The organism is Bradyrhizobium sediminis, assembly GCF_018736105.1.
In the GTDB taxonomy this organism is placed as follows: Bacteria; Pseudomonadota; Alphaproteobacteria; order Rhizobiales; family Xanthobacteraceae; genus Bradyrhizobium.
Genome location: NZ_CP076135.1, coordinates 446,041 through 503,711, shown reverse-complemented (window position 1 = coordinate 503,711; position 57,671 = coordinate 446,041). Strand labels below are relative to the sequence as shown.

47 protein-coding genes (2 of these 47 only partly in view) are annotated in these 57,671 nt (G+C 64.6%); 26 read left to right on the top strand and 21 right to left on the bottom strand.

The genetic code is table 11. The features are described 5' to 3' along the window. Positions 1–113, top strand: partial view of an LLM class flavin-dependent oxidoreductase gene (locus tag KMZ68_RS02460; protein ID WP_215614331.1) — the 3' portion only. 1,204 nt of this gene lie to the left of the window's left edge; 113 of the gene's 1,317 nt are visible here — the last part of the coding sequence; its start codon lies off the left edge, out of view; its stop codon occupies positions 111–113. A gap of 30 nt (positions 114–143) precedes the next feature. After that, a complete protein-coding gene (locus tag KMZ68_RS02455; protein ID WP_215614330.1) occupies positions 144–1,256 on the top strand; it encodes a CaiB/BaiF CoA transferase family protein in 1,113 nt (370 codons plus the stop codon). Positions 1,257–1,358: 102 nt separating this feature from the next. Here KMZ68_RS02455 and hppD read toward each other — a convergent pair whose 3' ends face one another. Then, a complete protein-coding gene (gene hppD, locus KMZ68_RS02450; RefSeq protein ID WP_215614329.1) occupies positions 1,359–2,477 on the bottom strand; it encodes a 4-hydroxyphenylpyruvate dioxygenase in 1,119 nt (372 codons plus the stop codon). A 124-nt stretch (positions 2,478–2,601) separates the two neighbouring features. On the opposite strand from hppD, the gene KMZ68_RS02445 reads away from it, so the two are divergent. Next, the gene (locus KMZ68_RS02445) at positions 2,602–3,078 is read left to right on the top strand and encodes an Lrp/AsnC family transcriptional regulator (RefSeq protein ID WP_215614328.1); all 477 of its coding nucleotides are present in this window, start codon (positions 2,602–2,604) and stop codon (positions 3,076–3,078) included. A gap of 96 nt (positions 3,079–3,174) precedes the next feature. Further along, the gene (locus KMZ68_RS02440; protein ID WP_215614327.1) at positions 3,175–3,486 is read left to right on the top strand and encodes a DUF1272 domain-containing protein; all 312 of its coding nucleotides are present in this window, start codon (positions 3,175–3,177) and stop codon (positions 3,484–3,486) included. A 63-nt stretch (positions 3,487–3,549) separates the two neighbouring features. Here the strand turns inward: KMZ68_RS02440 and fahA are convergent, their stop codons facing one another. The 5 genes from fahA to KMZ68_RS02415 form a co-directional block, all read right to left on the bottom strand. After that, positions 3,550–4,827, bottom strand: a complete 1,278-nt coding sequence (gene fahA, locus KMZ68_RS02435; RefSeq protein WP_215614326.1) for a fumarylacetoacetase — start codon at positions 4,825–4,827, stop codon at positions 3,550–3,552. 165 nt (positions 4,828–4,992) lie between these two features. Next, positions 4,993–6,339 carry a homogentisate 1,2-dioxygenase gene (hmgA, locus tag KMZ68_RS02430; protein ID WP_215614325.1) on the bottom strand — a complete coding sequence of 449 codons (1,347 nt, stop codon included), beginning with the start codon at positions 6,337–6,339 and terminating at the stop codon, positions 4,993–4,995. Positions 6,340–6,341: 2 nt separating this feature from the next. Then, the gene (locus tag KMZ68_RS02425; RefSeq protein WP_215614324.1) at positions 6,342–7,295 is read right to left on the bottom strand and encodes an MBL fold metallo-hydrolase; all 954 of its coding nucleotides are present in this window, start codon (positions 7,293–7,295) and stop codon (positions 6,342–6,344) included. 19 nt (positions 7,296–7,314) lie between these two features. After that, positions 7,315–7,542, bottom strand: a complete 228-nt coding sequence (locus KMZ68_RS02420) for a DUF2783 domain-containing protein (RefSeq protein ID WP_215614323.1) — start codon at positions 7,540–7,542, stop codon at positions 7,315–7,317. A gap of 10 nt (positions 7,543–7,552) precedes the next feature. Further along, a complete protein-coding gene (locus KMZ68_RS02415) occupies positions 7,553–9,169 on the bottom strand; it encodes an FAD-dependent oxidoreductase (protein WP_215614322.1) in 1,617 nt (538 codons plus the stop codon). A 137-nt stretch (positions 9,170–9,306) separates the two neighbouring features. Here KMZ68_RS02415 and KMZ68_RS02410 point away from each other — a divergent pair, with 137 nt between their 5' ends. Further along, positions 9,307–9,822, top strand: a complete 516-nt coding sequence (locus tag KMZ68_RS02410) for a MarR family winged helix-turn-helix transcriptional regulator (RefSeq protein WP_249779678.1) — start codon at positions 9,307–9,309, stop codon at positions 9,820–9,822. 37 nt (positions 9,823–9,859) lie between these two features. Here KMZ68_RS02410 and KMZ68_RS02405 read toward each other — a convergent pair whose 3' ends face one another. The 3 genes from KMZ68_RS02405 to KMZ68_RS02395 all read right to left on the bottom strand — a co-directional run bounded on the left by KMZ68_RS02405 (position 9,860) and on the right by KMZ68_RS02395 (position 11,977). Beyond that, on the bottom strand, positions 9,860–10,204 hold the full coding sequence (locus tag KMZ68_RS02405; RefSeq protein WP_215614321.1) for a RidA family protein: 345 nt from the start codon (positions 10,202–10,204) through the stop codon (positions 9,860–9,862). A 12-nt stretch (positions 10,205–10,216) separates the two neighbouring features. Next, positions 10,217–11,098 carry an NAD(P)-dependent oxidoreductase gene (locus KMZ68_RS02400; protein WP_215614320.1) on the bottom strand — a complete coding sequence of 294 codons (882 nt, stop codon included), beginning with the start codon at positions 11,096–11,098 and terminating at the stop codon, positions 10,217–10,219. A gap of 72 nt (positions 11,099–11,170) precedes the next feature. After that, positions 11,171–11,977 (bottom strand): N-acyl homoserine lactonase family protein, encoded by an 807-nt coding sequence (locus KMZ68_RS02395; RefSeq protein ID WP_215614319.1) that lies wholly within the window; start codon positions 11,975–11,977, stop codon positions 11,171–11,173. A gap of 352 nt (positions 11,978–12,329) precedes the next feature. Here KMZ68_RS02395 and KMZ68_RS02390 point away from each other — a divergent pair, with 352 nt between their 5' ends. The 4 genes from KMZ68_RS02390 (at position 12,330) to KMZ68_RS02375 (ending at position 18,858) form a co-directional block, all read left to right on the top strand. Then, complete coding sequence (locus tag KMZ68_RS02390) at positions 12,330–13,808, top strand: caspase family protein (protein ID WP_215614318.1); 1,479 nt, start codon at positions 12,330–12,332, stop codon at positions 13,806–13,808. Positions 13,809–13,983: 175 nt separating this feature from the next. Further along, on the top strand, positions 13,984–14,634 hold the full coding sequence (locus tag KMZ68_RS02385; RefSeq protein ID WP_215616155.1) for an OmpA family protein: 651 nt from the start codon (positions 13,984–13,986) through the stop codon (positions 14,632–14,634). A gap of 178 nt (positions 14,635–14,812) precedes the next feature. Continuing rightward, positions 14,813–15,727, top strand: a complete 915-nt coding sequence (locus KMZ68_RS02380; protein WP_215614317.1) for an efflux RND transporter periplasmic adaptor subunit — start codon at positions 14,813–14,815, stop codon at positions 15,725–15,727. After that, positions 15,727–18,858: an efflux RND transporter permease subunit gene (locus tag KMZ68_RS02375; protein ID WP_215614316.1), complete on the top strand. Its 3,132-nt coding sequence runs from the start codon at positions 15,727–15,729 to the stop codon at positions 18,856–18,858. Before KMZ68_RS02380 ends, KMZ68_RS02375 begins: the two co-directional genes overlap by 1 nt. Before the next feature lie 14 nt (positions 18,859–18,872). Here KMZ68_RS02375 and KMZ68_RS02370 read toward each other — a convergent pair whose 3' ends face one another. Beyond that, positions 18,873–19,547, bottom strand: coding sequence for a Crp/Fnr family transcriptional regulator (locus KMZ68_RS02370; protein ID WP_215604555.1), 675 nt, complete (start codon positions 19,545–19,547; stop codon positions 18,873–18,875). Between the two features lie 216 nt (positions 19,548–19,763). On the opposite strand from KMZ68_RS02370, the gene KMZ68_RS02365 reads away from it, so the two are divergent. The 3 genes from KMZ68_RS02365 (at position 19,764) to KMZ68_RS02355 (ending at position 25,749) form a co-directional block, all read left to right on the top strand. Continuing rightward, positions 19,764–21,839, top strand: coding sequence for an AsmA family protein (locus KMZ68_RS02365; protein WP_215614315.1), 2,076 nt, complete (start codon positions 19,764–19,766; stop codon positions 21,837–21,839). Positions 21,840–22,029: 190 nt separating this feature from the next. Further along, a complete protein-coding gene (locus KMZ68_RS02360) occupies positions 22,030–24,510 on the top strand; it encodes an adenylate/guanylate cyclase domain-containing protein (RefSeq protein ID WP_215614314.1) in 2,481 nt (826 codons plus the stop codon). A 336-nt stretch (positions 24,511–24,846) separates the two neighbouring features. After that, positions 24,847–25,749: an efflux RND transporter periplasmic adaptor subunit gene (locus tag KMZ68_RS02355; protein WP_215614313.1), complete on the top strand. Its 903-nt coding sequence runs from the start codon at positions 24,847–24,849 to the stop codon at positions 25,747–25,749. A 270-nt stretch (positions 25,750–26,019) separates the two neighbouring features. Here the strand turns inward: KMZ68_RS02355 and KMZ68_RS02350 are convergent, their stop codons facing one another. Beyond that, on the bottom strand, positions 26,020–26,880 hold the full coding sequence (locus KMZ68_RS02350; RefSeq protein ID WP_215614312.1) for a caspase family protein: 861 nt from the start codon (positions 26,878–26,880) through the stop codon (positions 26,020–26,022). 456 nt (positions 26,881–27,336) lie between these two features. Here KMZ68_RS02350 and KMZ68_RS02345 point away from each other — a divergent pair, with 456 nt between their 5' ends. The 8 genes from KMZ68_RS02345 to KMZ68_RS02310 all read left to right on the top strand — a co-directional run bounded on the left by KMZ68_RS02345 (position 27,337) and on the right by KMZ68_RS02310 (position 37,334). Beyond that, positions 27,337–29,070 carry a hypothetical protein gene (locus KMZ68_RS02345; protein WP_215614311.1) on the top strand — a complete coding sequence of 578 codons (1,734 nt, stop codon included), beginning with the start codon at positions 27,337–27,339 and terminating at the stop codon, positions 29,068–29,070. 119 nt (positions 29,071–29,189) lie between these two features. Next, complete coding sequence (locus tag KMZ68_RS02340; protein ID WP_215614310.1) at positions 29,190–29,915, top strand: thermonuclease family protein; 726 nt, start codon at positions 29,190–29,192, stop codon at positions 29,913–29,915. Between the two features lie 72 nt (positions 29,916–29,987). Beyond that, entirely contained in the window at positions 29,988–30,824 is an 837-nt protein-coding gene (locus tag KMZ68_RS02335; RefSeq protein ID WP_215614309.1) for an LssY C-terminal domain-containing protein, read from the top strand. 134 nt (positions 30,825–30,958) lie between these two features. After that, the gene (locus tag KMZ68_RS02330; RefSeq protein ID WP_215614308.1) at positions 30,959–32,146 is read left to right on the top strand and encodes a pyridoxal-phosphate-dependent aminotransferase family protein; all 1,188 of its coding nucleotides are present in this window, start codon (positions 30,959–30,961) and stop codon (positions 32,144–32,146) included. Between the two features lie 107 nt (positions 32,147–32,253). Further along, the gene (locus KMZ68_RS02325; protein WP_249779677.1) at positions 32,254–33,306 is read left to right on the top strand and encodes an ABC transporter ATP-binding protein; all 1,053 of its coding nucleotides are present in this window, start codon (positions 32,254–32,256) and stop codon (positions 33,304–33,306) included. Between the two features lie 22 nt (positions 33,307–33,328). After that, positions 33,329–34,396 carry an ABC transporter substrate-binding protein gene (locus KMZ68_RS02320; protein ID WP_215614306.1) on the top strand — a complete coding sequence of 356 codons (1,068 nt, stop codon included), beginning with the start codon at positions 33,329–33,331 and terminating at the stop codon, positions 34,394–34,396. Between the two features lie 18 nt (positions 34,397–34,414). Further along, positions 34,415–35,476 carry an ABC transporter substrate-binding protein gene (locus KMZ68_RS02315; protein ID WP_215614305.1) on the top strand — a complete coding sequence of 354 codons (1,062 nt, stop codon included), beginning with the start codon at positions 34,415–34,417 and terminating at the stop codon, positions 35,474–35,476. A 139-nt stretch (positions 35,477–35,615) separates the two neighbouring features. After that, positions 35,616–37,334 (top strand): ABC transporter permease, encoded by a 1,719-nt coding sequence (locus KMZ68_RS02310; protein ID WP_215614304.1) that lies wholly within the window; start codon positions 35,616–35,618, stop codon positions 37,332–37,334. 63 nt (positions 37,335–37,397) lie between these two features. On the opposite strand, the gene KMZ68_RS02305 is transcribed toward KMZ68_RS02310, so the two are convergent. Further along, complete coding sequence (locus tag KMZ68_RS02305) at positions 37,398–38,510, bottom strand: hypothetical protein (RefSeq protein ID WP_215614303.1); 1,113 nt, start codon at positions 38,508–38,510, stop codon at positions 37,398–37,400. After that, the gene (locus tag KMZ68_RS02300; protein WP_215614302.1) at positions 38,510–39,946 is read right to left on the bottom strand and encodes an MBOAT family O-acyltransferase; all 1,437 of its coding nucleotides are present in this window, start codon (positions 39,944–39,946) and stop codon (positions 38,510–38,512) included. Before KMZ68_RS02300 ends, KMZ68_RS02305 begins: the two co-directional genes overlap by 1 nt. A 269-nt stretch (positions 39,947–40,215) precedes the next feature. On the opposite strand from KMZ68_RS02300, the gene KMZ68_RS02295 reads away from it, so the two are divergent. Further along, on the top strand, positions 40,216–42,333 hold the full coding sequence (locus tag KMZ68_RS02295) for a S9 family peptidase (RefSeq protein WP_215614301.1): 2,118 nt from the start codon (positions 40,216–40,218) through the stop codon (positions 42,331–42,333). Positions 42,334–42,492: 159 nt separating this feature from the next. Next, positions 42,493–43,053, top strand: a complete 561-nt coding sequence (locus KMZ68_RS02290) for a flavin reductase family protein (protein ID WP_215614300.1) — start codon at positions 42,493–42,495, stop codon at positions 43,051–43,053. Positions 43,054–43,060: 7 nt separating this feature from the next. Here KMZ68_RS02290 and KMZ68_RS02285 read toward each other — a convergent pair whose 3' ends face one another. Together KMZ68_RS02285 and araD are read right to left on the bottom strand one after the other, a co-directional pair. Then, positions 43,061–43,780 (bottom strand): ribonuclease activity regulator RraA, encoded by a 720-nt coding sequence (locus KMZ68_RS02285; RefSeq protein WP_215614299.1) that lies wholly within the window; start codon positions 43,778–43,780, stop codon positions 43,061–43,063. Positions 43,781–43,908: 128 nt separating this feature from the next. Continuing rightward, the gene (araD, locus tag KMZ68_RS02280) at positions 43,909–45,645 is read right to left on the bottom strand and encodes an L-arabinonate dehydratase (RefSeq protein ID WP_215614298.1); all 1,737 of its coding nucleotides are present in this window, start codon (positions 45,643–45,645) and stop codon (positions 43,909–43,911) included. Positions 45,646–45,912: 267 nt separating this feature from the next. On the opposite strand from araD, the gene KMZ68_RS02275 reads away from it, so the two are divergent. Both KMZ68_RS02275 and KMZ68_RS02270 read left to right on the top strand, forming a co-directional pair. Beyond that, positions 45,913–46,347 (top strand): response regulator, encoded by a 435-nt coding sequence (locus tag KMZ68_RS02275; protein WP_215616154.1) that lies wholly within the window; start codon positions 45,913–45,915, stop codon positions 46,345–46,347. 69 nt (positions 46,348–46,416) lie between these two features. Then, positions 46,417–49,926: a PAS domain S-box protein gene (locus KMZ68_RS02270; RefSeq protein ID WP_215614297.1), complete on the top strand. Its 3,510-nt coding sequence runs from the start codon at positions 46,417–46,419 to the stop codon at positions 49,924–49,926. A gap of 42 nt (positions 49,927–49,968) precedes the next feature. Here KMZ68_RS02270 and KMZ68_RS02265 read toward each other — a convergent pair whose 3' ends face one another. Next, positions 49,969–50,604 (bottom strand): response regulator transcription factor, encoded by a 636-nt coding sequence (locus tag KMZ68_RS02265; RefSeq protein WP_215614296.1) that lies wholly within the window; start codon positions 50,602–50,604, stop codon positions 49,969–49,971. A gap of 160 nt (positions 50,605–50,764) precedes the next feature. Here KMZ68_RS02265 and KMZ68_RS02260 point away from each other — a divergent pair, with 160 nt between their 5' ends. Further along, entirely contained in the window at positions 50,765–51,193 is a 429-nt protein-coding gene (locus KMZ68_RS02260; protein WP_215614295.1) for a hypothetical protein, read from the top strand. Here KMZ68_RS02260 and KMZ68_RS02255 read toward each other — a convergent pair. The 5 genes from KMZ68_RS02255 to KMZ68_RS02235 form a co-directional block, all read right to left on the bottom strand. Beyond that, positions 51,161–51,487, bottom strand: a complete 327-nt coding sequence (locus tag KMZ68_RS02255; RefSeq protein ID WP_215614294.1) for a PilZ domain-containing protein — start codon at positions 51,485–51,487, stop codon at positions 51,161–51,163. The two genes, KMZ68_RS02260 and KMZ68_RS02255, sit on opposite strands and share 33 nt — an antisense overlap. Before the next feature lie 3 nt (positions 51,488–51,490). Then, positions 51,491–52,372, bottom strand: a complete 882-nt coding sequence (locus KMZ68_RS02250; protein ID WP_215614293.1) for a CheR family methyltransferase — start codon at positions 52,370–52,372, stop codon at positions 51,491–51,493. Between the two features lie 237 nt (positions 52,373–52,609). After that, the gene (locus KMZ68_RS02245; RefSeq protein WP_215614292.1) at positions 52,610–52,987 is read right to left on the bottom strand and encodes a response regulator; all 378 of its coding nucleotides are present in this window, start codon (positions 52,985–52,987) and stop codon (positions 52,610–52,612) included. Positions 52,988–53,031: 44 nt separating this feature from the next. Next, the gene (locus tag KMZ68_RS02240) at positions 53,032–53,505 is read right to left on the bottom strand and encodes a chemotaxis protein CheW (RefSeq protein WP_215614291.1); all 474 of its coding nucleotides are present in this window, start codon (positions 53,503–53,505) and stop codon (positions 53,032–53,034) included. 12 nt (positions 53,506–53,517) lie between these two features. Then, positions 53,518–56,289: a hybrid sensor histidine kinase/response regulator gene (locus tag KMZ68_RS02235; RefSeq protein WP_215614290.1), complete on the bottom strand. Its 2,772-nt coding sequence runs from the start codon at positions 56,287–56,289 to the stop codon at positions 53,518–53,520. A 1,026-nt stretch (positions 56,290–57,315) separates the two neighbouring features. On the opposite strand from KMZ68_RS02235, the gene KMZ68_RS02230 reads away from it, so the two are divergent. After that, positions 57,316–57,671, top strand: the 5' portion of a protein-coding gene (locus tag KMZ68_RS02230; RefSeq protein ID WP_215604528.1) for a response regulator. The gene runs 37 nt beyond the window's last position; only the first 356 of its 393 coding nucleotides appear in the window; its start codon is at positions 57,316–57,318; the stop codon falls past the right edge of the window.

Below are 57,671 nucleotides of genomic sequence, written 5' to 3'. Positions count from 1 at the left end.
AAGGCGTCGCCACCGAACGCCAGAAGCAGAACGCCAAGCTGTGGGCCGATGCCGCCAAGGTGACCCTCAGCGATCCTGCCCGCCACGGCGGCAAGACCTCCGCAACGTCATAGTCCTCTTACTTCATCAACGGAAAAAACAACGTGCTCGATCAATCAGCCCCCAAATCCTCCACCCGCACCTCCGGCCCGCTGGCGGGATTCCGCATCGTCGAATTCGCCGGCATCGGCCCCGGGCCCTTTGCCTGCATGATGCTGGCGGACATGGGCGCGGAGGTGGTCACGCTCGATCGCGTCGGCGCCAAGAAGAACATGAAGTCGGTCGCGGGCCGCGGACGAAAGGTGGTCGAACTCGACCTCAAGGACAAGGCCGCGGTGGCGCAGGTGCTCGACCTCCTGGCCAATGCCGATGCGCTGATCGAAGGCTTTCGTCCCGGCGTGATGGAGCGGCTGGGACTGGGGCCCGACGTGGTGCAGCCGCGCAATCCGCGCCTGGTCTATGGCCGCATGACCGGCTGGGGCCAGGAAGGCCCGCTGGCGCAGGCCGCCGGCCATGACATCAACTACATCTCGGTCACCGGCGCGCTGGCAGCGATCGGCCCGAAGGAAAAGCCGGTGCCGCCGCTCAATCTGGTCGGCGACTTCGGCGGCGGTGCGCTGTACCTTGTGGTCGGCGTGCTCGCCGCGCTGCTGGAAGCCTCGAAGTCCGGCAAGGGCCAGGTGGTGGACGCCGCGATGTGCGACGGCGCCGCGTCGCTGATGTCGATGTTCTTCGACATGACCGCGATCGGCCGCTGGAGCGAGGGCCGCGAAAGCAATTTCCTCGACGGCGGCGCGCATTTCTACGGCGTCTACGAATGCGCCTGCGGCAATTTCATCTCGATCGGCTCGATCGAGCCGCAATTCTACGCGCTGCTGCGCCAGCATGCCGGCCTCGCCGACGCCGACTTCGACGCCCAGATGGACCGCAAGGCCTGGCCCGCGCTGAAGCAAAAGCTCACAAGAGTGTTCAAGAGCAAGACGCGCGAGGAGTGGTGCAGAATCATGGAAGGCACCGACATCTGCTTCGCGCCGATCCTGACCATGGCGGAAGCCCCGAAACATCCGCACATGGCCGCGCGCAAGATCTTCGTCGAGCGCCACGGCGTCACCCAGCCCGCGCCCGCGCCGCGCTTTTCGCGCACGCCATCGGCGATCCGCGAGCCGGAAACGGCTGACATCGCCAGCCTCGCGAGCGAGTGGAAGGCGGCGAGATAGGTGTCTCCGGCGCCATTGCGCAACCACCGCTGTCATCGCCCGGCTCGACCGGGCGATGAGTTTTTATTGTGGCGACCTCCCAGCAGTCATTCAGCGCCGTAGCTACGCCGCGTCGTCCACCTTCAGAACGCCGCGGCGGATCTGGTCTTCCTCGATCGATTCGAACAGCGCCTTGAAATTGCCTTCGCCGAAACCGTCGTCGCCTTTGCGCTGGATGAACTCGAAGAAGATCGGCCCGATCGCGTTGGCGGAAAAGATCTGCAGCAGCACCTTGGTGTGGCCGCCCTCCATTACGCCTTCGCCGTCGATCAGGATGCCGTCGCGCTTCAGCCGGGCGACGTCCTCGCCATGCTCGGGCAGCCGCGCATCGACCTTCTCGAAATAGGTGTCGGGCGGCGACGGCATGAACGGCAGGCCGTCGGCCCGCAGCCTCTCGACGGTCCGGTAGATATCCCTCGAACCGCAGGCGACGTGCTGGATGCCCTCGCCGCGATAGACGCTGAGATATTCCTCGATCTGTCCGGAGTCGCCGGCGTCCTCGTTGATCGGAATCCGGATCTTGCCGTCGGGGCTGGTCAGCGCCCGCGAGAACAGGCCGGAGGCGCGGCCCTCGATGTCGAAGAAGCGGATCTGCCGGAAGTTGAACAGTTTTTCGTAGAAGCCGGTCCAGACATCCATCCGGCCGCGATGGACGTTGTGGGTGAGGTGATCGATGTAATACAGCCCCGCCCCCTCCGGCCGCGGATCCTTGGCGCCCGTCCATTCGAACTCGGCGTCATAGGCCGAGCCCCTGGCGCCGTAGCGGTCGACGAAATACAGCAGGCTGCCGCCGATACCCTTGATGGCGGGAACATCGAGCGCCTTCTGCGCGGCGGGAATGTCCGCAGGCGCCGCGCCGAGCGACAGCGCACGCTCGTAGGCCCGTTTCGCGTCGACGACGCGAAACGCCATCGACGGCGCGCAGGGTCCGTGCGCGGCAACGAAGTTGGCGCCGTGGGTGCCCGGCTGCTCGTTGACCAGATAGTTGATGTCGCCCTGGCGATAGACCGTGATCTGCCTGGTCTTGTGGCGGGCGACCGGCGCATAGCCCATCAGCCGGAACAGCGCGTGCAGTTCTTCGGGCCGGGGGTGGGCATATTCGACGAATTCGAAGCCGTCGGTGCCCATGGGATTGTCGGCCGATATCACGGCGGTTGGCGCGTCGTGCGGAAATGGACCCATGGCTTGCGAATCTCCCCTGATTTGAGGCTTGAATAATCGGTCGCCGGAGGCGCAAGGTGCGTGCAAATGATTGGCAATGTCGCCTCGCCACGCACGGTTCGTGCACAATTGAGGACTTTTGCGCATGATTCAGGTTGACGGCTTTGACCTCAAGATATTGGGCGCGCTGCAGGATGACGGCCGCCTGACCAACCAGCAGCTCGCCGATCTGGCCGGCCTGTCGGCCTCGCAATGCTCGCGGCGGCGCATGCGGCTGGAGCAGGAGAAGGTGATCGCGGGCTATCACGCCGACCTTGCCGCCGAGGCGCTCGGCTTCAACGTCATTGCCTTCATCCAGATTACGCTCGCGACCCATTCGCCCGACAACGCGAAGAAGTTTCGCGCGCTGGTCAACCGCGTCGACGATATCCAGGAGGCCTATTCACTGACCGGCGACGCCGACTATCTGCTGAAGGCGGTGCTGCGCGACCTCAAGAGCCTGTCGGACATCGTCAACAACGTGCTGATGCCGCACCAGAGCGTGGCGCATGTGCGCTCCTCGATCGTGCTGGACCGGTTGAAGGAGAGCGCAAGGCTGCCGCTCAAGGAGTTGGCGCGGTAATTTCGCGGGAGATGGCCGAAATCGAGGGAGATTCGGCATTCGAATCAAATCTCCGATTTGCGATGCTCCGCCTCGCCTCAAGCTGACGAGACCGCCATGGCGCTGCAACTCCGGCCGAACTGCGAATATTGCGACAAGGACCTGCCGCCCAATTCCACGGAAGCACGGATCTGCTCTTACGAATGCACGTTCTGCGCGGACTGCGTGGAGACCAGGCTCCACAATGTTTGCCCGAACTGCGGCGGCGGTTTCGTGCCGCGGCCGATCCGTCCCGCGAGGGAATGGCGGCCCGGCGTATCCGTGCAGAAGCATCCGCCGTCGGACAAGCGCGTGCATCTCAAATACAGCCCCGACGAGGTCGCCGCGCATTCGACGAAGCTGCGGAATATTGCGCCGGAGATGCGCTGAACTCCCAACCCTCGTCGTCCCGGCGAACGCCGGGACGACGCGGAATATGTGTGTCCATTGCTATCACACGGCTGGCGTAATCGTCCCCTCGACCTCGCCAAAGCCGACGCGGTAGCCGTCGCCCTGGCACCAGCCGTGGAAGCTGAGCGAATCGCCGTCTTCGAGAAACGTCCGCTTGACGCCGCCAGCCAGCTCGACCGGCTCGGTGCCGTTCCAGCTGATTTCCAACAGGCTGCCGCGCTGGTGCTTGTCCGGGCCAGAGATGGTGCCGGAGCCCAAGAGATCGCCGACGTTCATGGCGCAGCCGGATGAGGCGTGGTGCACCAGTTGCTGCACCGAGGACCAGTACATGTATTTGAAGTTGGTGCGGCAGATATTGGCGGCCTCGTTCATCTGCGCCGCGCGCAGGGCGACGTCGAGTTGCAGGTCGTAGTTGTTGGGCTCGGTCTGCCGCAGATACGGCAGCGGCGCCGGATCCTGCACCGGGCCTTGAACGAGGAACGGCTCCAGCGCTTCGCGGGTGACGATCCACGGGCTGATCGAGGTCGCAAAGGCCTTGGCCTGGAACGGCCCGAGCGGCACGTACTCCCACTGCTGGATATCGCGCGCGCTCCAGTCGTTCAGCATCACGAAGCCGAAGATCATCGCCTCCGCCTGCTTCTCGGTGAGCATCTCGCCCATGACAGAGGATTGGCCGATCACAGCCCCCATCTCGAGTTCGAAGTCGAGCCGCTTGCAGGGACCGAATGAGGGCACCTCGGCGCTCGGCGGTTTCAATTGGCCGCGCGGCCGGCGTACCTTGGTGCCGGAGACCACGACGGTGGAGGCGCGGCCGTTATAGGCGATCGGCATGTGCAGCCAGTTCGGCTGCAGCGCATTGTCCTTGCCGCGGAACATGACGCCAACATTGGTGGCGTGTTCCTTCGACGAATAGAAATCGGTGTAGCCGGCAACCGCGATCGGCAGATGCAGCCGGACGTCCGCAATCGGCACCAGCGCGCGGGCGCGCAGGATCTTGTTGTCGCGCAGCTGCGGATTGTCGTGACGCAACAGCTCGCTGATCCGCGCCCGGGTGCGCGACCATACCTTCGGCCCCAGCGCCATGAAAGCGTTGAGCGAGCCTTGCGCGAACACGTCGAAGGCCGGCGCGAGATCGACCAGCCCCTCGCTCTCCAGCACCGCGAGATCGAGAACATGATCGCCGATCGCAACCCCGACGCGCGGCGCGGGCGCGGCGGCGGTCGAGAACACGCCGTAAGGCAGGTTCTGGATCGGGAAGTCGGAGGCGGGATCGACCGCAATGAAGGAGCGGAGCGAGGGATCGTTGGGGTGGGTGGTCACTTGCGGCTTCGTCCTTTCTTGCCCTCTCCCCTTGTGGGAGAAGGTGGCGAAATCGACCGGAGGGAGATTGCGCCGGATGAGGGGTTTGCCTCCGCGGAGAGAGACCCCTCACCCGCCCGCGCTTCGCTTGGGCACCCTCTCCCACAAGGGGAGAGGGTAAGATCGTCAAGGCCTGTTCGGGTCGAACCGCTTTTCCAGTCCCTTCCAGCAATCCGCGTAATCGTGCTGCAATGTCGACGACTTCGCCGCGTGCGCGGTGATGCGCTGGGGAAAACGGGTTTCGAACATGAAGGCCATGGTGCCGGTCAGCTTGACCGGCTTCAATTCGCCGTTGCTGGCATGGTCGAAGGCCTCGCGGTCCGGGCCGTGCGGCAGCATCATGTTGTGCAGGCTGATGCCGCCGGGCGTGAAGCCTTGCGGCTTGGCATCGTAGACGCCGTAGATCAGCCCCATGAATTCCGACATGATGTTCATGTGATACCACGGCGGACGGAAGGTGTTTTCCGCCACCATCCAGCGTTCCGGGAAGATGACGAAGTCGATGTTGGCGGTGCCCGGGGTTTCCGAAGGCGCCGTCAGCACCGTGAAGATCGACGGATCGGGATGGTCGAAACCGACCGCGCCGACCGGCGAGAAGGTGCGCAAATCGTATTTGTACGGCGCGTAATTACCGTGCCAGGCGACGACGTCGATCGGCGAATGCGGCAGCGTGGTCCTGAACAGCGAACCGCCCCATTTCACGAACAGTTCGGTCGGCGTGTCCTTGTCCTCGTAAGCTGCGACCGGCGTCAGGAAGTCGCGCGGATTGGCGAGGCAATTGGCGCCGATCGGGCCGCGCTCCGGCAGCGTGAAGGCGCCGCCGTAATTCTCGCAGAGATAGCCGCGCGCCGGACCGCCTGACAGTTCGACGCGGAACTTGACGCCGCGCGGGATTATCACGATCTCGGCAGGCCCGGCATCGATCCGGCCGAACTCGGTGACGAAGCGCAAGCTTCCCTGCTGCGGCACGAACATCATCTCGCCGTCGGCATTGTAGAAATGCTGATCGACCATCGATTTGGTGATGAGGTAGACATGCGCCGCCATGCCTGCTTGCGTGTTGGCGTCGCCCGCCGTCGTCATGGTCTGCACGCCCTGCAGGAAGGTCTGGTCTTCCTTCGGAATCGGCGCCGGGTCCCAGCGCAACTGCTCGACCGATATTTCCTGCTCGAAGCACGGCGCGGTGCGCCACAGCCCGGCATCGACCCTGGCGAAGCGGCCGGAATGTTTCACCGACGGCCTGATGCGATAGAGCCAGGAGCGCTCATTGCTGCCGCGCGGCGCGGTGAACGGCGAGCCCGAGAGTTGCTCGGCATAGAGCCCATAGGCACAGCGCTGCGGCGAGTTGCGCCCGATCGGCAGCGCGCCGGGCAGCGCCTCGGTCTCGAAGCTGTTGCCGAAGCCGGACATGTAGCCCGGCGTGATATTGACGGAGCTTCGGCCGATCACGTCGGGAGAGGTGTTGATATTCATGGTCATCCTCCTTGCAAGGCGGCCCACATTTCCTGGTCGCGTTTGTCGGTCCAGATCACGGGATCGTCGATCCCCGACGCTTCATCGAACGCGCGCGAGACGTTGAACGGCAGGCAGTGCTCGTAGATCGCAAAGCTGGAAAACTTCGGATCCATCACCTCGCGGGCCGCCGCCATGGTTTCCTTGAGGCTGCGGCCCCTGGCGACCGCCGATTCGGCCGCGCCATAGAGCGTAGTGACGAAATCGCGCGTCATCGCGATCGCCTCGCGCCCCGTGGCAATGCCCTTTAGCGCGTCGCCGCGTCCCGGCGCGATCGCCTTGGGATTGAAGGCGCGAATTTCGTTGAGCGTCATCGGCCATTCGCGCAGATGTGCGTCGCCGCAGTAGCAGGCGGAATGGTATTCGATCAGGTCGCCGGAAAACATCACTTCGGCGTCCGGCACCCACGCCACGATATCGCCGGAGGTGTGGCCGGCGCCGAGCTGCATCAGCCGCACCTCGCGTTTGCCGAGATAGATCGACATCTCGCCTTCGAAAGTCAGTGTCGGCCAGGTCAGGCCGGGGATACTCTCGGCATCCTGGAACAGCCGCGGAAAGCGGCCGTATTCGGAATCCCAGTCCTGCTGGCCGCGCTCTTCGATCAGCCGGTAGGTTTCCTGCGAGGCGACGATGCCTTGCGCCTTGTAGGCGGAGGCGCCGAGCACCCGCACCGCGTGATAATGCGACAGCACCACATATTTGATCGGCTTGTCGGTGACCTTGCGCACCCGCTCGATCACCTTGTTGGCCATCGCCGGGGTTGCCTGCGCGTCGAACACGAGGCAGCCGTCGTCGCCGACGATCACGGCCGAATTGGGATCGCCCTCGGCGGTGAAGGCATAGAGGTCGGTGCCGATCTCGGAGAAGGTGATTTTCTTCTCCGCCATGTCGGTCGTCGATGCGAAACCCTTGGCCATCAATTCCATTCCCTTTGCGTTACTGCTGTTGTTGCTGTTGTTGCTGGCTCGCATCCGCCATCCGCCGCTGCGCCAGCGAAATCGCTTCGCGCAGCACGGCGAGATCGCCGATGTGATTGGCCAGAATGAGGACCAGCGCCGCGTCGAGATCGGCGCTCTGATCGTCGGTCAGCCCGCGATGTGCTTCGACCACGGCGCGAAACGCATCGTCGGGCTTGGCGAAATTCGAAGAGGTAGATAATGCCATGGCCGGAACCTCAATTTGTGCCGGTTGCGCGCGCCAGCGCGGCGTCGAGCGCTGAGCGGGTCGGCTGCCGGAAGCGCGCGGCGACATAGCCGTCCGGCCGCAGCAAATAGGCGGTACCGGGCTCGGCATCGTAGCGCGCGCCAACCAGGCCGGCGGGATCGGCAAGGCCATCCTTGCCGCCGATCCGGATCACGCCGACGCCATCAGGCACCTCGGGCGCCGCGCCATTGGCGAATTCCAGCAGCGTGAACCGCTTTCCCGCTTCGATGAAGGCGTCAGTCAAATATGTGGGATCGCCGGATCGTGCGGCAACCGGCGCGTCCGGCATCGAAGCGCCAGGCCGCGGACCGCCGCGCCACGTCTCTGAGTCGGCGGTCGACAACGGCGAATCGTAGATCGAGGGAACCGAAAGCCGGCCGCCGTTGATCATGCGCTTGCCGAATTCGGTTTCCTTGGCGAGCGACAGCACCGCCTTGCGCAGCCGCGCCTCCTGGCGCGAAACCGGCGCCATGAAGTCGGTCGAGCGGGTCGATTCGCGAATGTTCTCGTCGGCCGCAGCGCTGCGTTCGAGATGATAGCTCTCCAGCAGGGCCTCCGGCGACAGCTTGCGCAGCACGCGGTCGAGTTTCCAGGCGAGGTTCTCGGCGTCTTCGAGGCCCGAATTGGCGCCCCTCGCGCCGAACGGCGAGACCTGGTGCGCGGCATCGCCGGCAAAGATCACGCGGCCGTGGATGAACTTGTCCATCCGCCGGCACTGGAACTTGTAGAGCGAGATCCATTCGAATTCGAACTTGTCATGCCCCAGCATGCGCGCGATCCGCGGCCGCACATTCTCCGGCCGTTTCTCGACCGCGGGATCCGCATCCGGACTGAGCTGCAGATCGATCCGCCAGATGTCGTCCGGTTGCCGGTGCAGCAGCGCCGACCGGCCGGCATGGAACGGCGGGTCGAACCAGAACCAGCGTTCGGTCGGAAATGCCGCGCTCATCTTGACGTCGGCGATCAGAAACTGATCCTCGAAGACTTTGCCGGCGAATTCCGCGCCCACCATCTGCCGCAGCGACGACCGGGCGCCGTCGCAGGCGACGAGGTAGTCGGCGCGCAGCCGGTAGGATCCCTCAGGGGTGTCGACCGTCAGCACCGAATGATCGTTGCGCTGCTCCAGCCCGGTCACCTTGTTGCGCCAGCGCAGGTCGATCGCGGCAAGTTCCCGCACCCGGTCCACCAGATAGGCCTCGGCATAGAATTGCTGGAGGTTGATGAAGGCGGGCCGCTTGTGCCCTTCCTCCGGCAGCAGGTTGAACTGGTAGAGCTGCGAGGCGCCGTGAAAGATCTTGCCGACGCTCCAGACCACGCCCTTGTCGACCATGCGCTGGCCGATGCCGAGCCGGTCCCAATATTCCAGCGAGCGCTTGGAGAAGCAGATCGCGCGCGAGCCCTCGCCGATCCGGTCGGCATCGTCGAGCAGCACGACGCGATGGCCACGCTGCGCCAGATCGATCGCGAACGACAGCCCGACCGGTCCGGCGCCGACCACGACCACCTGATGACGCGCCGCGTCGCCGTCAGCGCGATCCTGATCGGGATGACGCCGGTAACCGAACTGGATGTGGGACTGCTGCGCCATGCGGCTACAAACCTTGCGACTAGCCAAGGGCCTGCGACTCTGCTAATTAGTCGCATCTGCAACTATCTTAAACCCTTTGGGTGTTCGGCCGTCAACTCAAATTGGAGCGATTTTTGCCAAAAGCGTCTTCGAACCAAGTGGGCTCCGGTTCACGCGCCGAAGACGCGCCCGGAGAAAGCTCCAAACTCGACCTCTTCAGCTTTGTGCCGTTCCGCCTGAACCGGCTGGCGGCCGAGGTCTCCTCCGCGCTCTCCAGCGAATATCAGGAGCGCTACGGGCTCGACATTCCGGAATGGCGCGTGCTGGCGACGCTCGGCTTCCGCAACGAGGCCTGCAGCGCGCAATACATTTCGCACTGCACCCGAACCCACAAATCCACCATCAGCCGCGCCGTCACCACGCTGATGCAGCGGCAGCTCGTGGAACGGGTCGCGAATGCGGACGACCGTCGCGAGTTTGCGCTGCGCATGACGCAAAAGGGCAAGGCGCTGTACCGGGAACTGATCCCGCGCTTGTTGCGCCGGGAGCAGGAAATCCTGTCCTGCCTCTCGGCTCAGGAGCGGAAAACTTTCGCCGCCATGCTCGGCAAGATCGAGAAAAGCCTCGACCTGGTGCAGACGGCGAAGGAAGCGGGCGTCAAGGACGCGTATTGACAGTATGCGTCACGGCCGGGCGCCATAGAGGCCGGTCTCACTTCACTGCCGTCACCACGATCTCCACGATATGCGGCGGTTCGAGATCGACGCCGATGCAGGCCCGCATCGGAGGATTCCTGGCGTCGACCCATTCGTCCCAGGCGCGGTTCATCTCGCTCTTGCGCTTCATGTCGGTGATGTAGACGATCGCCGAAAGGATCTTGCTCTTGTCCGAGCCGCACAGTGCGAGGCTCTCGTCGATGCGGGCCAGCGCCTTTGCGCTCTGCTCATACATCGAGGACGTCACCGGATCGGGCGCGACCGCCACCGTGAGCACGAGGTCGCCATGAACGACGGCGCGGCTGCGTGTCGGCGTAAGGCCGGGAAAGCGATTGATCATGGCCAACTCCGGTTAGCGTCCGCCTACATACTTCGCGATGATGGGAAAATACGCCCCGCCCGAGCCGGCATCGATCGCTTCCTGCAGAATCCTGCCGGTCAGCTCGGCGCCGCGGATCTTGATGCCGGCGTCGCCGGCCAGTTCCAGCGCATAAGACAGATCCTTCAAGGCATATTCGGTCGAGAAGGCGCGTTCGGGAAAATTGCCCGGCACGATCGCCTTCATGCCGTGATTGCGCAGCGCGAAGCTGTCGGCCGATCCCTTCGAGAGGGTGTCGAGCAGCAGCGCCGGATCGACGCCGTTGTGTTTGGCCAGCGCCACCGCTTCGGACAGCGCGTTGACGGTTTCGAACAGCACCATGTTGTTGAGGATTTTTGTAACCTGCCCGGCGCCGACGCCGCCGCAATGGGTGACATCGGTGGCAAAGCAGCGGATCAGGGGCTCGATCGCGGCGAAGATTTCATCCGTCGCGCCGACCATGACGCTGAGCGTGCCGTCCTGCGCCGCCTGGCGCGTGCGCGCGATCGGCGCGTCGGCCCAGGTCGCGCCCCTGGCCTGCAACTGGCCTGCGAAATCGCGGGTCTGGTTGACCGAAGAAGTGCCGAGATCGACCACGACCTGGCCCTTGCGGATGTGCTTCAGGATGCCATCGCCGCCAAACACCGCGTGCACGTGCTTGGCGCTGGGCAGGCACAGGAACACGATGTCGCTGTTGTTGACGACGTCGGCGACAGACGCGGCGATGCCGGCGCCGTCCGCAGCCAGCCGCGCCAGCGGCTCCGGCGAAAGATCGAAGGCAAGCACGGGCGCGCCGCTTTTCCTGACGAGGTTGCGGCAGATCGGCTCGCCCATCACGCCGAGGCCGATGAAACCGATGGTCTTGTAGTCTGGCATGAGTTTGCTCTTTTTTGTTTGGCGCGTTTTCCCGATTGCGGACCGGTACCCGCGTCGCTCGAAAACGCCTTGTTATTTGACGAAGGAACGTGACGGCGGCAGATGCAGGGCAAATGCGTCGGCGTTGTCGCCGGCGCGCGGATAGATGTCGCAGACCAGGGGATCATGGCCGGGAATGACGCGATCGGGATGACCGGCAAGGCGCTGCGCGATATCCCAGCCCTCGAACATGTCGCCGAGATTATAGATGATCGGGAACGGGCTGCGGCGATGCATGTTGCCGTAGTAATGCGAGGCGTCCGACGCCAGCACCACCGGGCCGCGCGCGGTCTCGACCCGCACCACCTGCAGGCCGTCGGAGTGGCCGCCGACCCGATGCAGCGTCACACCGGGCGCGACCTCGCCATCGCCGTTGTGGAAGGTGACGCGCTCGCTGAAGACATGCCGCACCATCAGCGTGACGTGCTCCACCGAAAACGGATGCCGCAGCAGGCCCTGGCACATGCAGCGCCCGGTCGCATAGCTCATCTCGCGGTCCTGCAGATGAAACCGCGCATTGGGGAAGCGATCGAGATTGCCGGCGTGATCGTAATGCAGATGCGTGACGACGACATCCCTGATGGCGCCGGCGTCAACGCCGAAGCGCGCCAGCGCATCGACCGGATTGAGCGTGAGCCTGCGGCCGCGCGCCTGCGCCTCTTCCGCATTGAAACCGGTGTCGACCAGAATATCGCGACCGTTTCCGCGGATCAGCCAGACGAAATAATCGAGGTCTTGCGCCGTGGTTTCGTGGGGATCCGGCAGCAGGTAGTTCATGTGGGGGGTGCGCGGCGACATCGTCGCATAGCGCAGGGCGTAGATCTCGTAGGCGTTTCCCATCGGCTGTACTTTTCTTCCTGATTTTCCGATCGCGGCACCAAGCCACCGCCGATCCGAAAGGTCAAACCGGATGGTTCGCGGCGGCTCCACGGTCGCGCCGCAGGAGGACCCGCCATGCGCCTGATCCCCCAGCCCTGCCCGCTGCAACGCACCCGCAACCCGCGATCACGGGACCGCCAATCCGTGTCACGGTTTATTCCCCCGCCTTGTCGCGGTTAATTGTCGCAATTGCGATCGGCTTCACAACCAGTTGACAGGCTCGGCGACCCCGGTTTGATAATGCGGTTTGCGTAGAGTAAGGTCGCCGAGGCGCAAGCTGGTGTCGGCGCTTTGTTGGCTGGACTGCCGTTTTATGAAAATCCGCATCGCATTATTTCTGATTTCGGTTTTGTCGGTTATCCCGATTGTCCCGTCGGTCGCTGCGGGCGCGGAGCGCTTTGCACTTGTCATCGGCAACGCGAAATATCCCGACGCCGAGGCGCCGCTCAAGGAACCGATCAACGACGCCCGCGCCATCGCCGACGAACTCAAGCGCGACGGCTTCAGCGTCGAGGTCGGGGAAAATCTGACCGGCGACGCGATGCGGCGCGCCTTCGACAAGCTTTACGGACGGATCAAGCCCGGCTCGGTGGTGTTGCTGTTCTTCAGCGGATTCGGCGTGCAGTCCGGCCGCCAGAGCTACATGATTCCGGTCGATGCCCAGATCTGGACCGAGCCGGACGTTCGCCGCGACGGCTTCAGCCTGGAGACGGTGCTGGGCGAAATCAACAGCCGCGGCGCCGGGGTCAAGATCGCCTTGATCGACGCCTCCAGACGCAACCCGTTCGAGCGCCGGTTCCGCAGCTTTTCCGCGGGGCTGGCGCCTGTGATTGCGCCGAACGGAACGCTGGTGATGTATTCGGCCGCGCTCTCTTCGGTGGTCAGCGACAATGGCAGCGACCGCAGCCTGTTCGTGCGGGAATTGCTCAAGGAAATTCGCGTTCCCGACCTGATGGCCGAGGAAACCCTCAATCGCACCCGCGTCGGCGTCACCCGCGCCTCCCGCAGCGAACAGGTGCCGTGGATCTCCTCCTCTTTGGCCGAGGATTTTTCCTTCATCCCGGGCACCGGCGCCAAGCCGGCCGCCCCGGGTCCGGTGGCGGCGTTACCCCCGGCAACTCCTCCGGCACCGCCTCAAGCCGCTCCCCAGGTCGCTCCCCCGCCGCTGCCGCGCGTCGAACCGCCACCGCCGCCGCGGGTCGAGACGCCGGCGCTGCCGCAGCCGCCCAAGCCGGCCGAAGTCACCCTCGCTCCGCCTGAAAAGCCGGCCGAAGGGCCGACCGCCGTCGCGCTGGCCGATGACCCGACCATCAAGAGCCTGACCCAGAAGCTCGCCGCCAATCCCGACGACGCCGGCGCGCTGTACCGGCGCGGGCAGGTCTATGCCAGCAAGGGCGCCTACAGCCTTGCCATCAAGGACTTCGACAACTCGCTGCGGCTCAACCCCAAGGACGTGGAAGCCTATAACAACCGCTGCTGGGCCCGCACCGTGATCGGCGACCTGCAGGCCGCCCTGAAGGATTGCAACGAAGCGCTGCGGCTGCGCCCGAACTTTGTCGATGCCCTCGACAGCCGCGGTCTCGTCAACCTGAAGAGCGGGCAGACCAAGAATGCAATTGCTGATTTCGACGCCGCCCTCAAGATCAACCCGCGATTGACCTCGTCGCTGTACGGGCGCGGCCTCGCCAAGCAGCGAAACGGCTCGATTTCCGAGGGCGAATTGGATATATCCAATGCCAAGGCCATGGATCCGAATATTGTCAAGGAATTCGCGAGTTACGGGGTACGTTAACGATTATTTGAGTAAGGGGCCGGCGCGGCCTCGAACCCCCAGGCAGGCGCCAGAGACAAACCCAAGGAAGTAGCCACGCCGGGAGGTGGCCGGGCTCCGCCCGATCTGTCCGGCGGCTCATCGAGCATCGATTGGAACCGCGCCGACAGCGCAGGAGGGACTGGCAATGACCAAGATGTCTGGAAGGAAAAATCTCACCGCAATCCTTTCGATCGTGACGATCGGCGCCGCGCTTTCTTTCGGAATGGCGAAGGCCGTCGCCGCCGAGGATGTCACCGAGGATCAGATCGTCCGCGCGCTTGCGCCGGCCAAGAAGCCGCTGACCCGCGGCCTCTCGGTGGGTCCGAAGGTCGACCCGGCGGTCAGCGCCGAGGAAGGACGCTTTGTCCAGAAGATCCGTGGCCGGCCCTCGCGTTCGCTGTCGGTCAACGAGCGCGAGGAAATCGCCACCCTCGCCAAGGACAAGCCGAATATCGATCTGGAAATCACCTTCGATTACAACTCGGCCGACATCAGCGCCAAGTCGCTGCCCTCGGTTCAGGCCCTCGGAAAGGCCCTTTCCAATCCCGATCTGAAGGGCTCGACCTTCGTGGTGGCAGGCCATACCGACGCCGCCGGCGGCGAGGCGTACAATCAAGACCTCTCCGAACGCCGCGCCGACTCGATCAAGCGCTACCTGACCGACAAGTTCGGCATTGCCGGCGCTGACCTCGTGACCGTCGGATACGGCAAGAGCAAGCTCAAGGATCCCGGCCACCCGCTCGCGGAAGTGAACCGCCGCGTACAGGTCGTCAACATGGCGAGCACGACCACCGCATCCAAGTAAGTGAATTGTGGTGCCGGGTAGAGTTTTGCGGCTGCAGCCTCCGTTCCGACCAGATCGGATCGGAGGCTCCGTGTTTATTTGACGCATTTTCCTGGCGCGAGCCGGTATCCACTTCGCTGGAAAACGCTATAAAAGCGTCTCCACCCGTCCCACCCGATAGGTCTGGATTGATCCGGCGATGAAGCTCTCCGAATATCTCAAACCTGCGATCGGCGTGGTCGTCGTTGTCGTGCTGGGGGCCGGATACTACTGGTTCGAGCACCGTCCGCGGCCTGAGGAAAAAGACACCCCGTCCAACGCCCTCGTCATCGTCACCAAAACCACCAACGCCTGTTTCTCCGACATGGTGCGGGTCACCGGCTTCATCGTGCCGCGCCGGGAAGCGGTGGTCGGCGTCGAACAGGAAGGCTCCAGGGTTTCCGAGGTGCTGGTCCGCGAAGGCGACATGGTCACCGAGAATCAGGAACTGGCGCGGCTGACACCGCCGCCTCAGCAGGCCGGCGGACGACCCGGGCCGACGGTGCTGCGCGCCCCGGCGGCCGGCCTCGTCACCGAAGTCAGGACCATCGCCGGCGCGCCCGCTTCGCCGCAAGCCGGGCCGATGTTCCGGATCTCCGTCAACAACGAAATCGAACTGGATGCCGAAGTACCGGCGATCCACATGCTGAAACTCAATCCCGGCGCGTCGGCGCGCGTCAGCCGGGACAACGTGCCCGACCTGATCGGGCGCGTGCGGCTGGTCTCGCCGCAGATCGACCGCAGCACCCAGCTCGGCCACATCCGGATCTCGCTGACCAATAACCCGTCGCTCAAGATCGGCATGTTTGCCCGCGCCAACATCGACGCCAAGCGCAGCTGCGGCGTCGCCATTCCGCGCACCGCCATCGACCATCTGACCGTGCAGGTGGTGAAGGGAAACACCATCGAGACACGCAAAGTGAAGGTCGGACTGGTGTCCGATACTTCGACGGAAATCCTCGAGGGCCTCGACGTCGGCGAAATCGTCGTGGCCGACGCCGGCACCTCGCTGCATGACGGCGACCAGATCAAGACCATGTTCGCCGAGGAACTCGATCGGGTACGGGTGCGCTGATGGCTCTGAATATCTCGGCCTGGTCGATCCGGAACCCGCTCCCCTCGATCGTCTTCTCGATCATCCTGCTGGTGCTGGGCTGGGTCAGCTTCACCAAGCTCGCGGTGACGCGGCTGCCGAGCGCCGACATCCCCGTGATCTCGGTTGCGGTCTCGCAATTCGGCGCGGCGCCGGCCGAGCTGGAGTCGCAGGTCACCAAGACCATCGAAGACGGCGTCTCCGGCGTCGAGGGCGTGCGGCATATCTCATCCTCGATCACGGACGGGCTGTCGCTGACCACGATCCAGTTCGCGCTCGAAACCAACACCGACCGCGCGCTGAACGACGTCAAGGACGCCGTCACCCGCGTGCGCGCCAACCTGCCGCAGAACGTCAACGAGCCGCTGATCCAGCGCGTCGACGTGATCGGCCTGCCGATCGTCACCTATGCCGCGATCTCGCCCGGCAAGACGCCCGAGCAATTGTCCTATTTCGTCGACGACGTCGTCAAACGCGCGCTGCAGGGCGTGCGCGGCGTCGCCCAGGTCGAGCGCATCGGCGGTGTCGAGCGCGAGATCCTGGTGTCGCTCGATCCCGACCGGCTGCAGGCCGCCGGGCTGACCGCCGTCAATGTCAGCCAGATCCTGCGCGGCACCAATGTCGACCTCGCCGGCGGCCGCGCCGAGATCGGCAAGAACGACCAGGCGATCCGCACGCTCGCCGGCGCCAAGACCCTCAACGATCTCGCCGGCACCATGATCCCGCTGTTCGGCGGCGGCGAGGTTCGTCTTGACGATCTCGGCACCGTCACCGACACCATCGCCGATCGCCGGACCTTCGCGCGCCTGAACGGCGAGCCCGTGGTGGCGCTCGGCATCAAGCGCTCCAAGGGCGCCAGCGACGTGGTGGTCGCCGCGGCCGTGCAGAAGCGCATCGATGCGCTCAAGGTTGCCTATCCCGACGTCGACCTCAAGCTGATCGACACCTCGGTGGAATTCACCAAGGGCAATTATGAAGCCGCGATTTCGACCTTGTTCGAAGGCGCCATCCTCGCCGTCATCGTCGTGCTGCTGTTCCTGCGCGACATCCGCGCCACCATCATCGCCGCGATCTCGCTGCCGCTGTCGATCTTCCCGGCGTTCTGGGCGATGGACCTCCTCGGATTCTCGCTGAACCTCGTCAGCTTCCTCGCCATCACGCTGTCGACGGGCATTCTGGTCGACGACGCCATCGTCGAAATCGAGAACATCGTGCGCCACATGCGGATGGGCAAGTCGCCGTATCGCGCCGCGCTGGAGGCCGCCGACGAGATCGGCCTCGCCGTCATCGCGATCTCGCTCACCATCATCGCGATCTTCGCGCCCGCAAGCTTCATGTCGGGGATCGCCGGGCAATTCTTCAAGCAATTCGGCATCACGGTGTCGGTGCAGGTGTTCTTCTCGCTGCTCGCCGCGCGCTTCGTCACGCCGGTGCTGGCGGCCTATTTCCTGAAGGATCATCCGCACGAAGACCCGCCGCCGGGGCGCATCCTGCAAACCTATACGCGGCTCGTCACCTGGTCGGTGAAGCATTACTTCATCACCGTGCTGGCCGGTTTCGGCATCTTCGCCGCCTCGATCTGGAGCATCACGCTGTTGCCGCAGGGCTTCCTGCCGGCACAGGACACCGCGCGCTCGCTGCTGGCGATGGAGCTGCCGCCGGGCTCGCAGCTCGCCTACACCGAGAAGGTCACCGAGGAGATCGTCACGCGCCTGCGCAAGCGGCCCGAGATCAAGAGCATATTCGTCGACGGCGGCCGCGTGCCGCCCGGCACCTTCGAGGTGCGCCGCGCCGCCCTGATCATCAACTACACGCCGAAGGCCGACCGCAAGATCACCCAGCGCGAACTCGAGCTGGCGATCTCGGGCGACCTCGAAAGCGTTCCCGACATCCGATTCTGGTTCCTCGACGAAAACGGCTTGCGCGCGATCTCGCTGGTGGTCACCGGCGTCGACAGCAACATCGTCGGCAACGTCGCCAGCGAGCTGGCGACGCAGATGAAACGGATTCCGATCGTCGCCAACGTGATCTCCGAAACCTCGCTCGACCGGCCCGAGCTTCGCATCCAGCCGCGGGCCGAGCTCGCAGCAAGACTCGGCGTCTCCACCGAGAGCCTGTCGCAGACCATCCGGGTCGCCACCATCGGCGACGTCGGCCCGGCGCTGGCGAAATTCGACGCCGGCGGCCGGCTGGTGCCGGTCCGCGTGCAGCTCGAGGACGCCGCGCGCGGCGACCTGCAAATCCTCGAACAGTTGCGGGTGCCGCTCGGCCAGCGCGGCGAGAAGGGCGGCGTGCCGCTCTCCGTCGTCGCCGACATCAAGCTCGATCAGGGCCCGACCAGCATCAACCGCTACGACCGGGAACGCCAGGCCACGGTGGCGGCCGACCTCGTCGGCTCCGCCGCGCTCGGCGACGCCACCAAGCTGATCTACGACCTGCCGGTGATGAAGAGCCTGCCCAAGGGCGTGAAGGTCAGCCCGTCGGGCGACGCCGAAAGCCTGAACGAACTGTCGGAAGGCTTTGCCACCGCGATCACCACCGGGTTGATGATGGTCTATGCGGTGCTGGTGCTGCTGTTCGGCACCTTCCTGCAGCCGATCACCATCCTGTTCTCGTTGCCGCTCTCGATCGGCGGCGCCATCGCGGCGCTGCTCCTGACCGGCAAGCAGCTGACGACGCCGGTGTGGATCGGCATCCTGATGCTGATGGGCATCGTCACCAAGAACGCCATCATGCTGGTGGAATTCGCGGTCGAATCGATCCGCGAGGGCAATCCGCGCGAATTTGCGATCATCGACGCCGGCATCAAGCGCGCGCGCCCGATCGTCATGACCACCATCGCGATGGCGGCCGGCATGATGCCGTCCGCGCTGGCATTCGGCGCCGGCGGCGAATTCCGCTCGCCAATGGCGCTCGCCGTGATCGGCGGACTGGTGTTCTCCACCGTACTGTCCTTGGTGTTCGTGCCGGCGATGTTCATGATGATGGACGATCTCGGCGCGCTGATCTGGCGCTTCGGCAGGAAACTCTTGGTCTCCAGCGGCGAGAACGAGCAGCCGCCGGGCGACCACAAGCCGCCGCCGGCCATCGTGCATTCACCCGCGGCGGAGTAGGCGCCGTTATCGCCCTACTCGTTCCTTGCCACCGCCGTCAGCTTGGTCATGTTCTGCAGCAGGATGCGGCCGCGCTGCAGGTCCAGGATGCCGTCCTTGCGCCACAGCTGCAGTTGACGGTTGACGCTCTCGCGCGCGGCGCCGACGAACACGCCGAGCTGCTCCTGCGAGATGTGCACCTCGGAGCCGAAATCGGACGACAGCGCGCAGAGCCGGCGCGCCAGCCGCACCGGCAGCGGCTGCAGCATCGATTCCTCCATCCGCTCGCTCATCCAGCGGATGCGCTGGCACAACAGCGCGATGATCTTGACCGCGACGCGGGGCTCGCGTTCGAGAAAACTGAGAAAATCCTCGCGCCGCAGCACGAACAGTTCGGTGGGCTCGCCGGCGGTGGCGTCCGCGGTGCGGCTCTGGCCGTCGAGCACCGCGACCTCGCCGAACAGGTCGCCGGGGCCGAGAAAGTTCAGGGTCAGGCGGCTGCCGTCCGATGCTCCGGTCTCGATGCGGATTTGCCCGCGCCGGACCCCGAACAGGGCGTCGCCGGCGTCACCCTTCTGGAACAGCATCTCGCCCACCCCGAGGTGCTGGGTGTGGCAGAGGCTTGAGATTCGCTGCAATTCGTCGGAACCCAAGTCCGCGAACATCGGATTCATCTTGAGAATGACCGCAAATTCGGCCGCTTTGCTCATTGCAATGCCTTCCAGAGGGATTCGAGATCGACAAAATAACCGTTAGCGAAGCTTGTGGCCTGTGAAGTGTGTCATATGTCACATAACTTTGCAGCACCCCCGGACTATTTTTACTGGCTTTGAGCGGTTTCCCCTTCCGGGATAAGCTCAACCACAAGGCCCGCCGCTACGGCCGGGCCGAATTCGCGCGCAGCTGGCCCGGTCTGGAATGTCGAGATGAAAGCATTGAAAATCGCCGGAGCCGCCGTCGCCGCCGTGATCGTGGTGGCGGCATTGCTGCTGATCGTCGGCGGCCCCTCGGGATTCCTGACGTCGGAGATCCAGACCCGGGTGGAGCGCGAGACCGGCTACAAACTGACCATCGCCGGCGCCACCAGGATCGGGATCTGGCCATCCCTCAACGTCAAGCTGAACGACGTCACGCTGCAGGACCCCAAGGACCGCAACGGCGCGAGCCGCCTGACCGTCGGCAGCCTCCAGGCCGACGTGACGCTGTCGAGCCTGTGGTCGGGCCGCCCGCAAGTCACCGAACTCGTCATCGACAAGCCGGTGCTGCATTTGCCGCTGCTGCGCGAACGCTCGGGACAGCTGATTTCATCCGCCAAACCCGCAGCCGCACCGGGCGAAGCCGGCAAGGCCGCGATCGATCGCGTCACCGTGACCGGCGGCGCGGTGGTGTTCTCCAACCTGCGCGACCGCGTCGAAAATCGCATCGACGGCATCGACGCCGAGATGAGGATGGGCGCCGACCGCAAGATCAAGATCACCGGCGCTGCGAAGACCGGCGGCCATCCGCTCAAATTCGACATCCGCGCCACCGCGCCGCAACCGCCGCTGGAACGGCAGAACATTCCGGTCGAGATCGGCTTTGAGGCGCCCAGCCTGTTGCAGGCCTCGCTGGCGGCCAAGGCCGAGGTCCGGCTCAATGGTTCGACCGTGATGATCAACGGCCTGTCCGGCACGCTCGGCGACGGCGCGTTCAACGGCTGGGCATCGGTCGATCTCGCCAGCAAGCCGCTGGTCAAGCTCGATCTCGACTTCCAGCGGCTCGACATAGGCGCCAAGGCGCCGCCCTCGTCCGGCGCGCAGGCCTGGAGCAATACGACGTTCGACGTCAGCGGTCTGAACTATGTCGACGCGCAGGTGCGGGCTTCCGCCGCCGAATTCAGCATCGCGGGAGCGCATTTCGCGCCGGCCGCGATCGACGCCACGCTCGGCAGCGGCGTGCTGAAGGTGCGGTTTTCCAATCTCGGCGCCTATGGCGGCCAGGCCAGCGGCGAGGTCACCGCGGACGCCGCCGCGGCCGAGCCGAGCTTCGCGCTGCGCGGCGACCTTGCCGGCGTCCGCGCCTTGCCGCTGCTGACCAGCACCGCCGATTTCGACAAGCTCGACGGCAAGATGCAGGCGAAAATCTCGGTGCGCTCCACCGGCTCGAGCCAGCGCGCCGTCATGGCGAACCTCAATGGCACGGCGTTCGTCGTGTTCCAGGACGGCGCGATCATCGGGCTCAACGTCGCCAAGATGATCCGCTCGCTGACCTCGGGCACGCTGTCGGGCTGGCAGGAGAAGCAGGACCAGGTCACCGATCTCTCGCAATTGTCCGCCTCGTTCCGCATCGACAAGGGCCAGGCCGTCACCACCGATCTCAATTTGGTGGGACCGCTGGTGAAGATGACCGGCGTCGGCACCATCGACCTCGGCACCAAGCAGATCGCGTTCCGGGTCGACCCGAAACTGGTGATGACCACCGAAGGCCAGGGCCGCGCCTCCGATCCGGTCGGGCTCGGCATTCCCGTGATGATCGACGGGCCGTGGGCGCAGCCGCGCATCTATCCCGACATGGCCGGCATCCTCGACAATCCGGACGCCGCCTATGCCAAGCTCAAGGAGATGGGCAAGGGCCTGTTCGGCAAGGACGGCGGCGGCCTGGGCGGGCTGCTCGGCGGATTGACCGGAGGCGGAACCGCCGGCGGTGGGTTGGGCACGGATGGACCGGCCGGCGGCGGCTTGTCGGCCGACAAGCTCGGCGAAACCCTCGGCAATCTGATCCAGCAGGGCCTCGGGCTGGGGCTCGGACAAGCGCCGCCAGGCCAGGGTTCAAGCCAAGGTCCAAACCAAGTCCCAAGCCAGGTCCCAAGCCAGGCCCCAAGCCAAGGCCGCAGCATTCCCGCGCCGGGCTCCCCCGTTCCGGCCGCGCCGCCGGCACCTGCGCCGCAGAACGAGACCATCCCGCAAGCCCCGCAGGACAGCCCGGCGATGAACGAGGTGCTGCGGCAATTGTTCAACCGCTGACATTCTCACCTCCCCACCGCCGCCGCGGTATCCCCACCCCGGCCCTCCCCCGCTAGCGGGGGAGGGAGAAGAAAACTGCCCAAAATGGCGGCTAACCACGCTGGCCGACAGCCCGGCCAACCCCCTCGAATTGTGCTAAACACAGCCCGGCTGAGCGCAAACCTCTGATGGGGAGCGCACGAGGATCTGGATGAACGGCGTCAGGGACAAAGTCTGGTTTCTCCGCGAAGGCCTGTTCGCCAAATACGTCGCCGCGCTGGTCGGGCTCGTGGTGTTCGTGCTGGCCGTCAACGGCGCGATGGAGACCTGGATCAGCTACCGCGGCACCCGGGTCGCGCTGGTCGACGCGATGGGCGAGAAAGCGGAAGCCACCGCGCTGCGGATCGAGCAGGCGATTTCGGAGCTGGAACGGCAGATCAGCTGGGTGACCCGCGCCAGCGCGACCTCGAGCCTCGAAAGCAGGACGCTGGAGCAGCGCCGCGCCGACTATGCCCAGCTGTTAAACCAGGTGCCTGCCGTCAGCCAGCTCTCGTTCCTGAACGGCGCCGGCCGCGAGCAGCTTCGGCTGACCCGCACCGCGGTGAGCTCCGGCGGCGCCGATTTTTCCCGCGACATCCGCTTTACCGAAACCGCTGCCAGGGGCGTCATCTTCGCGCCGGCCTATTTCGTCGGCTCGCGCCCCTTCATGTCGATCGCGGTGTCGCATTCCGGCTTCAACGCCGGGGTGACGCTGGCCGAGATCGACCTGCGCTTCCTCAACGATTTCCTCGGCGATGCCCAGGTCGGCAAGGCCGCTTACGCCTATGTGGTCGACGCGCGCGGCCAGGTGCTGGCGGGCTCGAAGGGCCCGGAGGTCGGCAAGGAACTCGCCGCACTGCCGCAGGTCGCCGCCCTGCTGAAGCCGGACGGCGCGCCGCTCACCTCGGGCACCGGCATCGACGGCCAGGCGGTGCTGACGGCGTCGAACGCGGTGCCGAAACTCGGCTGGTACGTGCTGTTCGAGCAGCCGACCGCGCAGGCGCTGGCGCCGATCCGCGACCAGCTGGTGCGGAGCGCGCTGTTGATCGCGCTCGGCCTGCTGGTTGCGATCCTCGCCGGCACAGTGCTGGCGCGCCGGATGCTGATTCCGATCACCGCCTTGCGCGCCGGCGCACGGCGGCTCGGCGCCGGCGATTTCAGCCACCGCATCGAGGTGCACACCAAGGACGAACTGGAAGAACTGTCCGACCAGTTCAACAGCATGGCCGGCCGGCTGCAGGAGACCTATGAGGGCCTCGAGACCAAGGTTGAGGAGCGGACGCGGGACCTGGCGCGCTCGATCAACGAGCTCAAGGTGCTCGAGGAGGTCGGCCGCGCGGTGTCGTCCTCGCTCGATCTCAACGCGGTGCTGCCGACGGTCGCCGCCCGCGCGCTGGAAATCACCCATGCCGACGCGGTGCTGATCTACGGCTATGACGCGACCAGGCATCAGTTCAACCTCTCTGAAGCCATCGGCATCGACAAGGCGGCCGAGGGCCGGCATCTGCAGATCGACCAGGAGAACAGCGTGCTCGGCCAGGCCGCCAGCCAGGGCGAGCCGATCGCCGTTCCCGATCTCACCAACGCGGCCGAGCATCTGTTGCATGACGTCGCGGCCGAGGCCGGCTTTCATTCGATGCTGGTGGTGCCGCTGGTCGACCAGAAAGGCATCCTGGGCTCGCTGGTGGTGCTGCGCCGCGCGGCCGGCGAATTCTCGCCCAACCTGATCGGGCTGATGAAGACGTTCGCGCACCAGTCGGTGCTGGCGATGCGCAATGCGCGGCTGTTCACCGAAGTCGACGCGAAGGGCCGTGAACTGGAAACGGCGCACACCACCGTGCAGCAACAGGCGGCCAAACTGCAGGAACAAACCGAGCAGCTCAAGAACTGGAACAAGTCGCTGGAGGAGCGGGTCGAGAAGCAGCTCGGCGAGATCGAGCGCATCCGGAGGCTGGAGCGCTTCCTGCCGCCGCAGGTGGCGCAGCTGATCGCCTCCTCCGACGGCCATGATTCGCTGCTCGACAGCCACCGCCGCGAAGTCACCGTGGTGTTCTGCGACCTGCGCGGCTTCACCGCCTTCACCGAGGCGACCGAGCCGGAAGAGGCGATGAACGTGCTGCGCGAATATCACGCAGCACTCGGCGAGCTGATCTTCCGCTACGAGGGCACGCTCGACCGCTATGCCGGCGACGGCGTGATGATCCTGTTCAACGCGCCGATCCAGTTCGACGATCACGTCAGGCGCGCGGTGAAGATGGCGGTCGAGATGCGCGACACCATCGGCCAGCTGACGCAGAAATGGCGCAACCGCGGGCATAGCCTCGGTTTCGGCGTCGGCATCGCGCTCGGCTACGCGACGCTCGGCCAGATCGGCTTCGAGCAGCGGCTCGAATACGCCGCGATCGGCAGCGTCACCAACCTCGCCTCGCGGCTGTGCGACGAAGCCAAGGCCGGCCAGATCGTGGTCAGCCAGCGCGTGTTCGGCATGGTCGAGCCATGGGCCGAAGGCCGGCAGCTGGAAGACCTGACGCTGAAGGGCTTCAACCATCCGATCCTGGCGGTGGAGATTTTGCGCTGGAAAGAGGAAGGCGTGGCGGGGGCGGCGACGGCAGAGGTGCCGGTCGCGGACCGGCGACGGAAGCTGCCGTCGTGACTTGAGCGCGCCGCCTCCCGCCCCGGACGCAGCGCCTGCCGCAGGGCCGCAACAAAAAATCGCAAAACGACCCCATGCAAAGTAGAATGCCCGGCTCGGAGGATTCGAGTCCTGAGCGATGGCTTCCGCGTCCACCGCATCCCTGCCCAACGTTCAGCTTGGATGCGCCGGGGGCAGCTTAGCGCGTCGGCTCGGACGGATGAAATTCCGCCGGAGGAATGAAGCCCGGCCATGACGGCGAGGGGTAGGCGCTTCACCTGCAGGGGGACCTACCGCTTGGCGTCCGAGCTGCCCTTCTGGTATCGATGTCCCCCAGTAACCGGGACTGGAACGCCGATGAACCATCTCACCGCGCCCTACCTTTCACGCAGGCTGCTCACCCCGGCCCTCGCCGCCCTGCTCTTTCTCGCCTCCCCCGCGCTCGCCGCCGAGGAGCCCGAGGCGGCGCCGAAGGGCGCGGCGGTCACCGTGTTCAAGGCGGCCAAGGCCTGTTTCGCCAATATTGTCGAGGTTTCCGGCGTGCTGATCGCGCGGGAGGAGACGTCGGTGCGGCCGGAGCGGCCGGGCCTGAAGGTTTCCGAAATCCTGGCCGAGCCGGGCGACACCGTCACCGCCGGCCAGGCGCTGGCCCGGCTGGCGCTGCCCGAGGGCGGCATGCAGGTGGTGCAGTCGCCGGTGGCCGGGCTGATCTCGACGTCCTCGGCGGTGATCGGCTCGATCGCAGGGGGCAAGGGCGAGGCATTGTTTTCCATCATCGCGCGCAGCGAATTCGACCTGGTCGGCATGGTGCCGGTGCGGGATATTTCCAAGCTCGCGGTCAACCAGACCGCGCGGATCAAGATCATCGGCGCCGGCGAGGTCGAGGGCAAGGTGCGGCGGGTGGCCTCGACCATCGAGCCCAACAGCCAGCTCGGCCAGGTGTTCGTGTCGGTGGTGCTGCCGCGGCGGCTGTTGGTGAATTCATCCGGCCGCGCGCTGATCAAGACCGGGCAGAGCTGCGGCATCTCGGTGCCGCTGACCGCGATCCTCTACGGCTCGGCCGGCACCGTGGTGCAGGTGGTGCGGCGGTCGCGGGTCGAGACCAAGCGGGTGGAAGTCGGCCTGATGTCGGCCGGCCAGGTCGAAATCCGCGAGGGGCTGCAGGAAGGCGACACCGTGGTGGCCCGCGCCGGCGCGCTGTTGCGCGAAGGCGATCCGGTGCGGCCGGTGGCGATGTCGGCGGCGGAGGGGAAGAAGTAGGGGCGCGCATTCGCGCGACCCGTTGGCGCCTCCTCAAGGGTGAGGATCTGGAGACCCTCATGGTGAGGAGCGCAGCAAAGCTGCGCGTCTCGAACCACGAAGGCCAGGAACCGTCGCTCTCCGAGATGAACGCTTTCGTCATGGCCGGGCTTGTCCCGGCCATCCACGTTTTTGCGGCGGCACTGTCAAGACGTGGATGCCCGGCACAAGGCCGGGCATGACGGAAAATGCATCAGTGCCTGCGTTCGCAGGGACGACGAGAAAAAGGGTTCAGCTGCCGGCGTTCGCCATGGCGGCGAAGGTGACGTCTTCGAGCAGGGATGACGACACCGAGGGCACCTGCTCGCCTTCGGATGCGCGGGAGATGGCGATGCGGGTCTTGTTGAAGGCGGCCTCGACGCCGGTCAGCTCCGGGTTGAGATGCGTGAGCAGCTCGGTCATCAGCACGCTGTTGGGCGCTTTCGAATCGTCGGCGACCTTGCCCGGCGTGGCCGAGGACAGGATCAGCGCGTTGTCGGGAGCGACGATCGGGGCGAGGCCGTGCGAATAGGCGCGGAAGCGGCGCTCATAGGGGTTGCGGCGGGAGGCGTCGACCACGACGAGCTTGGCGCGGGCGCCCTGCTCCTTCATCGCCGACAGCACGGATTCGACGCTGACGCCGTCGCGGCGCACATCGAATTCCTTCCAGATCTTGGCATCGACCGGGATCATGTAGCTCTCGCGGCCGGCCTGCACGCCGTAGCCGCCGAAGAACAGCATCACCACGGAATCCTTCCTGATCTTGGATTTCATCCGGGCGACGGCGCGGCGCATGTCGTCCTTGGTGGCGTCTTCGATGACGTCGACGTCGAAACCGGACTGGCGCAGGCTCGCGGTCAGCGCGCGGGCGTCATTGATCGGCTGGGCCAGCGGCGCATTGGCGTCGGGATAATGGCCGTTGCCGATGACGAGCGCGATCCGGGACGCCTTGCCGGCGGCATCAGTGCCCTGCTCCGAGGCGATCGCCTTGGCCGCATCCAGCGCGCGCTTGTTCAGCGCGGCATGGGCGCCGATCGCCAGCGACAGCACGCCGACCAGGGCCGCGGCAATGGTGAGCGAGCGGCGGGAGATGCTGATATGCCAGAACTTCATCTCGGTTCATTCCTGCTCATCGGCACAGCCGCGATCCGTTAGTCGCGTCAACGCCAATTAGGTTTGAGGGGTTGCCGGGGGTTTGCCGCCCAATTGCGCTCAATTTGCGGCGCTGCAACAGGGAAGGCTTTAGCCTGTAGGGGCATTGCCGGCAACCTCGTTTGGCGAATGGGCCCCTGCGGACCGCGGGGTTGATGTAAATTCCTTCGATACTACAGTGAGTTACGTTTCCCGTCGTGCTGCTTTATTGGGCCGAGATTGCCGCCGAATCGCGCTTTTTCGCTGTGATGTCGGTCACATTTGTATTTCGCGGGCCTTCGTATAGTTTTTCCAATGACTTGAAGATTCAGGGCGTGCAGGGTTTCGAAGGCGGCAGCCGCGCGGTCAGCGGTGTTCCAGGCAGCCTGGCGGGACGTGCCAAACGGACCGCGACAAAGAAGCTCCGAGAGAAACCTCATGACCTTGCACAGCATCGCCGGCGCCGCCTTCCGCGCGCTGACGGCCCGGAAGGACGGCCCGTCCCTCTACGATGTGTGCGATCCCCTGCTGCTGAAATACACCGGCGGCGACCCGCATCTCGGCAAGTTCTATCGCACCGCGCTCGGCAATCCGGCGCTGCGGCCGCTGCTGCGCCGGACCGGGCTTTCCGAATTGCGCGACGAGCCGAAGCTGCGGGCCTTGCGCGCGGCCCTGCGGCAGGCGCGCGACGACGAGACGCCGGACTGGGCCGCGATCGGCGTACCGGTCGCCGAACTGCTGGACACCATCGAGCTCGCCCATCCCCGGCCGAGGGCGGCGCCGCCGCCGGCGCGCGCGCCGGATCTCGCCAGAATCGACGGCGCGATCCGGAGCTGCGGCGAGCATCTGCTGAAATCGTTCGAGCGCAACGGCTTCATCCCGACCTATGCCGCCTTCAACCTGATCGGCGATCCCGACCTGCGCGGCCGCGAGATGGCGATGGCGCTGACCGGGCTGAATTCGCGCGGCTACAAGAATTCGACCCTGCTGTTCAACCTGGCGCGGGCCTTCATCGCCCGCTCGCCGGCGCGCGCGCTGATCAACCCGCCGTGGAAAGGCATCGCCGAGCCGATGTGGGAGCCGATGCAGATCCGGCACCGCTCGGCCTATTACGACGCCTTCTTTACCGAGGCCTTGCTGAGCTTCGTCGAGACCGGGCTGGCCTCGGCGGATCAGGCCGGCGCGTCGCGGCGCGCGATTGCCGACATGGTCGAGTTCTGCCTTGCCACCAGCCGCGAGGAAGTGCGCGGCCATGACGGCGCGGCCTTCAGCGTGATCACCGCGCTGGCGCCGCTGCCGCATCCGCGGTTCTCGAAATTCTTCGCCCAGATCAAGCAGGATCTCGGCTTCGGCATCTACGTGCCGGATTGCGACACCACCGCCTGTTCGTTCTCGGCGGCGACGCAGGCGGGCTCCACCGATCCGATCCTCGACCAGCCGCTGCTCGATTTCTATGCCGGCTATCAGGTGACGGCAGGCGCCAACGAGCCCAAGGTGACGGTGCCGCTCAACGACAACATCGATTACGAGGGCGGCGTCGTCACCTGGATCGACAATCTCGAAGGCGAACGGCCGTTCGGCAACGATCTCGATCCGACGCTCAATCTCGACATCCTCGAGGTCAGCTTCCGCAACCTGGCGCGGTGGAAGGTGCTGGAGACCCCGGCGCGGCTGAAGACCGTTCAGCGCATCATCGGCTTCCAGAAGCGGCTGGCCGCAAGCGGCGCCTTCGCAGATCCGCGCTCGCACATCTATTACCTGCCGGAGCTCTACTGCGCCTATTTCGGCCGCTGCTACGCAGCCTTCATCGCATTGCCGCCGGCCGCGCAGCGCGCGATCGATCCCGATGACAGCTTCGATTACATCCGCGGCCGGGTGCTGGCCTATGTGCAGACCGAGCTCACCGCCCACGAGATGAACGCGTTCGACGCCGCACTGGCGCTGATCGCGCTCGGCCATCTCGGCGCCGCCCCCGCGACCTTCACCGCGGCGCTGCATTGCATCGTCGGCGGTCTCGGCGAAGGCGGCCGGCACGGGCCGTTCAAGGCCTATGAGTGGAACAAGATGAAGACCCCGACCCGCATCCTGGTCGGCGGCCCCGAGGTCACCTCGGCCTTCGTGCTGATGGGGCTTTCGCTGGCGCGACGGGCGATGATGGAGGCAAGAGCGTAGGATGACGGTAGCGTAAAGTTGAAAGCGCCCGCAGCCTCGGCGCTGGTACGCGAGCCCAATCCGCACCACAATCCGCGACTACGGCGATAGCGATTCCCCTTCGGATGCGGCCTGATTGCATGTTCATGAAATTCCTGTTGGCGCTCCTTCTGTTGCTGCTGCCCGCGATCGCCGACGCCGCCGACGTCACCGGGGTTCCCAAAATCCGCGAGGGCGATCACATCCAGATCGGCCATATCAGGATCCGGCTCGGCGGCATCGACGCGCCGACGGCCGACCAGCTCTGCCTCAACACCAAGGGCGAGCGCTGGACCTGCGGGGTCGCGGCGCGCGACGAACTGATCAAGCATGCCGGCGGCAAGAGCTGGACCTGCCATGTCAGGCAGACCGACCGTCGTGGCCGCCAGGTGGCGCGCTGCGAGGTCGGCGGCGAGGACATCCAGAAATGGATGGTGGCGAATGGCTGGGCGCTGGCCTATCTGCGCTTCTCCAAAGACTACGAGGCGGACGAGAAGGCGGCGCGCGAGGCCAAGGCCGGGATGTGGCAGGGCGCGTTCATCGCGCCGTGGGACTGGCGGGTCCGCAACAAGAAGACCGCCATTCTCGGCGCCGTCAAACCGCCGGAAAACGCGCGCGCCATCCTGCTGGCGTCCGCCTCCGGGTCGGTGGCGCCCTCGCCGGACTGCACCATCAAGGGCAACGTCAACCGCTCCGGCGAATGCATCTATCATACGCCGGCCAGCCGCTGGTACGCCAAGATCCAGATGAAAGTCAGCAAGGGCACGCGCTGGTTCTGCTCGGTCGAGGACGCCGAAGCCGCCGGCTGCCGCGAGACGCGGCGATAGCGCGATTGCCCAATCGTGCTAGGCTTCGCGACCCGGGATTGCGGAGCAATCCGGGATCGCGGAGCGCTCGATGTGACCGACACCGACAGCGTGCAACCCAAGGGCTTACCGAAACACCGTCGGCTGAAGCGCGCGGCGCTGATCGCGCTTGCGGCGGTCGCCGCCTACGCGGTGCTCGCCTATCTGGTGCTGCCGGCGCTCTGGACCCATTACGAGCACCAGAAGGGCCTCGCCGATCTGCCGATGGTGACCAGGACCGGACAGGGCATTCCCGGCGATCCGATCAATGTCGGGCTGGTCGGCGACACCAAGGACGTGCTGTGCGCCATGCACGCTGCGGGCTGGTATCCCGCCGACCCGATCACGCTGAAATCATCGGTCGAAATCGCCGGCAGCGTGCTGCTCGACCGCCCCTATCACGACGCGCCGGTCAGTAATCTCTATTACCTCGGCCGCCGCGAGGATCTCGCCTTCGAAAAGCCGGACGGGCGCAGCGCCGATCACCGCCATCATGTGCGGTTCTGGAAGGTGCTGGACCAGGGCGAGGAAAAGCGGCCGGTCTGGCTCGGCGACGCCGCCTTCGACAAGGGCGTCGGCGTCAGCCATTACACCGGCGCCGTCACCCACCACATCGATGCCGATGTCGACGCCGAGCGGAAATTTCTCGCCACCGATCTGGAGGCGGCCGGAATGGTGCAGGCAAAATACCAGGTCTCCGGCGTCGGGCCGACCATGGCCGGGCGCAATGGCGGCGGCGATCCCTACTACACGGACGGCGAGGTGTGGATTCTGCGGCTGGTCGAGGCCTGCCGCAAGCGCACCGGCCCCGCCGTCGTAATTCCGAGCCCGGCCGCGACCGAGATCAAGGATCAGGTCTGGCAGGCGGTGGCCGGGGCGTTGCGGAAGTGACCGCGAATTTCCGTCATTGCGAGGAGCCAACGGGTCGCAATGACGGGCTTGATATATTATCTTCATGCCAACTTGAGTTTCCCATCATTCCCCTGCATCCCCTCCTAGAGCAGACCCAAAAAGGAACAAGAAAAATGACCGTTCGCGCGGGCCGGGAATTTCTGGCTATCCCCGGGCCTACCACCATGCCCGACGAAGTGCTGCGGGCGATGCATCGTCCGGCGCTGGACATCTATTCCGATCAGATGATCGGCATGACCGACAGCCTGCTGCGCGATCTGTCGAAACTGTTCGCCACCAAGGGCCGCTCCTACATCTATATCGCCAACGGCCACGGCGCCTGGGAAGCGGTGCTCACCAACGTGCTGTCGCGCGGCGACAAGATCCTGGTGCTGGAGAGCGGCCGGTTCGCGATCGGCTGGGGCAACGCCGCGGCCGAGATGGGCGTCGAGGTCGAGGTGCTGAAGGGCGACTGGCGCCGCGCCATCCGCCCGGCCGAGGTCGAGGCGCGGCTGCGTCAAGACAAGGACCACAGCATCAAGGCGATCCTCGCGGTGCAGGTCGATACCGCCTCCGGCGCCTATAACGACATCGAGGCGATCGGCAAGGCGATCAAGGCGGCCGGTCATCCGGCGCTGTTCATGGTCGATGCGGTGGCATCGCTCGGCTGCATGCCGTTCGAGATGGATGCCTGGGGCATCGACGTCGCGATGTCCGGCTCGCAGAAGGGCCTGATGGCGCCGCCCGGCCTCGGCTTCGTCGCCGCCAACGACCGCGCCCGCGAGGTGCACAAGACCGCCGGCTTGCGGACGCCCTACTGGGACTGGACCCAGCGCGAAGGCAGCGAGCACTACCAGAAATACGCCGGCACGGCCCCGGTGCACCTGTTGTTCGCGCTGCGCCAGGCCATCGACATGCTGTTCGAGGAACAGCTTCCGAACGTGTTCCAGCGTCATCGCCTGCTCGCCGAAGCGGTGCGCCGCGCGGTCGCGGTCTGGGCCGAGGGCCAGGTGCTCGGTTTCAACGTCGCGGAGCCGAACGAACGCTCCAACACCGTGACCACCGTGGTGATGTCCAACGGCCACGATCCGGTGGCGCTGCAGCGCTATTGCAAGGAGAAATGCGGCGTGGTGCTGGGCGTCGGGATCGGCGAACTCTCCGGCCAGGCGTTCCGCATCGCCCATATGGGGCACGTCAATGCGCCGATGATCCTGGGCACGCTCGGCGTCATCGAGGTCGGCCTCAACGCGCTCGGTATCCCGCACGGCAAGGGCGGCACCGAAGCCGCGATCGACTGGCTCGGGGAAAGTGTGAGCCCCTAAAGCCGCGCGAAGCCTTTCCTCCATCCCTGTATTCGTGCTTATAATGATCTAACGATAAATAAGCAGCCGACGACGGCGCGATACAGGGAGGGACGGGATTGGCGTCCGTGGATTTGCGCGGCCTGACCAAGCGGTTTGGATCGCTTGCGGTCGTCGACGATGTCTCGCTGCGGATCGACCACGGCCAGCTGGTCTGCCTGCTCGGCCCTTCCGGCTGCGGCAAGACCACGACGCTGCGGCTGTTGGCCGGATTCCTCGAGCCGTCGGACGGCGAGATCCATGTCGGCGACCGGCTGGTGTCCTCGAAGGCGCGCACGCTGCCGCCCGAGCAGCGCAAGATGTCGATGATCTTCCAGAGCTACGCGCTGTGGCCGCATATGACGGTCGCCGAAAATATCGTCTACGGGCTGCGCTTGAGGAAGATGGATCGCGACACCATCGCGAAGAAGCTCGAGGCAATCCTCGACACCACCAAGCTGGAAGTACTGGCGCAGCGCTATCCCGGGGAATTGTCGGGCGGACAGCAGCAGCGCGTGGCGCTGGCGCGCGCGCTGATAGTCGAGCCGGAGACGCTGCTGCTCGACGAGCCCTTGTCCAATCTCGACGCCAACTTGCGCGAGGAAATGCGCTTCGAGATCCGCAGGCTGCACGACGAGTACCGCTACACCACGGTCTACGTCACCCACGACCAGTCCGAGGCGATGACCACCGCCGACCTGATCGCGGTGATGAATGCCGGCAGGATCGACCAGCTCGGGACGCCTGAGGACATCTATGACCGGCCGCAATCGGAATTCGTCGCACGCTTCATCGGCGCCAGCAATGTGATCAAGGGCGAGGCCCGCGACGGCAACCACATTGCCTTTGCCGGCGTCACCCTGCAGGTGACCGGCGCGAAATTGACGCCCGGCCAGAGCGGCGCGGTCGCGATCCGCCAGCACGACATCCGGCTTTCGGCGCAAGCGCCGCAGAACCAGCAGAACGCTGTCAGGGCCACCGTGACGCGCCAAGTGTTTCTCGGCGCCAGCCGCGACTACATGGTCGAGACATCCGACGGCACGACCTTGCGCGTCGTCACCGCGACGGACACCGCGGTTCCGAAGGGCGCCGAGGTCTGGCTTACGCTGCCGCCCGAACGCTGCCGGGCGCTGAGTCGATGACAAAAGCACAGGGGAGGACGCGATGAAGAAGCAACGAGTCTCGAGACGCGACATTCTCAAGGGTTCGACCGCGCTGGCGCTGGGCGCCGTGTTCGCCTCCCCCGCCCGCGCCGCGGCGCCGCCGCCCGAAGCCATCACGCCGCAGTTGATCGAAGCGGCGAAGAAGGAAGGCAAGGTGGTCTGGTACACCTCGATCGACCTTTCGGTTTCCGAAAAGATCGCGGCCTCCTTCAAGGAGAAATTCGGCGGCATCGAGGTGCGGGTCGAGCGCACCGGCGCCGAGCGGGTGTTCCAGCGCATCGGCCAGGAATATGCCAGCAACGTCCACGCCGTCGATATCGCCAATTCGTCCGATGCGGCGCACCTGCTGGCGTGGAAGCGGCAGGGCATCCTGTTGCCCTACGTGCCCGAGGATGTCGCCAAGCACTACAAGCCCGAGCACCGCGATCCCGACGGCACCTATGCCGGCTTCCGCGCCACGCTGAGCCCGATCGCTTACAACACCAAACTGGTGAAGGCGGAAGACGCGCCCAGGAGCTTCAGGGATCTGCTCGATCCGAAATGGAAGGGCAAGATCGTCAAGGCCCATCCCGGCTACAGCGGCACCATCCTGACCGCGACCTTCGAAATGGTCCGCGACGTCGGCTGGGAATATTATGAGAATCTCGCCAAGCAGAACGTCATGCAGGTACAGTCGGCGACCGATCCGCCGAAGAAGCTTTCGCTGGGCGAGCGCAGCGTGATGGCCGACGGCACCGAATACAATATCTTCCTGCTCAAGGAGACCGGCCAGCCGGTCGAGGTGGTCTATCCGTCCGAGGGCACGCCGTTCGTGATCGGGCCGAACGGCATCTTCAAGGCGGCGCCGAATCCAAACGCGGCCAAGCTGTTCCAGAACTACTGCTTCACGCCGGAAGCGCAGCGCATCATCATCGACGCCGGTGGCCTGCGTTCGCTGCACGCGCAGGTCAAGGAGCACCCCGGACGCAAGCCGCTCGCCGACATCAAGCTGATGAAGGAAGATGCCGAAGGCGCGGAAAAGCAGAGCGAAGAGATCAAGGCCCGCTACCAGAAGATCTTTCGCGTCTGACGCAGGGAAGCCGGAGCGATGAAGAAGAGACTTTCGCGACGCGACCTCATCAAGGGTTCGGCCGCCCTCGGGGTCACGGTGTTCGCCACGCCCGCCGGGGCGACCGCACCCGAGCCGGTGGCGATCACGCCCGCGCTGGTCGAGGCCGCGCGCAAAGAGGCAAAGGTGATCCTGTACTCGTCGATGGATCTCCCGGTCGGCGAAAAGCTCGGCAAGACCTTCGAGGCGCAATATCCCGGGATTGCCGTGCAGATCGAGCGCTCCGGCTCGGAGCGGCTGTTTCAGCGGGTCGATCAGGAATTCGCCTCGGGCATCCGCACCGTCGACGTGATCAACAGCTCGGACGCCTCGCACTTCATCAGCTGGAAGAGGAACGGCTGGCTGGCGCCGTTCGTCTCGGAAGACATCGCCAGGCACTTTCCGCCGGACTATCGCGATCCCGACGGAATGTTCGCGACCTCGCGAATCTGGCTGTCGTCGATCGCCTACAACACCAGGCTGGTGAAGCCGGAAGACGCGCCCAGGAGCTTCGCCGACCTGCTCGATCCCAAATGGGCCGGCAAGATGGTCAAGGGCCATCCCGCCTATAGCGGCACCATCATGACCGCGACCTTCCAGCTGGTCCGCGAATTGGGGTGGGAATATCTGGAAAAGCTGTCGAAGCAGCGCGTCATGCAGGTGCAGTCCTCGACCGATCCGCCGAAGAAGCTTTCGCTCGGCGAGCGCGCCGTGATGGCCGACGGCAACGAATATGGCGTAGTGCTGCTGAAGGAAGCGGGCCAGCCGGTCGAGCCGGTGTATCCTACCGAGGGCACGCCGACGATCTCGGGCCCGACCGGCATCTTCGCGGCCGCGCCGCATCCCAGCGCCGCAAGACTGTTCCAGGCCTGGCTGCACACGCGGGAGACCCAGCAATTCTTCATCGACTTCACCGCGCAATATTCGGTTCACGCGCAGGTGCAGTCGAAGCCGGGCCGCCGCAAGATCTCCGACATCAAGCTATGGAAGGAAGATGCTGTCGGCGTCGAGAAGATGACGGAAGAAATCAAGACGCGCTATGCGAAGTTGTTTCGGGTTTGATTGGTTTGTCTCGCATGGTTTTACTGCCGTCATTCCGGGATGGTCCGAAGGACCAGACCCGGAATCTCGAGATTCCGGGTTCGCACTTTGTGCGCCCCGGAATGACGAAAAAACATCAGGCTATGGGATCGGCAAGCAAGTGACCATCACCTCCATCGACGGCAGCAAGGGCAAATTCGACTGGACCAAACCGGTGCTGGCGCTGTTCGCCGCCTTGCTGGTCCTGCTGATCGTGCTGCCGCTGTCGTGGCTGGCGCTGTTCAGCGTCACCGACAAGGCCGGTCATCCGACCCTGCAGAATTTCGTCAGACTGTTCTCGGATCGCGACTTCCTCGATCCGCTGCTGACCACCGCCATCATCGCGACCTCCTCCGCCGCGATCTGCTGCGCCGTTGCCGCGCCGATGGGATGGCTGGTGTCGCGCACCGACATGCCCGGCCGGCAATTCATCCGCGCGCTGGTCACGGCTTCGTTCGTGACGCCGCCGTTTCTCGGCGCGGTGGCCTGGGAGCTGCTGGCGGCGCCCAACAGCGGCTTGCTCAACCAGCTCTATCGCCTCCTGACCGGTCAGGACGCCGGCGAGCACCTGTTCAATATCTATTCGCTGACCGGAATCATCTTTGTCATTTCCTGCTACACCTTCCCCTTCGTGTTCGTGCTGGTGGCGAATGCGCTCGACAACATGCCGGGCGAACTCGAGGACGCCTCCGCCATCCTCGGCGGCAGGGCCTGGACCACGGCGCGGCGCGTCACCATTCCGCTGGCGCTGCCGGCGCTGGTGGCCGGCGCGCTGATTGCATTCCTGCAGGCGATGACGCTGTTCGGCTCACCGGCGATCCTGGCGCTGCCGGCCGGCTTCCACACCATGACCACGAAAATCTGGAGCCTGTTCCAGTATCCACCGAAGCTCGAACTTGCGGCCGCCGCCGCGGTGCCATTGCTGCTGCTGACGATCCTGCTGCTGCAGGCGCAGAAATTCATCCTCGGGCGCCGCGGCTATTCGGTGGTCGGCGGCAAATATGGCGCGCCGCGCCGCGTCGAGATGAAGGCGTGGCGCTGGGCGGCGCTGGCGTTCTGCCTGGTGGTGCTGCTCAATCCGGTGTTCCTGCCCTATTTCGCGCTGCTCAACGCCGCGTTCTCGCCGAATGCGACGACACTGGTGACGCCAGCGACGGCGACGCTGCACAACGTCGTCTTCGTCTTCACCGAACTGTCGTCGACCCAGCTCGCGCTCAAGAACACCGTGATCCTGGGCACCGCGACCGCCAGCGTCGGCACCATCCTGGCGCTGGTGATCGCCTATGTCACCACGCGCCGGGCCATCGCGGGGCACCGGCTGCTCGGCTTTCTCGCCACGGCCCCCGTCGCCGTGCCCGGCATCGTGCTCGGCGTCGGCCTGTTCCTCAGTTACACGCGGCCGCCCTTCGTGCTGTACGGCACGCTGTGGATCCTGCTGATCGCGTTTCTCACCATCAACCTGCCATCGGCCTATCAGCAATTGCAGGCGGCGTTCGCCACCATCCACCCGGAACTGGAGGACGCCAGCCGCATCCTCGGCGCCACCCGGCTGCAGTCGCTGCGCCGGATCACGGCCCCGCTGCTGCGCACCGGCGTGATCGCGACCTGGTGTTTCATCTTCATCGGCGTGATGCGCGAACTGTCGGCGGCGATCATCCTGTTCACGTCGCAGACCAAGGTGCTCTCGGTTCTGATCTACGACCTCAACGAAAGCGGCGACCTTGCCGCGATTTCGGTGCTGGGCATCGCGATGCTGGTCATCACCTTCGCGGTGGTGCTGGCGGTCAACCGCATCCCGGTATTCGGCGCCGGCGCCGGGGCAAGGTTGCGGAATAGTTAGCGCTCGCCTCTCATCCTTCGAGACGCGCGCAAGAGAGCGCGCTCCTCAGGAAAAGGCCGACTGCTACCGAAGCTCCTCCACCCGATACGCCTCGACCTGCGCCTTGAGCCGATCGAGCGAGGCGGTCGGCGATGGGCGGTCGAGCCGGTATTTCCCCTCCGCCAGCATTGACAGCACTTTCAGATCGATCGCCGGCGAATGATGGATGACGTCGGCATAGTTGCCGAGATCGTGGGTGATCTCCTTCGCCTCGCGAAAGTCATAGAGCCTGACATTCGGAAAATGCAGCAAACGCGGCGCGGCATAGGCGGAAAAATCATAGGCGATCTTCAAGGTCGGCGGCGAAGCGTCCCGCATCGCGACGAATTGCAGGATCGAATAGGGTGGAAAATAGATGTCGAACTGCACATCCGGATTCTTCTCGATCAACCCGACGGCATCGCGCTCGAAGTGCCGGATCATGGCGTCGTAGTCGTAACCCTGCGCCAGATACCGGCTGCGCACGGGATCGGTGATGCGCCTGAAGGCGGCCAGTGTGCTTTTCGCATTGTAGAAGCCGGCAACGTCGAAGCGGGGATGCAGCGCATTGATGTCGTCGACGTTGGCGACCGGAAACTTGAAAATGACGCCCGTGGTCAACCGCGCCACCAGAGACTGCAGCGGCGGAATCGAGCGCAACGCAATCCATAGCGACTCGCGGGCCATGCTGCCGCTGAACAGGTAACCGGCGATACCCCTGGCGTTTCGCCGGTAGAGATCGACCGGAACATAGATGTCGGCATCGACATCAGGCGCATCGCGGAAAATCCAGTCGTCCATCTGCCAGAGGATCCGCCTGGGATGCCGCTCGAGCGCGGCCTCCAGCACGAATTTCTGCTCCTTCGAATTCGAACCGGACAGCGCCAGCTTCAGCGAGCGGACGCCGAGATGCCGGTCGATATCGCTCTGACGGTAATGAATAGCGAGCGAGGTGCCCATGAAGACGGTGTCGAACTGCTGGCTGCGGATCAGCCCGGCGTCCTGCATGCGGCTGTCCTGCGAATACATGGCGGCAAAGAGCCGGGCCGGACGGAATAATTGCAGGGGATCGACCACGAAGTTGACCATGACGGCAAGCGCAATGATGAGAGCGCCCGCGCACAGGAACCTGGGCAGGTATTTGGCTGGGCTGTTCATCAAAACCTGAAATAGATGAATTCGCTGTGCTGCTGGATTCCGAGAATCCCGAACGCCAGCACGGCCGCGGTCGCGTAGATGAAGAGCGGGCGCATCTGCCACGCCCGCAGCCCACGGCCGACGGTGCGGTTGGCATGGTCATAGCCCATGATGGTTTGCGTGTTCGGGGCGAACCAGGCGATCCCGGCATAGATCAGGATGAAGATGGCTTGGGCGATCTCCAGCCGGCCGAAGGCGACGTTGCCGGGATCGGCCATTTTCGACAGCACATAGAGCGCCGTCGTCATGCTGTCGGCGCGGAAGAACACCCAGGCGATGACGACCGCGATAAACGTTACGACGAACGCGGCGATATCGGCCGCCCGCTCGAAGCGCGGCGCCACCGCTGGGCCAAACCGGTTCCAGGCGTGATTGACGCAGAGGTAGCCGCCGTGCAGCGCGCCCCACACGACGAATGTCCAGGCCGCGCCGTGCCAGAGGCCGCCGAGCACCATGGTGACCATCAGATTGACGTAACGCAGCACGGCGCCATGCCGGTTGCCGCCGAGCGGGATGTAGAGATAGTCGCGCAGGAACTGCGACAATGTCATGTGCCAGCGCCGCCAGAAATCGACGATCGAAGTCGCCTTGTAGGGCGAATTGAAATTGAGCGGCAGGAATATCCCGAACATCAGCGAGATTCCGATCGCCATGTCGGAATAGCCGGAAAAATCGAAATAGAGCTGGAACGTATAGGCCAGCGCGCCGAGCCATGCCTGATCGAAGGTCGGGGCGTTGGGGCCGAAGGCGAGCGACACCAGCGGCTGGATGCCGTCGGCGAGACAGGTCTTCTTGAACAGGCCTATCGCGAAGATGATCAGGCCGCACAGGATCAGATGCGGATCCGGCCGCTTCGCCTCGGCGCGCTCGAATTGCGGGATCATGTCCCGGTGGTGCAGGATCGGCCCCGCGATCAGATGCGGAAAGTAAGTGACGAACAACGCGTAATGCGGCAGCGCGTAACGCGCGACCTTGCCCCGGTAGGCGTCGACCAGGAACGCGATCTGGGTAAAGGTGTAGAAGGAGATGCCGACCGGGAGCAGGACATTGACCGCGAAGCCGGTCGAAAAGATTGCATTGAGATTGGCGGCAAGGAAGCCGGCATATTTGAAATAGCCGAGCACCGCGAGATCGCCGGCGACGCCGAAGGCCAGGATCGCAAAGCGTGGCGCGGGGTGCAGCCGGCTCGAGATCATCAGCCAGCCGACGGCGTAGTTGAATGCGATCGAGCCCAGCAACAGCGGCACGAACTGCCAGCCGCTGACGGAATAGAAGCCCAGCGACGCCAGCGCCAGCCATAGCACCGGCGCCACATTGCCGAGCCGGTCGGACGCGAAATAGCCGGCCAACGCGACCGGCAGAAACAGGAAAATAAACTGGTAGGAGTTGAAAAGCATGGGGCCCTTCGGGAGGGATCGTCGAAAAGCCTAACCATACAACCGGCCGGCCAACAAGCCGCGCGCCGGCGCTCATTGCCCATCTGGCATTCCGCGGTTTCGACCCGATATCCTGCGACAAGATACTTGCCCCGGCCGCTTATCGTCATTGCCGGGCTTGACCCGGCAACCCATCCATTTGAGAAGGGCTTTCTTTCCCGATGGATGCGCGGGTCACGCCCGCGCATGACGGGAGGGACATGGGGCGGCTCCGACCAAATGAGGATTGAGTGGCACAACCGATCAAGAAGACCGTCTCACAGACCGCGCCGGTGGCGCCGCGCCGGCCGCATTCCTTCACCGCCCATGGCATTACCATTGCCGACGACTATGCCTGGCTGAAAGATGCCAAATGGCAGGAGGTGCTGCGCGACCCCTCGGTGCTGGACCCGGACATCCGGAAATATCTCGAGGCGGAAAACGACTACACCGAAAGCCTGCTCGGCCACACCGCTGCCCTGCAGAAGAAGCTGGTCGCGGAAATGCGCGGCCGCATCAAGGAGGACGATTCCAGCGTGCCGGCGCCGGATGGTCCCTACGCCTATTTGCGCAAATTCCGCGAGGGCGGGCAGCACGAGATGTTCGGCCGCATGCCGCGAGGCGGCGGCGAGACCGAGATCGTGCTCGACGGCGACAAGCTCGCCGCCGACCACGACTATTTCAAGTTCGGAGGCAGCCGGCATTCGCTGGACCACAAGCTTGAAGCCTGGAGCGCGGACATCAAGGGATCGGAATATTTTACGATCCGGGTACGCAACTGGGCCGATCGCAGCGACCTCGACGACATCGTCGAGGAGACCGACGGCGGTGTGGTGTGGAGCGCGGACAGCAAGGCCTTCCTCTACGTCAAGCTCGACGACAACCACCGGCCGATGCAGGTCTGGCTGCATCGCCTCGGCACAAAACAGGCCGACGACGTGCTGGTCTATGAAGAGCACGATGCCGGCTGGTTCACCCATATCCATGAGAGCACCAGCGGCCGCTTCTGCGTGATATCAGGCGGCGACCACGAAACCTCCGAACAGCGGCTGGTCGATCTCGCCGATCCGGCTTCCCCGCCGCGCGTGGTCGCTGCGCGCGAGGAAGGCGTGCAGTATTCGGTCACCGACCGCGGCGACGAGCTGTTCATTCTCACCAACACCGACGACGCCATCGACTTCAAGATCGTCACCGCGCCGCTGGCCTCGCCGGAGCGCGCCAACTGGCGCGACCTGATCCCGCACCGCGCCGGCATCTATATCCTCGATATCGAGCTCTACAGCGGCCACCTGGTGCGGCTGGAACGCGCCAATGCGCTGCCTGCGATCGTCATCCGCGATCTCAAGACTTCGGAGGAGCACGCTATCGCCTTCGACGAGGCGGCGTATTCGCTGGACACCATGGGCGGCTACGAATTCGACACCACCAATCTGCGCTTTGCCTATTCGTCGATGACGACGCCGTCGGAAGTCTACGACTACGACATGGCGACCCGCACCCGAACCTTTCGCAAGCGCCAGGAAATTCCGTCCGGCCACAACCCCGCCGACTATGTCACCACCCGCATCATGGCGCCCTCGCATGACGGCGCGCTGGTGCCGGTGTCGATCCTGCACGCCAGGGATCTCAAGCGCGACGGCACCGCGCCGCTATTGCTCTACGGCTACGGCTCCTACGGCATGGCGATGCCGGCCTCGTTCTCCGCCAACCGGCTGTCGCTGGTCGACCGCGGTTTCGTCTATGCGATCGCGCATATCCGCGGCGGCGCCGACAAAGGCTGGGGCTGGTATCTCGACGGCAAGCGCGAGAAGAAGACGAACTCGTTCGATGACTTTGCGGCCTCGGCGCGGGCGCTGATCGCGGAAAAATACACCGGCGCCAAGCGCATCGTCGGCCATGGCGGCAGCGCCGGCGGCATGCTGATGGGCGCGGTCGCCAACCGCGCCGGCGAATTGTTCGCCGGTATCGTCGCCGAGGTGCCGTTCGTCGACGTGCTCAACACCATGCTCGACGACACCCTGCCGCTGACGCCGCCGGAATGGCCGGAATGGGGCAACCCGATCGAAAGCGAAAAGGATTTTCGCACCATCCTGTCCTATTCGCCCTATGACAACATCGCGGCGAAGGATTATCCGGCGATCCTCGCGATGGGCGGGTTGACCGATCCGCGCGTCACCTATTGGGAGCCGGCGAAATGGATCGCGCGGCTGCGCGCCACCATGCGAGGCGGCGGCCCGGTGCTGCTGCGCACCAATATGGGCGCCGGCCACGGCGGCGCCTCCGGCCGCTTCAACCGGCTCGACGAAGTCGCGATCGCCTACGCGTTTGCGCTGTGGGCGGTCGGGATGGCGGAGAAAAGCGAGGCGTGAGCGGCTCCCTCTCCCCGCTCTTCGCGGGGAGAAGGTTGGGGTGAGGGGCTCTCTCCGCGCACTCGGACTCGCGGATAGTCCCCCTCACCCGGCGCTACGCGCCGACCTCTCCCCGCAAGCGGGGCGAGGCAAGGGATTTCGTAGCCGGATGGAGGGACCATGCCGAAATACACCAAGACCGACTTCCCCGTCGAAAACGTCCGCCGCCTGCTCGAACCGGGGCCGGTCGTACTGGTCAGTTCCGCGCACAAGGACGAGACCAACATCATGACCATGGGCTGGCACATGCCGATGGAGTTTCAGCCTTCGCTGGTCGGCTGCATCATCTCCAGCGCCAACCACAGTTTCGAGATGATCCGCAGGAGCCGGCAATGCGCGATCAACGTTCCGACCGAGGAAATAGCTGCCGCCGTGGTCCGAATCGGCAATTCGTCGGGGCGCGACATCGACAAGTTCGACGCCTTCGGGCTCACGCCGAAGCCCGGTGCCCACGTCCGTGCGCCGCTGATCGCCGAATGCTACGCTAGCTTCGAATGCCGGCTGGTCGATGCCAGCCAAGTCAGGAAGTACAACATGTTCGTCTTTGAGGTGGTCAAGGCGCATGTCGCGGCCTCGCCCAAATATCCGAAGACGATCCACTACCGCGGCGACGGCGAGTTCATGATCTCCGGTGCCAATACCCGCAAATACCGCAAGCTGTTCAGGCCGGAGATGCTGTGAGCGGCGGCTATCTTCCGGTCTGCTTTCGCCATGCCGCGAAATCGATCAGCGTCTGCTCGTCGGTCGCCGGGTACAGCCCGAAGATGCCGCGGCCATGGCGCACCTGTTCGGTGACGAAATCCTCGAACGCGGTCATTTCGAAGGCTTCGTTGGCGATCTCGTCCGCGAGATGCGCCGGGATCACGATCACGCCGTCGTTGTCGCCAAGGATGACGTCGCCGGGAAACACCGGCGCGTCACCGCAGCCGATCGGACCATTGATCTCGATGGCCTGATGCAGCGTCAGGTTGGTCGGCGCGCTCGGCCGGTGGTGAAAGGCGGGAAAGCCGAGTCTTGCGATCTCGGCGGAGTCGCGAAAGCCGCCGTCGGTGACGACGCCAGCGACGCCGCGCTGCATCAGCCGGGTCACCAGGATGGCGCCGGCCGATGCCGCGCGAGCATCCTTGCGGCTGTCCATCACCAGCACCGCGCCGGGCGGGCAGTCCTCGATAGCCTTGCGCTGCGGATGGGAGCGGTCGCGGAACACGTCGAGCTTGTTGAGATCCTCGCGCGCCGGCATGTAGCGCAAGGTGAAGGCCTCCCCGACCAGCGTCGGCTGATCGGGAGAAAGCGGATGCACGTCCTGAATGCACTGGGTGCGGAAGCCGCGCTTGAACAGCGCGGTCGCCACCGTGGCGGTCGAGATGGTTTTGAGTTTTGCGCGGGTGACGTCGCTGAGCATGGTCATGGATGCTTGCTCCTGATTTCCCCGTCATTCCGGGGGCGCGCGAAGCGCGAACCTCAGATGCGCAATTGCGCATCGGGGAATCTCGAGATTCCGGATCTGGTCCTTCGGACCATCCCGGAATGACGGTGTTAATAAATCGACGGCTCATCGACCGGCGCGCCAAATCCGGTTTCGAGGAAATCGAAATCGCAGCCCTCGTTGGCCTGCCTGATGTGCCTGGTGAACATCCAGCCATAGCCGCGCTCGTAGCGCGGTTCCGGCGGCTTCCATTCGGCGCGGCGTTTGGCCAATTCCGCTTCCGGCACATCGAGATTGATGGTACGGGCAGCGACATCGAGCGTGATGCGGTCGCCGTTCTTCACCAGCGCCAGGGGTCCGCCGATATAGGATTCCGGCGCCACATGCAGGATGCAGGCGCCGTAGCTGGTGCCGCTCATGCGCGCATCCGACAGCCGCACCATGTCGCGCACGCCCTGCTTTACCAGTTTTGTGGGGATCGGCAGCATGCCCCATTCCGGCATGCCCGGCCCGCCCTGCGGCCCGGCATTGCGCAGGATCATGACGTGATCGGCGGTCACGTCGAGATCCGGATCGTCGACCGCCTTCTTCATCGCGGGGTAATCGTCGAACACCAGCGCGGGGCCGGTATGCTTGAGAAAGCGCGGCTCGCAGGCGCTGGGCTTGATCACGCAGCCATCCGGCGCGAGGTTGCCCTTGAGCACGGCCAGCGCGCCCTCGGCATAGATCGGATTGTCGAGGTTTCGAATCACGTCATCGTTGTAGACTTCGGCGCGCGCGATGTTGTCGCCGAGCGTTTTGCCGGTTACGGTCATGGCGTCGAGATGCAGGTGCGGCCTGATCCGGCTCATCAGCCCGGGCAAGCCGCCGGCATAGAAGAAATCCTCCATCAGATAGGTGTCGCCGGAGGGCCGCACATTGGCGATCACAGGCACCTTGCGGCTGGCGATTTCGAAATCGTCGAGCCCGACGTCCTGGCCGGCGCGGCGCGCCTGCGCTATCAGATGGATGATCGCATTGGTCGAGCAGCCCATCGCCATCGCTACAGTGATGGCGTTCTCGAACGCCTTGCGGGTCTGGATCTTCTGCGGCGTCAGATCCTCCCACACCATGTCGACGATCCGGCGGCCGCATTCCGAAGCCATGCGGATATGCCCGGCGTCGGCGGCCGGAATCGACGAGGCGCCCGGCAGGGTCATGCCGATCGATTCGGCGATCGCGGTCATGGTGGATGCAGTGCCCATGGTCATGCAGGTGCCGTAGCTGCGGGCGATGCCGGCCTCGACATCGACCCAGTCCTTGTCGGAGATCTTCCCGGCGCGGCGCTCGTCCCAGTATTTCCAGGCGTCCGACCCGGAGCCCAGCGTCTTGCCCTTCCAGTTGCCGCGCAGCATCGGCCCGGCCGGCAGATAGATCGTCGGCAGGCCCATGGAGGTGGCGCCGAGCAGCAGGCCCGGCGTGGTCTTGTCGCAGCCGCCCATCAGCACCACGCCGTCGACCGGGTGGCCGCGCAGCAGTTCCTCGGCGTCCATCGCCAGCATGTTGCGGTAGAGCATGGTGGTCGGCTTCAGGAAGGACTCCGACAGCGACAGCGCCGGCAATTCCATCGGGAAGCCGCCCGCCATCAGCACGCCGCGCTTGACGTCGTCGACGCGCGATTTGAAATGCATGTGGCAGGGCTGCGCGTCCGACCAGGTGTTGAGGATCGCGATCACCGGGCGGCCCTTCCACTCCTCCGGCGCGTAGCCCATCTGCATAGCGCGCGAGCGGTGGCCGAAGGCTCTGAGATCGTCGGGCGCGAACCAGCGCGCGCTGCGGAGCGTTTCCGGGCTTTTGTCTTTTTCCATGATGACACCTGTTCGAGACCCCACGGGTCATCTCACAGGCGGTCCATGCGGAGCAAGTCCCGTTCCGGATGCGCGAACCACCCCCCGGCCCGGCAACCTCTCCGTCGCCTGCGCCGAACCGGGCAGATCAGGCGATTCCGGCGATCGTCTTCAACCGCAGCCGCGTTTCCCCCGTCTCCGGAAGTGCTTGCGCAGGAACGCGAATTCGGCAAGTCTTTTTCAACTTGCCGTGGACTTGATTCTGGATTCGAAGCGGAGCAGCCGGCCTTGGCAAAAATCCTGGTCGTGGACGATGATAGTGCAGTGCAAGCGACGATCCGGCTTCTGCTGGAACGGGCCGGCCACAGTGTCATCGTCGCCGGCGATGGCCGCAATGGATTGGCGATTTTCGAAACCGGAAATTTCGACCTGCTGTTTCTCGATATCTTCATGCCGGGAATGGACGGTCTGGAAACCATGCGGCGGGTTCGTCAACAGCAGCCGCGGATCCCGATCGTCGTCATCTCCGGCAATCCGGTCAGCTGGGATGCCGGTTCGGGGCCGGATTTCCTGGCCATGGCGACCAAGCTTGGCGCGGTCAGGAGCCTGCAAAAACCCTTCAAACCGGCCGCCCTGCTGGCGGCCGTTGCCGGTTGTCTCGAGGCAGCAAAACGTCCATCGTCATCATCCATCGCAGCCGGTGACGTCGCTTCCGGCCTGTGATGCCAAACGACGTTGCCCGTTCCGTTCAGCTGTGCGCGCCGACGGCATGGTAATGGTGCGAAACCAGAGATGACGCTGACAACCAGACTATCCATCGCCATGATCTTGCTGGTTACGATCACGGTGTCCGCGGTCGGGTGGCTGAGCTATCGCAATCTCGAGCAAGCGCTGCTGCCGCGCGCCCTCGATCGGATCGAAACGCATTCGCGGCTGGTTGCGGCCGATCTCGAATCCCACACGGCGGGGGCGCGCGGCGATGTCGCCAGCTATCGGTCTGCGCCCGGCTTGAATGCGTACATCCGCGGACATCTGGCCGGCGGCATCGATCCCGTCGGCGGCACCTCCGAAGCGACCTGGCTCAAGCGGATCGCAGAACGCCTTGCGGCCGAACTCGAAGCCAAACCCGCTTATTCGAGATTCCGCATCATCGGAATCGAAAACGACGGGCGTGAAGTCGTCCGTGTCGATCGCTCAGGCCCGAACGGAGCGGTTCGGATCGCACCCGACGCGGACTTGCAGCGAGCCGGCAACCGGTCCTATTTCAAGAACACGATCGGGCTGCAACCAGGTGAGACATACGTCTCGTCGATCCATCTGAACGAGGAGAACGGCGCAGTCGAGATACCGCATGTTCCGACGCTGCGGGTCGCGACGCCGGTTTTCGCGCCCGACGGCAAACCGTTCGGTATCGTCATCGTCGACGTCGACATGCGGCCGGCGCTGGATCGCGTCCGGTCATCGGCGCAGCAGGGTGGAGCGATATACGTCGTCAATGGCCACGGCGACTATCTCGTCCACCCCGATCCGGCCCGGGAATTTGGCTCGCAGACCGGCACGGCGGCCAACTGGCAGACCGACCTGCCGGACCTGGCGAATTTGCCCGGAACGACACAGGTGGTGGCGCGGGCCGTGGCGGATCGCGCCGGACGGCCGGGCGGCGTAGCAGTGGCTCCCGCGGTTCTGGCCGGCAGGGAATGGGTCGGCGTGATCGAGAGCGTCCCCAACGCCGTCATCATGGCGCCGGCCGCGGCGATCCAGAACAGCTCGATACAGGTCGGACTGATCGCGGTGCTGTGCGCGGCCGTGCTCGCCGTATTGATCGCGAGGTCGCTGACCCGGCCGATCATTCGATTGACGGCCGCCGTCGAAGGGGCCGGCGGCAGGGGACCAGCCGCCATTCCGGTCGACGCGGGCGGCGAGACGGGGGTGCTCGCACGGGCGTTTGCGCGGGTGATCGACGAAGCCAATGCAAAAACCGCCGCACTCGAGCGCGAGGTTCAGGACCACCGCCGCACCGAGGCCGCGCGCGACCACTACGCCGCGCGCGAGCGTCTTTTCAGCGCCGCCGTCGAATCCTCCAACGACGCCATCGTGACGAAATCCCTCGATGGCACGATTACCGGCTGGAACCCGGCCGCCGAACGGCTGTTCGGATATTCCGCGGCGGAAGCGGTGGGCAAGAGCATCGACCTGATCGTGCCGCCCACCCGCATCGCGGAGGTACATGACCTCCTGCGCCGGATCGGCTGGGGCGAAACGATCGAGCATTACGAAACCGAGCGCTTGCGCAAGGATGGCCGCACTGTCGAGGTTTCGCTCAGCATATCGCCGATCAAGTCGCCGTCGGGGGAGATCATCGGCGCATCGAAGACCGCCCGCGACATCACGGAAAACAGACGAACCCAGCACGCGCTCCGCCAGCAGATCGAAGAGCGCCGCCGCATCTTCGAGACTTCCCAGGACCTGATCCTGGTGATCGATCCGAGGGGCGTTCTGGTTCAGGTGAGCCCGAGCTCCGAGGCCATTCTGGGATTTACGCCGAAAGAAATGATCGGCCGCAACGCCAGCGAATTCCTCCACCCTGACGACCTCGAGATCAGCCGCGAGGAGATGCGGTTGGCGCGTCGCGGAAAACGCGCGCGGAACACCGATTCACGCTACCTCCACAAGGACGGGCGGATCGTGACGCTGTCCTGGATGGGCACATGGTCGGAACCGGTGAGGCGGTATTTCTTCGTTGGCCGCGACATGACCGAAAGCCGCCGGGCCCAGGAAACTCTGCGCGAAAGCGAACAACTGGCGCGCGGCATCATCGATACCGCGCTCGACGCCTTCGTCCAGATCGACGAGAGCGGCCGCGTTCGAAACTGGAATTCCCAGGCGGAAAAGATCTTCGGTTGGTCGCACGGCGAAGCGCTCGGGCAAAAGCTCAGTGACCTGATCATTCCGGAGAGCCACCGCGCCGATCACAATGCGGGCATGGAACGCTTCATGCGCACCGGAGAAGGCCCGGTCCTCGGACGCCGTATCGAGATCGAAGCGCTGCGAAGCGACGGCAGAGAGGTCAAGGTCGAACTGAGCATCACCGCGTTGCGGCGCCGCGACGGGGTCGTGTTCAACGGATTCATCCGCGACCTGACCGACAAGATCGCGGCGGAAGACCGGATCCGCCAGGCCGAGAAAATGGAAGCGGTCGGCCAGCTCACCGGCGGAATTGCACATGACTTCAACAATATCCTGACGGTCATTACCGGCACCATCGAAATTCTGGCCGACGCGGTCGCCAAGGAGCCGCAACTCGCCGCCATCACCAGGATGATCGACGAAGCCGCGTCGCGAGGCGCGGATCTCACCCAGCATCTGCTTGCATTCGCCCGCAGGCAGCCGCTTCAGCCGCGGGAGACGGATGTCAATACGCTGATCATCGACACCGCCAAACTGCTGCGGCCGACGCTGGGTGAGCAGATCGAGATCAAATCGGTATTCGAGGACGAAACCTGCATGGCGACGGTCGATCCCAATCAGCTTGCCACCGCCATCCTCAATCTCGCGCTCAACTCCCGCGACGCGATGCCCGGCGGCGGCAAGCTCATCCTCGAAACCAGCATGGCCGTTCTCGACGAAAGCTACGCAAACATGCACAGCGACGTGCGGCCCGGACGCTACGTGCTGATCGCCGTGAGCGACACCGGAACCGGCATCCCCGCCGCCACGCTCGACAAGGTGTTCAACCCGTTCTTCACCTCAAAGGAGCCCGGCAAGGGCACCGGCCTCGGCCTCAGCATGGTCTATGGCTTCGTGAAGCAGTCCGCCGGACACATCATGATCTACAGCGAGGAGGGTCACGGCACCACGATCAAGATGTATCTGCCGCCGGCCAGCGGAGCCCTGCTCGCTTCCGATGCCGGCCTCGCACCCGCCGTGCAAGGCGGCCGCGAGACCATCCTCGTCGTCGAGGACGACAAGCTGGTCAGGGACTATGTGCTGACGCAATTGCATTCCCTGGGTTACGTCACGCTGGATGCGGCCAATGCCGCCGAGGCGCTGGCGATCGTCGAGGCCGGCAAAAAATTCGACCTGCTCTTCACCGACGTGATCATGCCCGGCGCCATGAACGGCCGCCAGCTCGCCAACGAACTGCAAGAGACCAAGCCCGACCTGAAGGTGCTGTTCACCTCCGGCTATACCGAAAATGCGATCATCCATCACGGCCGGCTCGACTCCGGCGTCCTGCTGCTGGCCAAGCCGTATCGCAAGTCGGACATGGCCGCGATGATCCGGAAGGCCCTCGACGGTTGAGGGCCGCGCACCGGCGCAGGCTTGGATCGGACGGGCCGCCGGTCAGGAACTGCGCGATGCGGTCATCACGATACGAATGAGATCGGCCGCATTCCTCGCGCCGAGCTTCTTCATGATGTTGGCGCGATGATCCTCGATGGTGCGCGGGCTGATGCCGAGATGACGCCCGGCTTCCTTGTTCGAAGCGCCCGACGTGAATTGCTCCAGCACCTCGCGTTCGCGCCGCGTCAACGGTTCGCGTCCCGGAAAATGCAGCGATGCGGACTTTGACGCGGAGTTTTCCGCCTGGCGACGAGCATATGCCCCAATCGCCTCGTCCAGCCGGGCCACGATTTCGCGGCCGCGGAACGGCTTTTCGATGAAGTCCAGCGCGCCATTCTTGATCGCGCTGACCGCCATGGCGATGTCGCCCTGGCCGGAGATCATGAAGATCGGCGCGGGATAGTCCTCGCCGTGAAGTTCGCGCAGAATATCGAGGCCGGATTTGCCGGGAATGTGCACGTCGAGCAGGATGCAGGCGGGCGTTCGCGTCCGGGCCACCGCCAACAGCGCGGCGCCGTCTGCAAAGCAAATCACCTGGTAGCCCCCTGCCGACAGCACCATCGACAGCGTATCGCGAACGGCGGGATCATCGTCGACCACGAAAATCTCACCTCGGGGAGCAGGATTCTCAGCCATGTGCCATGCCCATCGATCGTGAAAAAAGACGCACACTTACGGCACGGTACTGCATCGGACTGCACGCAGTACAGATTCGAGCCCACCCGTATTTGTACGGGACGAGGACTTAACGCACAAGTAGCGGGACGGACATAAAACGGAGCGAAGGAGAGCAGTCATGCAGAAGGCAGCGGGGGCCGGCACTTCGATCCGGTCCGACGTTCGAGATGGCGGCCATCATTCGATTGTCTCGGAACTGGTGTCGCTGATCGAGCACGTCCAGGCCAGCGTGACCTTGCTTGAAGCGGCGCGGGCAAGGGAAACGGCGCTCGGCCACCGGGAAGCTGCCCGCCAACGTTGTCGTCCTGGACGACGTCACGCCTCGCTACGTAAGAGCGAGCGACGCCCTGCAACCTGTAACGCGGGCCTTGGCGCCGCCCTGCGTTTCTTGCTGGATGCCGGGCCGTCAGACCACGGCGCGGCTTCGCGGAAAGCGACCGCCTCCGAACCGGGCGAACCGGCCATAGCTGAAAGACGCCGGATAGCGATCCTTCCGGCAATGCCGCCCCTGCCGTCAGGATTCGGCGAGAGCATCCTGCGCCGATGACGCGCCCGGTCGTCTCTTCTTGTGCTTTCCCTTCAGGAACGAGACGTCGATCTCGGCGCCGTTGACGCGAACGAGTTCACATCGCCGATAGGCGAGTCCGGTCGACGACAACAGCAGAAAGAACTCCTTGAGATTGAGGCCCTGGATCGAGCCTTCGACCGTGAGGATGGCGTCGTTGTCGGAAATGGCGTTGAGCAGGCAGTCGCGGCGCCAGGTCCCGTCGATGCCCATGATGCAGACGCCATAGCCACGGCTGAAAGTCACGCGTTCAGGTGCTTTGGCGTCGTCCGCCATTCGTCACAACCCCGCCATCGCAGCGACCTTCGGAGCGACCGCGCCGGCGGCCGGCAGCCTTGCCGGCGTCGCGCGCGCACTGTTGGGCCGGTACAGACCACGCCGGTCCGGAAAGGGCTTGAACACATCGGTCAGCCCGACCACGGTTTCGGCTGCGCCCAGCGCCAGAAAGCCGTCCGGTTCGATCGCCTTGGCAAGCCGGTTGAAGATGTTGATCTTGGTGTCCTGATCGAAATAGATCAGGACGTTGCGACAGAAGATCACGTCGAAGACGCCGAGCTGGGAAAAATCGTGCAGCAGATTGTGCTGCCGGTGCTGAACCATCGCGCGAATGTCGGGATTGACCTGCCAGAATTCCCCCGTCTGCTTGAAATATTTGACCAGCATCTGGATCGGCAAGCCGCGCTGGACCTCGAACTGGCTGTAGATTCCGGCCCTGGATTTCTCGAGCACTTCCTGCGACAGATCGGTCGCGATGATTTCCACGCGCCAGCCGCTGAGTGCGGCGCTCATTTCCTTCAGGCACATCGCCAGCGAATACGGCTCCTGACCGGTCGAGCCGGCGGCGCACCAGATCCGGATGCTCTTGCGGCCCGCACGCGCCTTCAGGATCTCCGGCATGATCGAATCGCGGAAGTGATCGAACGGAACCTTGTCGCGAAAGAAGAACGTCTCGTTGGTGGTCATGGCCTCGACCACCTGGGAGATGAGAGATGCGGATCCGCCCTTCATCTTCTGCACGAGTTCGCTGATGCCGGACAGTCCTGCCTTTCGCGAAAGCGGAAGCAACCGGCTTTCAATCAGATATTGCTTGTCGGCAGACAGATCGAGACCGGAACTGTCCTTGAGAAGCTTGCGCAGGTATTCATAATCTGGCGGAGTCACTGGCGGCCTCTCAAGCGGATCGGGAAAATCGGGGATTGATATCGCCGGACGAGAGCGCCGTATCGTGAGGGCCCGTCAGCAAGGCTGGGTGCGCCGATCGCAGGCGAGAGATCCGGGAATGCGGATAATCGCCTCTTCCGAATGCAGTCTTGGCGGGGATTTCCCCCGGCAGCAGGTGCAGCACGCATGTCTTTACTCGACGCAACCAATACAAACTTACGAAAACGACGGCGCCGGCTACACCGGCAGCGCGAGCAGGCCTACTTCCTGGAACTTGGCCGCAACGATGTCCTTGTCGAACGGCTTCATGATGTATTCGTTGGCGCCAGCATCGATGGCGCGCGCGATATGGTCGATTCCGTTTTCGGTGGTGCAGAACACCACCTTGGGTGCGTCGCCGCCGGGCATGCGGCGCAGATTGCCGAGGAATTCGTAGCCGTCCATGATCGGCATGTTCCAGTCGAGCAAAATCGCATCGGGCAGGCCGCGCTTGCAGGCCTCGAGCGCCTTCTCGCCGTCCTCGGCTTCGATGATCTGAAAATCCATCTCCCCCAGGATGCGCCTTGCGACCTTGCGGATCACGCTGGAATCATCGACAACAAGACATGTCTTCATTTTAGCCATTTCTCCCAGCTGGGCGGTTGCAACGGCAACTCGAGCTATGCGGCAAGCGAGGTCTTGGGCACGATTTCGAGAACGCGATCGACGTCGAGGACGACCATGAGCTGGCCGTCGAGGCGATGCACGCCGCCGGCGAGCTTGGCCATGCGGGGATCGAGGTTGACGGGGTTTTCCTCGCGGCCGTCGTCGTTGAGCTTGAGCACCTCGCCGATCTGGTCGATCAGGAGGCCGTAGGATTCGCCGCGCAGGTCGACGCCGACCGCCATCGGCGGCTTGCCGTCGTCGTTCTTCGGCAGGCCGAGCCGGGCGCGCATGTCCACCACGGTGACGATGCGGCCGCGCAGATTGAGCACGCCGGCGATCTCGCTCGACGACAGCGGCACCCGGGTCAGCCGTTCCGGCATGAACACGTCCTGGACCCGGGAGATCGGCAAGCCGAACAGCTGGCCGCCGATCATCGCGGTGACGTATTCGGAGACGGCGCCTTCGGTGCTCTGGATCTTGTCGGTCATGGTCTTCTTCCTTTAGGCCGCGGCCCGGGAGATCTCGGCGGTCTGTTCCTTCAGCGCGGCGATCAGGCCGGGGCGGTCGAACTTGGCGACGTAATCATGGAAGCCGGCCAGCCGGCCGCGCTCGATCGCCGCCGGCGACACCATCGAGGACAGCGCGATGATCGGCATCGCGTTCAGGTGCTGGTCGGCCCGGATAACTTCCGCGAACTCGAAGCCGTTCATGTCGGGCATCTCGATGTCGGTCAGCACCACGTCGAAGGCCTGGCCCGAACGCAGCGCGGAGAGGCCCTCCTGGGCGCTGGGCGCCACCCGCACCTTGTAGCCCGCGGCCTTCAGCACCGGCGCCAGCATGTTGCGGAAGAACGCGCTATCGTCGACCAAGAGCACCGACTGCGCCGATGCCGAGGGGCGCATCTCCTTGCGGGAGAACCAGTCGGCGAACGCCATCGGCAGGAAGTGGCCGACGTCGATCACTTCGGTGGCCTGGCCCTTGATCACGGCCGAGCCGAGAATGCCGTCCCTGGAGCCGGCGACCTCGATGTTGAGCCGTTCCTCGACGATGTCGATGATCTCGTCGACCACCAGCCCCATCGAGCGGCCGTCATCGGCGAACACCAGGATCGGCTGCGATCCGGAGCTCTGGACGCTGACGCCCTCCATCTGCACCAGCGGCATCAGCTGGTCGCGGTACTGCACCATGTAGCGGCCGTTACTGAGCTCGATCTTGTCGGTGGCGAGCTCCTCCAGCCGGGTGACGAGCCCGAGCGGCACCGCCTTGGGCTGGGTCGAGCCGGCGCGGAACACCAACAGCGAGGTCAGCTGCTCGGCGGCGTTGGCGCGGGACGCGGCGTTCTCGTCGGCGATTTCGTGGGAGGCCGAACCCGCGGCGCCGAGCGCTTTCGCGATGCCATTGGGATCGATGATCATGATCACGGCGCCATCGCCCAGGATGGTATTGCCGGAGAACATGTCGATGTGGCGCAGCTTGGTCGACATCGGCTTGACCACGATTTCTTCGGTGTGGAACACGCCGTCGACCACGATGCCGAAGGTCTGGCTGCCGACCTGCGTCACCACGATGAAGCCGTTCTCGGGATCGGAGGAGGAGCCGTCGTCGATCTTCAGGAGCTTCTTCAGGTGCATCAGCGGCAACAGCTTGTTGCGCAGCCGCAACACCGCGGTGTCCTTGATGCGCTCGATGCGATGCTCGGAATTGGCCCGCGCCCGCACCAGTTCGACCACCGACAGCTGCGGGATGGCAAAGCGGTCGCCGGCGGCTTCCACGATCAGCGCGGAGACGATGGCGAGCGTCAGGGGAATCTTGATGGTGACGCTTGAGCCCTCGCCGGCCACCGACTTGACGTCGATGGTGCCGCCGATCTGGTCGATATTGGTGCGCACCACGTCCATGCCGACGCCGCGGCCGGATACCGAGGTGACCTGGGCTGCGGTCGAGAAGCCGGGCGCGAAGATGAACTTGTGGATCTGCGCTTCCGTCATCTTCTCGAGTTCGGCCTCGCTGACGAGGCCGTTGGCGACCGCCTTGGCCTTGATCCGCTCGGTGTTGAGGCCTCTTCCGTTGTCGGCGATGCAGATGATGATGTGGCCGCCCTCGTGATAGGCGGACAACCGGATGGTGCCCTGCTCGGGCTTGCCGGCCGCGGCGCGCTCGGCCGGGGTCTCCAGGCCATGGTCGGCGGAGTTGCGCACCATGTGCGTCAAGGGATCCTTGATCAGGTCGAGCACCTGGCGGTCGAGCTCGGTGTCGGCGCCGTGCATCTCCAGTTCGATCTGCTTGTTGAGTTCGCCGGAAAGGTCGCGCACGATCCGCGGCAGCTTCTGCCAGGCGTTGCCGATCGGCTGCATCCGCGTCTTCATGACGCCTTCCTGCAGTTCGGCGGTGACGTTGGACAGCCGCTGCAGCGGCACCTTGAACTCGGTGTCCTCGTTGCGCCTGGAGATCTCCAAGAGCTGATTGCGGGTCAGCACCAGTTCCGACACCATCGTCATCAGGTGTTCCAGCGTGTCGACGTTGACGCGGATCGACTGGTTGGCGACGGAATTCTCGGCTGCTTCGGGATCGGCAGCAGTTCTTTTCTCGGCAATGGCTTTCTTCGCCGCCGGCTTCTTCTCTTGAACTGGCGCGGCGTACTGCGCGAGCGCGGGCTTGGGCGCGGGCGCCACGGGAGGCGCGGCCTCGATCGCGGTCTCGCGGAACGCGCGCTCCAGTTCATCCAGCGACACTTCGCCGGGACGCAGCGGACGTTCCAGGATCTGCGGCACCAGCGTGCCCTGCGCCACCGCGGGTGCTGCCGGCACTGGCTCGGCCGGCGGAGCCGACGCTGGCGCGATCGGCGGAGCCGACGCTGGCGCGATCGGCGGAGCCGACGCTGACAATCCCGGCTCGAAGGCGCGCATGCTCAGTTCGACCAGGGGATCGATCAGATCCTGGTCGGTGCCCTCGGGCTCGGCCTCGGTGGCCTCGAGCCCGGCGAGAATTTCCTTGATGCGATCGATGCTGGAGAGGATCAGCGAGACGGCTTCGGAGGTGACCGGCATTCCGTCGCGGAATTTGCCCATCAGCGTCTCGCCGGCATGGGCGAGCGCTTCGAGGCGCGGCAGGCCGAGAAAGCCGCAGGTACCCTTGATAGTGTGGACCAGCCGGAAGATATTATCCAGAATCTTGGCGTTGTTCGGATCCTGCTCGAACTTCACCAACTGGTTGTCGACCGTATCCAGGCTCTCGCTGGTCTCCGTCAGGAACTCCCGCAACAGATCGTCCATCGGAATACGCCTTCCAAGTGTGGTTGCGGGCGACCGTCAACCGTATTTCGCGTCAGATATTCAACGGCCCCAGCGACCGGTATTCATTATCGAGCGGCGCGGATCGGATCGGTGGCGTTGCTCGAGCGCGTTCAACGGATCTTCGTCCTTGCAACCGATAACCTTGCTGGTTTCACAACCACGTTAATTTTGGTCTCCGTGCGAATACGGATGAACCAGGCATATTGGTTACAGGGCGAGATGAAGACCGGGTAAACGCGATGAACATTGGTTGTCCCGGACATCGGTCGCAGCCAACTCGTCCTTGCGCTTGATCGGCTGTCCCCGGTCGCCCCCGGGGAATATTGGAGGGCGGTGCAGCAAATGCAGGAGCCGGCGATCTCGACGGGATCGTGGGAAGCCGGAAACGGGCCCGCCAGCCGGCTTCGGCGTTCCGACGGACGTCGGCGCAGATCCAATCCGGGCAACGATCTCGCGCGCAGGGCGGGCCTCGGGCGGATCAGGCCGCCTGCAGCTCTTGCTCGCGCTTCATCATCTTCCCGATTTCCTTGGGTGCCTTGTAGAGCGCGCCGCTCGCGGCATGGGTGTCGACGGCATCCTGTTCGCCCGCCCCCGCAGATCCCTGATGAAGCCGAGATATTGAATCCGATAATGCGGAACGTCGTTTTTCAGATACATCGTCCGAACGCTAAAATTGAGCCGCTTGACCGACGTGTTGGCGATCTCACGAATTGGGTGCGAGTACCGGGATTGATGAGGTCAAGCCCCAGTATGAGCGACTGGATCGCCCTTGCGGCCGGCATGATCCCTTCCACCTCGGCCTCGATCGAAGCCGTAAAATTACGGGGATTCCGCAATGCGCGCGGTATTTATTCAACCTGAATTAACGCGCTGTTCAATGACCGCTGATAGTTGTCGCAGGCTGACGGATGCGAATTCGCAACAAATGCATCGAAGGTTTCCTTTCGCATGCCGCGAGTGTCTCACCCGTGTCCGGCAATTTGCGAACCGCGCGGAGTAGACGACATGGCCTTTGATTTATCGATGCCGATCCTGGTGGTCGATGACTACAACACCATGATCCGGATCATCCGCAACCTGCTCAAGCAGCTCGGCTTCGAGAATGTCGACGACGCCAGCGATGGATCGTCCGCGCTCGCCAAAATGCAGGGCAAGAAATACGGCCTGGTGATCTCCGACTGGAACATGGAGCCGATGACCGGCTACGACCTGCTCAGGGAAGTTCGCGCCAGCCCGGAACTATCGCAAACGCCCTTCATCATGATCACCGCGGAATCGAAGACCGAAAACGTCATTGCCGCGAAGAAGGCCGGCGTAAGCAACTATATCGTCAAGCCGTTCAACGCCGCCACGCTGAAGAC

Excerpts from the sequence above, each read along its gene's own strand:
- hppD (WP_215614329.1), bottom strand. The coding sequence starts at position 2,477 with ATGGGTCCATTTCCGCACGACGCGCCAACCGCCGTGATATCGGCCGAC.
- KMZ68_RS02445 (WP_215614328.1), top strand. The coding sequence starts at position 2,602 with ATGATTCAGGTTGACGGCTTTGACCTCAAGATATTGGGCGCGCTGCAG.
- KMZ68_RS02440 (WP_215614327.1), top strand. The coding sequence starts at position 3,175 with ATGGCGCTGCAACTCCGGCCGAACTGCGAATATTGCGACAAGGACCTG.
- hmgA (WP_215614325.1), bottom strand. The coding sequence starts at position 6,339 with ATGAATATCAACACCTCTCCCGACGTGATCGGCCGAAGCTCCGTCAAT.
- KMZ68_RS02425 (WP_215614324.1), bottom strand. The coding sequence starts at position 7,295 with ATGGCCAAGGGTTTCGCATCGACGACCGACATGGCGGAGAAGAAAATC.
- KMZ68_RS02420 (WP_215614323.1), bottom strand. The coding sequence starts at position 7,542 with ATGGCATTATCTACCTCTTCGAATTTCGCCAAGCCCGACGATGCGTTT.
- KMZ68_RS02415 (WP_215614322.1), bottom strand. The coding sequence starts at position 9,169 with ATGGCGCAGCAGTCCCACATCCAGTTCGGTTACCGGCGTCATCCCGAT.
- KMZ68_RS02405 (WP_215614321.1), bottom strand. The coding sequence starts at position 10,204 with ATGATCAATCGCTTTCCCGGCCTTACGCCGACACGCAGCCGCGCCGTC.
- KMZ68_RS02400 (WP_215614320.1), bottom strand. The coding sequence starts at position 11,098 with ATGCCAGACTACAAGACCATCGGTTTCATCGGCCTCGGCGTGATGGGC.
- KMZ68_RS02395 (WP_215614319.1), bottom strand. The coding sequence starts at position 11,977 with ATGGGAAACGCCTACGAGATCTACGCCCTGCGCTATGCGACGATGTCG.
- KMZ68_RS02390 (WP_215614318.1), top strand. The coding sequence starts at position 12,330 with ATGAAAATCCGCATCGCATTATTTCTGATTTCGGTTTTGTCGGTTATC.
- KMZ68_RS02385 (WP_215616155.1), top strand. The coding sequence starts at position 13,984 with ATGTCTGGAAGGAAAAATCTCACCGCAATCCTTTCGATCGTGACGATC.
- KMZ68_RS02380 (WP_215614317.1), top strand. The coding sequence starts at position 14,813 with ATGAAGCTCTCCGAATATCTCAAACCTGCGATCGGCGTGGTCGTCGTT.
- KMZ68_RS02375 (WP_215614316.1), top strand. The coding sequence starts at position 15,727 with ATGGCTCTGAATATCTCGGCCTGGTCGATCCGGAACCCGCTCCCCTCG.
- KMZ68_RS02370 (WP_215604555.1), bottom strand. The coding sequence starts at position 19,547 with ATGAGCAAAGCGGCCGAATTTGCGGTCATTCTCAAGATGAATCCGATG.
- KMZ68_RS02365 (WP_215614315.1), top strand. The coding sequence starts at position 19,764 with ATGAAAGCATTGAAAATCGCCGGAGCCGCCGTCGCCGCCGTGATCGTG.
- KMZ68_RS02360 (WP_215614314.1), top strand. The coding sequence starts at position 22,030 with ATGAACGGCGTCAGGGACAAAGTCTGGTTTCTCCGCGAAGGCCTGTTC.
- KMZ68_RS02355 (WP_215614313.1), top strand. The coding sequence starts at position 24,847 with ATGAACCATCTCACCGCGCCCTACCTTTCACGCAGGCTGCTCACCCCG.
- KMZ68_RS02350 (WP_215614312.1), bottom strand. The coding sequence starts at position 26,880 with ATGAAGTTCTGGCATATCAGCATCTCCCGCCGCTCGCTCACCATTGCC.
- KMZ68_RS02345 (WP_215614311.1), top strand. The coding sequence starts at position 27,337 with ATGACCTTGCACAGCATCGCCGGCGCCGCCTTCCGCGCGCTGACGGCC.
- KMZ68_RS02340 (WP_215614310.1), top strand. The coding sequence starts at position 29,190 with ATGTTCATGAAATTCCTGTTGGCGCTCCTTCTGTTGCTGCTGCCCGCG.
- KMZ68_RS02330 (WP_215614308.1), top strand. The coding sequence starts at position 30,959 with ATGACCGTTCGCGCGGGCCGGGAATTTCTGGCTATCCCCGGGCCTACC.
- KMZ68_RS02320 (WP_215614306.1), top strand. The coding sequence starts at position 33,329 with ATGAAGAAGCAACGAGTCTCGAGACGCGACATTCTCAAGGGTTCGACC.
- KMZ68_RS02315 (WP_215614305.1), top strand. The coding sequence starts at position 34,415 with ATGAAGAAGAGACTTTCGCGACGCGACCTCATCAAGGGTTCGGCCGCC.
- KMZ68_RS02305 (WP_215614303.1), bottom strand. The coding sequence starts at position 38,510 with ATGAACAGCCCAGCCAAATACCTGCCCAGGTTCCTGTGCGCGGGCGCT.
- KMZ68_RS02300 (WP_215614302.1), bottom strand. The coding sequence starts at position 39,946 with ATGCTTTTCAACTCCTACCAGTTTATTTTCCTGTTTCTGCCGGTCGCG.
- KMZ68_RS02290 (WP_215614300.1), top strand. The coding sequence starts at position 42,493 with ATGCCGAAATACACCAAGACCGACTTCCCCGTCGAAAACGTCCGCCGC.
- KMZ68_RS02285 (WP_215614299.1), bottom strand. The coding sequence starts at position 43,780 with ATGACCATGCTCAGCGACGTCACCCGCGCAAAACTCAAAACCATCTCG.
- araD (WP_215614298.1), bottom strand. The coding sequence starts at position 45,645 with ATGGAAAAAGACAAAAGCCCGGAAACGCTCCGCAGCGCGCGCTGGTTC.
- KMZ68_RS02270 (WP_215614297.1), top strand. The coding sequence starts at position 46,417 with ATGACGCTGACAACCAGACTATCCATCGCCATGATCTTGCTGGTTACG.
- KMZ68_RS02265 (WP_215614296.1), bottom strand. The coding sequence starts at position 50,604 with ATGGCTGAGAATCCTGCTCCCCGAGGTGAGATTTTCGTGGTCGACGAT.
- KMZ68_RS02260 (WP_215614295.1), top strand. The coding sequence starts at position 50,765 with ATGCAGAAGGCAGCGGGGGCCGGCACTTCGATCCGGTCCGACGTTCGA.
- KMZ68_RS02255 (WP_215614294.1), bottom strand. The coding sequence starts at position 51,487 with ATGGCGGACGACGCCAAAGCACCTGAACGCGTGACTTTCAGCCGTGGC.
- KMZ68_RS02245 (WP_215614292.1), bottom strand. The coding sequence starts at position 52,987 with ATGAAGACATGTCTTGTTGTCGATGATTCCAGCGTGATCCGCAAGGTC.
- KMZ68_RS02240 (WP_215614291.1), bottom strand. The coding sequence starts at position 53,505 with ATGACCGACAAGATCCAGAGCACCGAAGGCGCCGTCTCCGAATACGTC.
- KMZ68_RS02235 (WP_215614290.1), bottom strand. The coding sequence starts at position 56,289 with ATGGACGATCTGTTGCGGGAGTTCCTGACGGAGACCAGCGAGAGCCTG.